The organism is Pseudomonas sp. ARP3 (genome assembly GCF_001029595.1).
GTDB lineage: Bacteria > Pseudomonadota > Gammaproteobacteria > Pseudomonadales > Pseudomonadaceae > Aquipseudomonas > Aquipseudomonas rhodesiae.
In genome coordinates this window covers 56,544-114,214 of sequence record NZ_LEKF01000009.1, presented here as the reverse complement: position 1 = coordinate 114,214, position 57,671 = coordinate 56,544, and the positions used below count along the sequence as shown (strand labels likewise).

Sequence of the window (57,671 nt, the reverse complement as noted above, 5' to 3'; positions counted from 1 at the left end):
CTAAGATCCTTGAGCGCTTTGATCGGATGATCAAAAGGCACGGCCTGCTGCATCTGCTGAAAAAGGGTCTATCGGTCGATGACGCGTTCTTCTCACTGATGTACCCCGCTCCGCTGGCCAGCTCTGCCCCCCGCATCCACGAAAACTTCGCTGCCAATATTTGGAGCATCACTCGACAGGTCCGCTATTCGCAGAGTAACCCTCTGGAAGAAATCGACATGGTGCTGTTCCTGAACGGCATACCCTTGGTAACGGTCGAGTTAAAGAACGCCTGGACTGGGCAAACTGCCCGCTTTCATGGCCAGAAGCAGTACCACGAAAAACGCGACGCCACCCAGCCTCTGCTGCAATTTGGCCGCGCACTTGTGCATATGGCGGTGGACACCGACGAGGTGTTCATGACCACCAAGCTTACCGGGGCCTCGACTTTCTTTCTGCCGTTCAACAAGGGCCACAACAATGGCGAGGGCAACCCGCCGAACCCCAGCGGCCACAAGACCGCCTATCTGTGGGAAGAGGTGTTCCTGCCCGCCAGCCTTGCGGGCATCATCCAGCATTTCGTTCTGCTGGAGGGCAAAGCCACCGATCCGCTGGCGAAGAAATCGCTGATCTTCCCGCGCTATCAGCAGTTGGACGTGGTGCGCCGCTTGCTGGACCACGCGTCCACCAACGGTGTCGGCCACAGCTATCTGATCCAGCATTCGGCGGGATCAGGCAAATCGAACTCGATCACCTGGGCGGCCTATCAGCTGATCGACGCGTACCCCAATAGCGTCGGCCTCCCTGGCGCCAAGGGCCTAGACCAGCCCTTGTTTGACTCGGTTATTGTGGTGACGGACCGGCGCTTGCTCGATAAGCAGCTGCGCGACAACATCAAGGACTTCTCTGAGGTCAAGAACATCGTCGCCCCAGCGCTGCGTTCAGCCGACCTAAAATCCGCGCTGGAGAACGGCAAGAAGATCATCATCACGACAATTCAGAAGTTCCCCTTCATCATTGATGGCATTGCGGACCTAAGCGAAAAACGATTCGCCGTGATCATCGACGAGGCGCACAGCGGTCAAAGCGGCCAGGCCCATGACACCATGAACCGCGCGATGGGTGCCGGGGACACCGACTTGGACGAGGATGATCCGCAAGACCGAATCCTGGCGGCGATGCAGTCCCGCAAAATGCGCGGTAACGCGTCCTATCTGGCCTTTACCGCAACGCCTAAGGCGACCACGCTTGAGAAGTTTGGCGAACAGCAATCCGACAGGAGCTTCAAGCCATTCCATCTTTACAGCATGAAGCAGGCCATTGAAGAGGGTTTCATCCTCAATGTGCTGGCTAACTACACGACCTATAAAAGCTATTACGAAATCCAGAAGTCCGTGGAGGGAAACCCGCTTTTTGACACCCAGAAGGCTCAGAAGAAGCTGCGGGCCTATGTCGAACGCAGCCAGCACACGATCAACACCAAGGCCGAGATTATGCTGGACCATTTCATCCCACAGGTCGTGAATGCCAAGAAGCTTCGCGGCAAGGCCAAGGGGATGATCATTACCCAGAATATCGAATCCGCAATCCGTTATTACAAGGCTGTAAACAAGCTGCTCGACGCACAAGGAACCCCGTTTAAGGCGTTGATCGCTTTTTCGGGAGAGAAGACCGTCGATGGGTTGAAGCACACCGAAGCCGAAATGAACGGCTTTCCTGAAAGTGAGACGCGGGAAAAGTTCGACACTGACGACTATCGGCTGCTGATCGTGGCCAACAAGTATCTGACCGGGTTTGACCAGCCCAAGCTGGCTGCGATGTATGTGGACAAGAAGCTGCAGTTCGTCCTAGCCGTCCAAGCCCTGTCTCGCCTGAACCGTTCGGCCCCAAAGTTGGGCAAGCGAACGGAAGATCTGTTCATCCTCGACTTCTTCAACAGCGTCGATGACATCAAGACGGCCTTCGATCCCTTCTACACCGTGACAACGCTGTCCGAGGCGACCGACGTCAACGTGTTGCACGAGCTGAAGGACGCACTGGACCAAGTTGGAGTATACGAGTGGCAGGAGGTCGAAGACTTCGTCACACGTTATTTTGCCGGTGAAGATGCCCAGGCCCTCAGCCCGATCATCGATGTTGCAGCCAATCGCTTCAACACTGAGTTGGAGTTGCTGGACCCCGAGAAGATCGACTTCAAGATCAAGGCCAAGCAGTTCGTGAAGATCTACGGTCAGATGGCGTCGATCATCCCGTTTGAAGTGCTGGTGTGGGAAAAGCTGTTCTGGCTGCTGAAGTTTCTGATCCCCAAGCTCATGATCGAAGATCCCAATCAGGATATGCTCGACGAACTGCTTGAGGCCGTTGACCTGTCATCGTATGGCTTGGAGCGCACGAAGCTGAACCAGGAAATCGGCCTCGACGATTCCGACACGGAACTGACGCCGCAAAACCCGAACCCACGCGGCAACCGCGACGGCGATCCGGAAACTGATCCGCTGGATGAAATCATTCGCAGCTTCAACGAGCGGTGGTTTCATGGCTGGAGCGCGACGCCTGAGGAGCAACGTGTCAAGTTCGTCAACATCGTCAACAGCATCCGCGCACACCCGGACTACACAGCCAAGTACGAGGACAATGCTGACCCTTACAATCGCGGCCTCGCATTGGAAAAGATGCTCCAGGACGTGATGCTGAAAAGGCGAAAGGACGAGCTGGAGCTCTATAAGCTGTTTGCCTCTGATCCGGCGTTCAAAGCGGCATGGAGCCAGAACATCGAGCAGGTGCTCAAAAAGAACTTGGACAATCAGGCCAGCGCATAAAGCGAAAAAACTGGGGGAGTCTACCGGCTGCACAAGCACGCAGACGGCGACTATAGCCTCGACCCAGCCACCGCTGTAGTCAGAGGTAAGACCCATGATTCGGAGAAGACGCGGGTGTCGGAGATCATCAAGGCGCTGAGAGACAGCTTCGTTGCTGAGGTAAGGGGTTCTTTACCGACATCGCTAATCACATCAGCCGGCAAAAGGATTTGATGGCTCATGGTCACGAAGCGTGCTGGTCAGATCGAATGCAAACGTGTGGGCAAGTGGAGTGCAGTATTCCAATTGGTATTCCAATTAAAAATTTGGAACTATATTGATCTTATAAATCAATATTTTACGCGACGGATTCAAATTACCCCGGCCCACCATTTGATCAACTAAAGACGTCCACGGACGTCTTTTTTTGTGCCTGAAAACCAGTGAAATCAAGGGTTTCAGGGCCATTGGCTTCCGTAGAGGCTTTTTGAGTTCCAGGCGTTTTGGTATCCCAAGCTTTGGGAATACCAAAACGATGTCAGAGGTGGCCCGCATGCCCACCAATGCATCCCACCACTCCCTTCTGCCAAACCAAGGCAACGAAGACAGCAGAAAACGACGTCATCCTCACTGACGATGACTAGCCTTGGCGTAGGATCAAGACCCATAAAGCCGCACTCAACGCGACTTCATCATTCTAAAAAACTCCCCGTCTACACCCTCAAACTTACCAATCACATTTATTCTCACCACACACTTAATAAGCTAGCCACCTATCTAATTTAAAACAACCGTCTGAACTCAACCCCATCTGATAACACCTCTCTTTAACCAACCACACCGCCCTGTTTTTTATTTCACAGGTATTTCACATACCCTTACTTATGCTAATGTCATTACGACATCACCGCTATCAAACCCGGATCGGGAGTGTGTATGACAGGTCTTCTGGCTTCCGTTAACAGCCGTACGCAACTGGTCGGGCAAAACCGTCTGGAATTGCTTTTATTCCGGTTCAACGACCATCAGTTGTACGGCATCAATGTGTTCAAAGTGCGCGAGGTTATTCGCTGCCCCAAGTTGTCTGTACTACCAAAGTCTAATAACAACATTTGTGGCGTGGCAAACATCAGAGGCTCTTCCATCCCCGTTCTAGACCTTGCGATGGCCACTGGGCTGCCGGGTATTACCGATAAGGAGAGCGCTTTTATCATACTTACGGAGTACAACAATCGCGTTCAGGGTTTTCTGGTTTATGCGGTTGAGCACATTGTTAATTTGAATTGGGAGGATATCCATCCTCCGCCCAAGGGCAGTGGCGATAACAATTATCTGACCGCTGTGACCCGCGCGGATGATCGGTTGGTAGAGATCATCGATGTGGAAAAGGTGCTGACGGAAATTTCTCCTACGTCGGAGGAGATTTCCAATGGTGTGGTGGATCACCAGGTGACTCAGTGGGCACGGCATCTGCGTGTGCTCACGGTCGATGACTCGATGGTCGCCCGCAAGCAGGTGACGCGTTGCCTGGAAACCGTCGGGGTGGAGGTGGTTGCGCTGAACGATGGGCGTCAGGCTCTGGATTATCTTCGCGCCATGCTCGATGAAGGGCGCGATCCGCAGGAAGAGTTTTTGATGATGATCTCGGACATTGAGATGCCCGAGATGGATGGCTACACCCTGACCGCTGAAGTACGCAGCGATCCGCGCCTGGCGAAGTTGCATATTGTGTTGCACACCTCGCTGTCGGGCGGGTTTAACCAGGCCATGGTGAAGAAAGTCGGGGCCGATGACTTCCTGGCGAAGTTCCGCCCGGATGACTTGGCCGGTCGGGTCGTCACTCGCATCAAGGCGGCCAACGCCAACTGATCCATTCAACCACCACACCATTCACGCCAGGGAGGCTGAGCGGCAATACATAAAAAGAAGAAACAGTAGAGGCCATATCATGACCAAGTGTAATGAGCTCTATCATCAGGCTCCAGACGGCGAAGCAAGGCCTTTCTGGAAGGGTACGCTGGATACCTGCACATCGGGCTGCGCAACCACGTCGCCTAATTCCGCATGCGAACCCGGCACCACAACCACGCCCATCTCCCCTACCTCAATGAAAGACGAGCTGATCGCCGCCCAGGCGGTGTGCACCCGAGCCAAAGCCGCAGTCGTCGAAATGTTCAGCCATGCGCGCATGGGCCGTGCGCTGGAGCTTGAGCCCATCAGCTCGCTAGTGGATGACATTTCCAGCTCGATCGCCCGCCACCCAGACGCTTTTATCAGCCTGGCACGCCTTAAAAGCATCGACGATTACACCTATATGCACTCGGTGGCGGTGTGTGCACTGATGATCGCGCTGGGCGTACAACTCAAGCTGCCGCCCGCGCTCATTCGTCGCGCGGGGCTGGCCGGCCTGCTGCACGACATCGGCAAGATGGCTATTCCAAACGCCATCCTTAATAAACCCGGGCGTTTGAGCAGCGATGAATTGCAAGTGGTCCGCCGCCATCCCCTGGAAGGCGAAAAAACCCTGATGGGCACCGCCCAGATGTGCGACATGGTGGTGGACGTATGCCTGCATCACCACGAAAGAGTTGACGGCACTGGCTACCCTCACGGGCTGGCGGGTGAGCAAATCAGTGTTTTTTCACGCATGGCCGCAGTGTGCGACGTCTATGACGCGGTGACTTCCGACCGCTCCTACAACCAAGGCTGGGACCCCGCCGTGGCCATTCAGCAAATGTCCACATGGCAGGGGCATTTTGACGATGAAGTATTTCGGGCTTTCCTAAAATCGGTAGGCATTTACCCAGTGGGCTCTATTGTTCAAATGAAAAGTGGCACGATCGGCGTGGTCATTGAACAACATACCGATTCGCTGTTGACGCCCAAGGTCAAGTTATTCTTCTTACCGGTTCTTAATATTTATATCACCCCGAAAGTTGTCGATTTGAGTGACCCCGCTCAAACCGATCGCATCATCGCGCGGGTGCCGCCGCAACGTTATGGCTTTAAAAACACCGAGCACTTGTGGCTCGATGATAATGAGTCCAACTGAGTAGCGATAACTGTCATGCAGTATTGACCGATGAAACGATAAGCATCGGCGCTACTGCCTAAGCAGCCCATAGTTAAGCCTTAAGTCTTGTGTGCACAAAAAAATTGGAATGCCAGTATCCGGCGGTATTGGCAACTATCAGCGCGGGCAGGAATCATCATGAAATTCAACTCATTGCAGACTCGAATTTGCTTTACCGCAGGACTCTGCTTATTCATCTCTTGCGCCAGCCTGGTTTTATATGGGCTGTACTCTTCAAATGCGAATCAAACTTATGTGGGCCGCGAAGTTTCTACGCTGATCGAAAATTCGACCATCCGCGAAGTGCAGAACCTTGCCGAATCGCGCGCAAATGCCATCCAAGCAAAATTGCAGAACGCCCTGGACTCAGCTCGCACAATGGCCAACACCATGAGCGCCAGTAAAAGTACGCAGAGCCCGCTCGCTCTGGGCCGGGAGCAAATCAACACAATGTTGCTCAGCGTGCTCAAGGACAACCCGGATTTCAACGGCACCTACTCGTGCTGGGAGCCGGATGCTCTGGACGGTCAGGATCAAGCCTCTCGTAACAATGAAGGCGGTAACAACCCGCTGACGGGCCGTTTTACGCCATATTGGACCCGCAGTTCGGACGGCCATATTGCCGTGCAACCGCTGGTGGAATACGACTCCGACGCGCGTCACCCCAACGGTGTCCTTAAAGGCGGCTGGTACTCCGGCCCCCGCGACACCCAGAAAGAGAGCGTGTTGGACCCAATCCCCTACGTGGTTCAAGGCAAAAACGTATGGCTGACGACGCTCTCGGTGCCCATCACCGCCAATGGCAAGTTCTACGGTGTGGTCGGTGCTGACTTCGATATTTCGTTTATTCAGAAACTCAGTGAGCAAATGTCCGCCGCCCTGTATGACGGCAAAGGTTCGGTGACGATATTGAGCCATCAAGGCTTGGTGGTGGCCAACAGTAAACGCCCCGAACTAATCGGCCAGCCATTGAAGGCATTGCTGCCCGACACCTGGGAAAAAGTGTTGGCCAACGTGCAGAAAGGCCAGGGTGACAGTCGGATGAACCAGGAAGCCGAGGAGATCGAGGTGCAAATGCCGATCACCCTGGGCCGCACCGACAAACCCTGGGCGATCTTGATCCATTTGCCCAAGGCCGTGGTGATGAGCCAGGCGATTGCGCTGGAGCAGGAGCTGAAGTCCCGCGGGCTGAGCAGCAGCATCTGGCAGGTGGGCGTCGGGCTCAGTATTTCTGTGCTGGCCTTGATTGTGTTGTGGTTTGCCACCGCGAAAATCGTCGGCCCGATCCGTGAGGCCGCGACCCTGGCCGCGACCATCAGTCTTGGGGATTTTTCCCAGCGTCTGGTTCAGAAATCCGAAGATGAAGTCGGGCAGTTGTCTTTTGCCCTGAACGAAATGTCGGACAGCCTGCAACGTCAGGTCAAAGTCGCCGAACGCATCTCCGAAGGCGACCTGGACCTTGAGGTTCGTCTGTCGTCCCCCAACGACACCTTGGGCAAGGCGCTGGAAAAAATGGTCGGCAACTTGAACAACCTGATCTCCCAGGTTCAGGTCAGCGCCACCGAGATCACCGGCAGTTCGGGCCAGGTCACAGAGTTGAGTCAGTCGTTGTCCGAGGGTGCGGCCAACTCCGCGTCGTCCATTACCGAGATCAGTGCGGTCATGACGCAAATGGCCGCGCAAACCACCGACAACGCGGCCAACGCTAAGAAGGCCGATGAGCAGTCACAGGCATCACGCGCGGACGCGGGGGAAAGTGACCAGCTGATGAGCGAGCTGATCGCCGCCATGGCCGAGATCGACAACTCGGGCAAAGACATCACGGCCATCATCACCACCATCGACAATATTGCTGCCCAGACCAACCTGCTGGCCTTGAACGCCGCCATTGAAGCGGCGCGTGCCGGCGAACTCGGCCGTGGTTTTGCCGTGGTGGCCGACGAAGTGCGTAGCCTCGCCGCACGCAGTGCCGAAGCCGCCCAGCAAACCGCGGCGCTGATCGCCGACTCGTCAACCAAGACCCAGCGCGGCATGGTCATCGCCGGACGCACCGCCGATTCGCTGCGCAATATCGTTAATGGCACCACGGCGGTTTCGAGCTTGGTGTCCCTGATCTACCAGGCTTCGAGCGAACAAGCCTCCGGGTTGCAGCAGGCCAGTATCGGCTTGGAGCAGATCGATGAAGTGACTCAGCAAAATCAGCACAACTCCCAGCAATGCGCGGTGGCGGCCAAGAACTTGTCGGAACGGGCTAACGCCATGCAGCAAGGGCTGAGCCGTTTCAAGGTCAAAACCAGCTAGCGCGGCGGCCCGGCCGGGGGCGGTCAACCGCTGCCCTCGGTCCCTTTCATCAACCGCAGGTTCATTCACGAAATGTTAAGAATCGCCTCCCTATACTGACCGACTGCGAGCCGCTCCCCCGAGCGGCCCCCTGCCCCGGTATCCACAACCCATGACGCGCCCCGCCTCTCTGCTGCTCCTGCTTGCTGGCCTGTTGTTTTTCTTTGCTTTGGATAACCACGAACTGCAAGGCTCCACCGAAGCCCGCGTCGCCGGGATCGCCATGGCGATGCACCTGGACAACGACTGGGTGGTGCCGCAGTTGTTTCGCGAGCCGTTCCTGGAAAAACCACCCCTGAGCCTGTGGCTGGACGCCGGCGCGATTCGCGTGTTCGGCGGCACCACCTGGGCGGTGCGCCTGGCGTCGGCCTTTGCTGGGTTGTTCAGCGTGATGCTGCTGTACGGGATGCTGCGCAAGTTCGGACGCCCGCAAACCCTGGCGTTCAGCGCGGCATTGATCCTGGCGACCATGGCCAGTTACTGGAGCAATGTGCGGGGTGTCGGCGAAGATGCGTTGCTCAGCCTGGGCGTGACCACCGCCCTGTTGGCGTTCTACCAGGCGGTGCGGCCGGATCGTCAAGGTTCGGCAACCGGCGCCTGGGCGTTGTTTACCGCCGGGATGGTGATCGCCACGTTGAGCAAAGGCGTGCTAGGCCTGGCGATGCCCGGCGTGGTGATTTTTGTGTACTTGGTCAGCACCAGCTTGATGGATAAACGCCTGCGCCTCGGGGACTGGCTCAAGCCGGCGGCGTTTACCCTGCTGGCCCTGATTCCATTGCTGATCTGGCTGACATTCCTATTCCAACGCGGCGGCCTGCAGGCCGTGGGCGAAGTGCTGTGGACCAATAGCGTCGGACGCTTCAGCGGCGAATTCGTCGAGGCTGGGCATTACGAGCCGTTCTATTACTACCTGCTGAAGCTGCCGCAAGCGTTTTTACCGTGGAACATCCTCGTGTACCTGGGGCTGTGGCATTTCCGCAAAAGCCTGGTACGTAATCGTTACCGGTTATTTTTCAGCGTTTGGCTGGTGGCGCAGTTCACGTTGCTGACGTTGGCCTCAAGCAAACGCACGGTGTACCTGATGGCCCTGACACCCGCCGCCGCGGTGCTGGCCGCCGAGTATGGGCGGGTCATCCTGGAGTGGCTGAAGGCGCATAAGCCGTCACTCTACAAGTACCACAGGCGTCTGGTCGGCGGCGTGTTCACGCTAGCGGTGGCGTGTTACCTGACGGCCGCGTTCTGGTTTGCGCCCAAAGCCGATGTGCGTCAGTCGTTCGTGCCGGTGATCCGCCAGGTTCAGGCACTGCAAGCCGAAGGCAAGGAAGTGGTGTTGTTTCAACCCAACGAACGTATCGCCGGGGCCAGCGTGTTTTATTTGCAGAGCTACTTGAAGATCTTGCAGACAGACGCGCAACTGCACAGTTATCTCGCCGCCAGGCCTGGCAACGTTGCGTTGCTGGACCGTACCGACGGCCTGAGCACGCCGGTCAAGGTGATCAAGGAAATGGCGATCAATCGCCAGCCCTACTACTTCGTCGAGCAGTAGGGCCGGCGCGGCAGGTTAGTGTTTGGTGAGTTTGTCCAGGTAACCCATGGCGAATGCCGAGACCACGAAGGTCATGTGGATGATCACGTACCACATCAGGTGCTGAGGATCGACGTTCTTGGCGTCCATAAAAATGCGCAGCAAGTGGATGGAGGAAATCGCTACGATGGAGGCCGCCACTTTCATCTTCAGCGACGAAGAGTCCATGGTGCCCAGCCAGTTGAGCTTTTCCTTGTTGTCGTCGATATCCAACTGCGAGACGAAGTTCTCGTAGCCGGAAATCATCACCATCACCAACAGGCCGCCGACCAGGGCCATGTCGATCAACGACAACAGCAGCAGGATCACTTCGGCTTCCAACATGGTGAAGATGTTGGGAATGACGTGAATGATTTCCTGGAAGAATTTCAACGCCAGGATCAGCAAGCCCAGGGACAGCCCCAGGTAGATCGGCGCCAGCAACCAGCGCGAGGCGTACATCGCATTTTCGATAAAGCGTTCCATTGGATCTCACACAGCGTGGTTAGAAATGGCGGCGAGTATACCAGCCGCCATCAGCGCGCTGTAACCGCGAGAAAACTGACCTGGGCGGCTTCTGTAAGAGAATTTTTCTGCTAGTGTCGAGCCCATCAACTCGGCTCGATGATGTCGGACAGGAAGAAACTCAGATGATGGATGTGCGATCCCCTTTGGCCGGTTTCGGCCTGTGCGCAGCATTGCTGCTGGCGGGCGGCTGCTCCCCCAGCGATGAAAAAAAACAGGCCACCCTCGAAGAGAAAACCGCGCAATTCGAACAATCCTTGGACAGCATCCAAGATCCCAAACTGCGCGACGCCATCGCTGACCTCGGCGGCTCGCTGCTGTTGCTGGAGCGCGCGCAACTCAAGCTCGCCAACAAGCCCATCGAGCCCGAGTACGGTGAAGACTCCCTGGCCCTGCTCAAGCACTACCCCACGCCCCAGGCGTTGGTGGACACCTACATCAATGGCCTGTTCGTGCTGCGCAAGACCTCCCACTCCGATTACCTGACCGATCTGCAGCCGGTCTTCCCGTTCAATTTCAACCTGCCTGACCAGTTCCCGTTTCCCCACGGCCTGGAATGGCAGTCGGTCACCCTGAGCAACCACAAAGTCATTCCGTTCCAGCCGGAATGGTCGGAAACCGATCCGGGCATCCAACTGAGCCCCAGCAGCTCCAACCTGACCAACCCCGATGATCTGACGGTGACCTACCCGTTCATCGACGGCATCGAGACCGAAAACAAAAGCCAGCCGCAACCGGTGAGCCTCAAGGGCACGGTGGAGGTGATCGCGCCGGGCAATGTGCTGACGTTTGACTTGTCGACCAAGGACGTAGGCCACCCGCGCACTGAAGGCGCGATCAGCGTCAATCTGCTGCGTCTGGAGAAGAACTACGCCGAAATCGAACTGACCAATAGTCAGCCCCTGGCGCCCCAAGTCGGCGATGAGTCCCCCAACCCGCTGCTGGTACAGGCGCGCGACAGCACCAGGCAATTCCTTACTCGCTCGGGATCCATCAATGAAAGCGCGGCTCAGGTGGCGTTCTACCAGAAACAATTGGCCGAGATGCAAAAGCAAAAAGTCTGGTCCGACGCCTTGGAAAAACAGCTCAGCGATGAGCAAAAAGCCTTCGAACACCAGCAGAACACCCATTACGCCAAGGTGTACTTCAATGGGCTGATCGACACCGTGCAAGTCAACGTGCTGGATTTTTCCAAGGCCACGGTGACCCGCAAGGACCTCGACCTGCCGGTGCTTCGCTTCGACAAAAACAGCCTGGAAAAAACCGTGCAAGCCTTGCCCATGCCGGTCACCGTGTATGACGACAGCGCCGCCGATTGGCTCAAGGACGCCACACTGACCGAAGACCAGCTGAAAAACAGCGTCACCATCAGCCAGTCCGTCGAAGACGCCAGCGCCGCGACTATCGTGTTCGACCACCCCTTCACGTTCAATGACGATCTGGTCGGCGCCGAGCGTAATAGCACTGAGTCGCCGGTGACCTTCTTTACTGCCGATGAAAAAGGCGAGCGCGGCGAACCGATTGAATTGCCCACCGAGGCTTTTGAGCTGAACCCGGCACGCGGCACCCTCACCTACGACCTCACGCTGTTTCCGGAAAACCCCGCTTATGTGGTGGGCTCGATCCCGTTGTTCCTGGCGACCATCGAGAAAAACCAGATCGACGTGGGCACGTTGCCTAAGGGCCTGTCGCTCAAGGACAACGCGCTGGTTGTCGACCAGAAAGCCTTCCCCTCCGACAGCTGGCGTTTCTATGCCAAGGACGCCAGCGGCCACTACCTCAAGGAAATCCTCGCCGTCAGCCATCGCGCCGCGGAATACGGCACGGCGTTATTCGACGTGCATTACTTCTACGGCCAGCCGAGCGCGCTGGAAAGCTACCAGCGTACCGAGCTGAATACCGTGCAATACGGCTTTGAGGTCAAACTGGATAAGCCCGAGAGCAAATAAGCGGATTACAGAGCGAGCTGCTCGTGGTTGCGGTTGAGCAGTCGAAGATGAGCCTGCAAGTGCAGGCACCAGATCGGCGGGTCCTCGACCATTTCGTAGCCCTGCCGAGTCAGGTTTTCGACGATCGACTCCAGCAGATGGGCTGCCTCGAAGGGGCCGCGAAATGGGCCCTGGGACTTCACCGCGGACGGCTGCTCGCCGGTCATCCCGGCGGCAAGCAGCACCGTCCACAGCCCGTTATCCCCAGCGAGAGGGCGAATGGCGCATTCGATACGGGTAGCCAGTCCGAAGTACTGGCGGGTAAGACAGAGGTTGCGCGACATGGCGGCGACCCTCGGTAGTTCGGTGTTCAGCCCCTGCGCGTGGGCGAGGCTGTTGCTGTCCAGCGACTCCTGTGGATATCCCTAATCCTCAGGATAGAAGAAAAACACGACAAACCAAGGCCGTAGAGACCAACGGTGTAGGCCCCTGTAGTCACCAGTCAAATTATTGTCATTTCTGCCAGCCTTGCGGCGAGCGAACTGGCGCCGCGCGAGACAAGCTCGCTCACCACAGGGATCGGGGCACAGGCTTGGATTTCCAGCGCCATTTCGCTTGAGAAAAGCGGCAGTCAACTCAGGTTCTGTGGCAACACCCCAACCCCTGTGGTGAGCGGGCTTGCCCCGCGCGAGGCCAGCTCGCACACCACAGGGATAGGGGCAGAGGCTTGGATTTTTTAGCGCCATTTCGTTTGAGAGAAGCGGCAGGTCAACTCACGTTCTGCGGCCCCCCCCCAACCCCTGTGGTGAGCGGGCTTGCCCCGCGCGAGGCCAGCTCGCTCACCACAGGGATCGGGGCACAGGCTTGGATTTCCAGCGCCATTTCGCTTGAGAAAAGCGGCAGTCAACTCACGTTCTGTGGCAACACCCCAACCCCTGTGGTGAGCGGGCTTGCCCCGCGCGAGGCCAGCTCGCTCACCACAGGGATCGGGGCACAGGCTTGGATTTCCAGCGCCATTTCGCTTGAGAAAAGCGGCAGTCAACTCACGTTCTGTGGCAACACCCCAACCCCTGTGGTGAGCGGGCTTGCCCCGCGCGAGGCCAGCTCGCTCACCACAGGGATCGGGGCACAGGCTTGGATTTCCAGCGCCATTTCGCTTGAGAAAAGCGGCAGTCAACTCACGTTCTGTGGCAACACCCCAACCCCTGTGGTGAGCGGGCTTGCCCCGCGCGAGGCCAGCTCGCACACCACAGGGATAGGGGCAGAGGCTTGGATTTCCAGCGCCATTTCGTTTGAGAGAAGCGGCAGTCAACTCAGGTTCTGTGGCAACACACCAACTCCTGTGGTGAGCGGGCTTGCCCCGCGCGAGGCCGGCTCGCTCACCACAGGGATAGGGGCAGAGGCTTGGATTTCCAGCGCCATTTCGTTTGAGAGAAGCGGCAGTCAACTCAGGTTCTGTGGCAACACACCAACTCCTGTGGTGAGCGGGCTTGCCCCGCGCGAGACAAGCTCGCTCACCACAAGGATCGGGGTAGAGGCTTGGATTTTCAGCGCCATTTCGTTTGCGAGAAGCGGCAGACAACTAAGGTTTTGTGGCAACACACCAACCCCTGTGGTGAGCGGGCTTGCCCCGCGCGAGGCCGGCTCGCTCACCAAAAAAATCGGTGCATTCAGTGACATCGGCTGTTATGAAGCGGGTTTGGCCTCGGTCAGCGCCTGTTGCGCCAGTTCCTTCTCTGCTTCTTTGAGGTCGTCTTCACTGATCATTTCTGCAATCGCACGCAAACGCTCGACCACCCGCGCGTTGACGCTACCCTCCGGGAATTGCCCCTCGGCATCCGGCTCGCCGGCATCCTCGCCCACCAGCAGGCTCAAGGCTTCATCGGCCTGGCGTACCGCGTAGATGTGGAACTGCCCAGCCCGCACGGCCTGCAGCACCTTTTCATCGAGCATCAGTGTGGCAACGTTGGCCTGGGGAATGATCGCCCCCTGCTCACCGGTCAGCCCACGGGCTTCGCAGAGACGGAAGAAACCTTCGATCTTCTCGTTAACCCCACCCACCGCCTGCACTTCACCAAACTGGTTGATGGAGCCGGTGATGGCAAAGCACTGCTTGAGCGGGGTTTTCGACAGCGCCGAGATCAACGTGCACGCTTCGCCGAGTGACGCACTGTCACCGTCCACGTAGCCGTAGGACTGTTCCAAAGCGATGCTGGCGGAAATCGCCAGTGGGAATTCCTGGGCATAGCGGCTGCCCAGGTAACCGGTGAGGATCATCACGCCCTTGGAGTGGATCGGCTGGCCGAGGTTGACCTCACGTTCGATGTCGACAATCCCGCTGCCGCCGGGGTACACCGTGGCGGAAATCCGCGCCGGCACGCCGAACGCCGAGTCGCCCACTTCCAGCACCGTCAGGCCGTTGCACTTGCCGACCGCCGCACCGGCGGTGTCGATCAGGATCACCCCGGCGAGCATATCGTCGAGAATCCGCGCCGACACCCGCCCGGTGCGCGTGGCCTTAGCCTTGAGTGCGCGTTCGATATGGCCGGCGTCGGTCATCTCGTCGCCCGCCAGGTGACGAATGAAATCCGCCTCGCTGACCAATTGGAACAGATCACCAATACGCGCCGACAAACGCCCTTGATGCTCCGCCAGCCGCGCGCTGTAAGTGGCCAGGCGCGCCACGGCGTCGGATGTCAGCGGCGCCATGCCCTCTTCCGAGGTGCGGGTTTTGAGCAACTGCGCGAACTGCTCCAGGCTTTCGTCGACCATCGGGATGTCTTCGTCGAAGTCCACCAGCACCCGGAACATTTCCTGGAAGTCCGGATCGGCGTCCTGCAACGCGTAGTACAACTGACGCGAACCGATAATGATGACTTTGACCTGCAGCGGGATCATCTGCGGGTTGAGGGTCACGGTGGCCAGACGCCCCAGTTCGCCCAGCGGCGACTCCATTTTCAGCTTGCGCGACTGCAGGGACCGTTTGAGGGCGTCCCACACGAACGGCTCGCTGAGCATTTTTTCCGCTTCAAGGATCAGAAACCCGCCATTGGCGCGGTGCAACGCGCCTGCGCGCAGTTGGCGATAGGTGGTGTAGAGCGCGCCCTGATCGGTGCTGTATTCGATACGCCCGAACAGGTTGTCGTAAGTTGGGTGCGGCTCGAACACCACTGGTGCGCCGCCGTTGACCGGATGGCCCACCACCAGGCTCGGGCAGTATTGCTCTTCCAGCAGCTTGCGCGCCTGGGCGTCGGTCTTGGCATCATCCACCAATTGCTCGACCACGGTCTTGAGCAGGTACACCTGCATGGCTTGCAGGTAACCGCAGACGGCCGCGTTTTCCGCGTATTTTTCCGACAGCGGCGCCAGCAATGGCTGAAGGGCCAGGGTGATGGTTTCTTCGTTGAACTGGCGCAGTTGGTTATTCGACTCGCGCTTCCACTGCGGCAAGCTGGCCAGCTCTTCGTTGAGGCGTTCTTCCAGTTCGGAAATATCGGTGTGAAAGCGCTCGCGGTCGGCTTCCGGCAACTGCGAGAACTCGGCCTCGTCCAGGGCCTTGCCGTCGAGCATCGGCGTGAACGCGATATTGGAGCTGTCGCGGTACAGCGCCACGTCTTTTTCCAGGGCCAGGCGTTCGATCACGTCCAGCGCTTTGTCGTAACGCTGGTTGAAGGCGCGGTCGATAGCGCTCTTGCGCTGCTGGTAGGCAGGGTGTTCGAACACGGCCGGGAACGTGGCCACCAGGTTGTCGATCAGCGCGTTGATATCGGTAATGAACGCTGCGCCTCCCCCGGCGGGCAACTCAAGGGCGCGCGGCTCGCGAGGTTCATCGAAGTTATTGACGTAAACCCAGTCCGACGGGGTTTGCAGGCGCTTGCCTTCGGCCTTCAGGTAGCGTTTGACGAACGAAAAGCGACCGGTGCCCGGCTCCCCCATGACAAAAACGTTGTAACCGGGGCGTGGCATGGCCACACCGAACTGCAAGGCTTCAACCGCGCGTTCCTGGCCAAGCACACCGCGAAAGGGCTCCAAATCATTGGTGGTCGAGAAGCTGAACTGTTCAGCGGAGAAAGGGCGAGTCAGCGCATCGGGCGCTAGACGCAGGCTGGCAGCAACAGGATCAGGCATCGGGCTTCCTTACATCAGGCGGGGCAGATAGCGGCATTCTGGCTCCCCCTTGCGCGCTCTGGCAAGGCGGGCCTCAGGGAAAGCACAGACGTGGGACGCCGCCGGCAGATATTTCATCAAATCGCCATCGGTTTTATAAAAACCCACGGAACCCTTCGAACGTGCCTAAACTCCAAACTGCGCGGGTTGGACTAATAACCGATCCCTAGGGCGCTATGAAGTGCCTGAACCCTTGTCCATTGGTTTGCACACAAAGAGAACAAAGCTATGAAACGGATCCTTCTCGGTACTCTCTTCACCGTCGTCTCCCTCAATGCAATGGCAGAAGCACCAGGTGGCCCGAACTGCGGTTGGGGCAACATGTTGTTCGAAGGCCAGCGCGGCACTCCGGCTCACTTCCTGGCTTCCACCACTAACGGCACCTCGGGTAACGCCACCTTCGGCATGACCTCGGGCACCAATGGTTGCAGCACCAACAGCGCGCTGACCTACGGCGGCAAGTCTTGGATTGCCATGAATGGCATGATGAACGAGCTGTCCGAAGACATGGCCAAGGGTAATGGCGAAGCACTGACCACCTACGCCGTGGTACTGGGTGTTGCGCCCGAAGATCGCGAGCACTTCGCTGCCGTGACTCACGAGCACTTCCAGCAAATCTTCAGCAAAGCTGACGTCACTGCTGACGACGTGCACAACAACACCCTCGCTGTACTGAAAAGCGATGCCCGTCTGGCGAAATACGCGACCCAGGCTTAAGCTCGACCGACCCGCGCCTCTCCAGGCGCGGGTTTTATTTTTGGGCCCGCCTCCCCTTTGGGTCTTTCTATTTCCGACTTAAGTTGCCTTTATGCTCAAACGAATTGCCTGCCTGGCACTCTTCGCCTGCGCCCCGCTGTATGCGGCCCCGCACCTTGATGATCAACGTTTGCAGCAATTGGCCAACGATCCGTTCTGGCTTTCCCTGGGCCATTACGAAGCCGGCAAGCTCAAAGGCTGGCGCAGTTATGTCAGCGATAAGAAATTTTTCCTGGCGGCCGATGGTGCTCACCATCCGGACGCGGAACTCAAGGCCACCGTCGACGCACTCTATGCGCCCGCCGGCCTGGGTGAAAAACACGCCCAATGCGTCTACCCCGCACGTACCCGCTGGCTCAAGGATCAGTTGCACCTGACCGACCTGCCCGCCGTGGACTGCGCCGAATTCAAGCAATGGTTCAAGGACGTCGCCCCCCACAGTGCGGTGATGATCTTCCCGGCGGCCTACCTCAACAGTCCGTCGTCGATGTTCGGCCACACGTTGTTGCGTATCGACCAGGCCGACGTGCAAAGCAACAACACCGCACTGCTTAGCTACGCGATTAATTTCGGCGCGTATATCGAAGGCTCGGACAACAGCATTCTCTACGCCTGGAAGGGCCTGATGGGCGGCTACCCCGGCCTGTTCGCGCTGGTGCCCTACCAGGAAAAACTCTCCGAGTACCGTAGCCTGGAGAACCGCGACCTGTGGGAATACCGCCTCAACCTCACCCAGGTCGAGACCGAGCGCATGGTCGAGCATGTGTGGGAACTCAAGCAGATCCAGTTCGATTACTTTTTCTTCGACGAAAACTGCTCTTATCGCCTGTTGGAACTGCTGCAAGTCGCCCGCCCCGGCCTGCGTTTGACCGAGCAATTCCCGCTGACCGCCATCCCCACCGATACAGTCAAAGCCGTGAAAGAGGCGGGTCTTGTAGAGAAAATCGACTATCGCCCGTCCCGCGAGCGCGAATTGCTTGAACGCGCCAAACCCTTGGATGGCGACGAGCAGCAATGGGTGCTCAAGATCAGCGACGACCAGAAGCAATTGCAGGAGCCGGCCTTCAAGGCCCTGCCCCGCGAGCGTCAGGCCCTGATTATCGACGCGGCTTATCGCCTGGGCCGCTACCGCGCCAATGGCCTGGAACGCGACACCGCCCGCTCCCAACGCAGCTTCGAGCTGCTGCGCGCGATCAACCAGAACCCTGCGCCCGACCTCAAGATCCAGCCGCCCGGCCTGCCGGAAGACGGCCATGAATCCCGCACCTGGCAAGCCGGTATCGGCACCCGTGGCGACAAGGCTTTCGGCGAATACGGCCTGCGCATGGCTTACCACGACCTCAACGACAACGCTGAAGGCTTCCCCCTCGGCGCGCAGATCGAAATCCTGCAAATGAAACTGCGCCAGTACGAAGGCAACCACTGGCAGTTGCAACAACTGGACCTGGCCACCATCCGCTCCCTGACCCCGCGCAACGCGTTGCTGCAGCCCTGGTCCTGGCAAGTCACCGGCGGCCTGGAACGCGTACCGGGCAAACACGACGACGAAACCCTGGTCGCCCATGTCAACGGCGGCGCTGGCAGCACCTGGCAACTGCGCGACGACATGCTCGGCTTCGCCCTCGGCACCGTGCGTGTGGAACACAACAACGACTTCAACGAAGCCATCTCCCCGGCCGCTGGCTTTAACACCGGCGTACTGTGGAAAAACCCGCTGGGCAACCTGAGCCTGGAAGCCAAAGGCGATTTCTTCACCAATGGCGAAGTGCGGCGCAGCCTCAGCCTCAACCAACAGTGGGAACTGTCCCGCAACCTGGGCCTGCGCCTGAGCGCCCAGCGCGAATACAGCCATCTATCCTCGCCGGTCAATGAAGTGATGCTTGAAGTGAAGTGGTACCACTACTGACCAACGCCTGACGAAAATCAAAAATGCGGGAAGGGGCAAGCACCCTCCCCCATTTGTTAGCATTGCCCGCACCATCAGGAGTTCACTCGACATGGCCGTTACCTGCACCACCCTTGAAGAAGTTCGAAACAACATCGACCGCCTCGACCAACAAATCGTCACTCTTCTGGCCGAACGCGGCCACTACGTCTCCCAGGCCGCCCACTTCAAAAAAGATGCCGATGGCGTCAAGGCCCCGCAGCGGGTCGAACAAGTGATTGCCAAAGTGCGCAACCTGGCGGAGGTGGCGGGCGCCAATCCGCAAGTCACCGAACAGGTTTATCGCGCCATGATTGCGGCGTTTATCCAGCAGGAATTGGCTGAGCACGCGGCGCTGACCACGCAGCAGGCGACCTAACCCCTAAAGCGGGCTGAGCAAAGATTTGGCCTCTACCGTTAAGGCCAACACATTTCTCACACCCCCTTCACATCCGTCCGACGAATCCCCTTCTAGACTTTCCCTATCAGCCGTAAAACGGCCAGGGAGTACGCCATGTGGCGGTATGCGGTCATGTTGTGGGCGGTAATGGGGTTGGCGGGTTGCCAGACGACCCATCAGGAATTGTTGGCCAAGGGTTATCCACCGGCCTTCGCCGATGGCTTTGACGATGGCTGCAGCAGCGGTCGCCAGGCGGCTGGTGTGATCAGTGGGGAGTTTCGCAAGAATGTGCCGCGCTATCTGCAAGAGCGGGAGTACGCCGAGGGCTGGGAGGACGGTTTTCGTCAGTGCAAGGCAATGCGGGAGAACGAAGAACTGCGCGATTACAAAGAGCGCCATTGGGATGAGCGCGAACGCGAGTGGCAGCAGGAGAAGGATCGCGATGCGGCCCGGGCCTATCGCTCGCAATAGGTCGCTTTCAGACATCCATCGAAACTAAAGCACAGCGAACATGGCCCAAGCTCCATAGAGGGAGATCATCATGAGCCGTGCTTTTGTAAACGAAGACAACGCCGCCGCCCAGGCCGATCAGCCGGTGGAGCGTCAAGTCAGTGAGCAACCCAACCGCCTGACCGCGCAAGGTCTGGCGCAGTTGCACGCCAAAGTCGCGCAGTTGCAGCAGGAACATGGCGCCGAATCCGCCAAGGGCGAGCACGCCGATAAACAGCGCCAGGCCGACCTTGAGCGGGATTTGCGCTATTTCAACCAGCGGGTGCAAAGCGCCCAGGTGGTGGCGCCTGCCACGTCCACCGATCAGGTGCAGATCGGCAGCTGGGTCACCTTCGCCAACGAGCAGGATGAGCAGCAACGCATCCAATTGGTGGGTGAAGACCAGGCCGACGCCAGCGCAGGGTTGATCAACTGGGGCTCGCCCCTTGGCCGCGCGTTGCTCGGTGCGCGGGTCGGTGACGAGGTGCTCTGGAAGCGCCCCGTCGGCGATCAGTTGATCGAAGTGCTGCGCATCGACACCGAGGCCTAGACGATGCCTTGGGCCAGCATTGCGTCGGCCACTTTGACGAAACCGGCGATATTCGCGCCTTTGACGTAGTTAACCCGGCCGTTTTCTTCGCCGTAGTGCACGCAGGCATGGTGGATCGACTGCATGATGGCGTGCAGCTTGCTGTCCACTTCCCCGGCGGTCCACAGCAAGCGCATGGCGTTCTGCGACATCTCCAGGCCGCTCACCGCCACGCCACCGGCGTTGGATGCTTTGCCCGGTGCGAACAGAATGCCCGCCTCGATAAAGATATCCACAGCCTCCAGCGTGGTCGGCATATTGGCGCCTTCGGCCACGCAGAGGCAGCCGTTACGCAGCAAGGTGCGGGCGGCGTCGGCGTCCAGTTCGTTCTGGGTCGCACAGGGCAACGCGATGTCACAGGCCAGCGCCCATGGCGTTTGGCCTTTGCGGAACTCCAGGCCAAAGCGCTCGGCCAGTTCGCTGATACGGCCGCGCTGTACGTTTTTCAGTTCCAGCAGCGCCGACCATTGCTCCTCGGTCAAACCGCTTTCGGCGTACAGGGTGCCTTCGGAGTCAGACAGGGAAATCACCTTGCCGCCCAAGTCCATGACCTTGCGCGCCGCGTATTGCGCCACGTTGCCGGACCCGGATACCGCGACGCGCTTGCCCTCCACGCGCTGGCCGTCGCGCTTGAGCATTTCTTCGGCAAAGTACACACAGCCAAAACCGGTGGCTTCGGGACGGATCAGGCTACCGCCGTAGGTCATGCCCTTACCGGTCAGCACCGAGGTGAATTGGTTGCTCAGGCGCTTGTATTGACCAAACAGGAAGCCGATCTCCCGGGCACCCACGCCGATATCACCGGCCGGCACATCGACGTCCGCACCGATATGCCGATACAGCTCGCTCATAAACGCCTGGCAGAAACGCATCACCTCGGCGTCGCTTTTGCCCTTGGGATCGAAGTCCGAACCCCCTTTGCCGCCGCCCATGGGCAACGAGGTCAGGGAATTCTTGAAGGTCTGCTCGAAAGCGAGAAACTTCAAAACCCCCAGGTTCACCGACGGGTGGAAACGCAGCCCGCCCTTGTACGGGCCGATAGCGCTGTTCATCTGAATGCGGAACCCGCGATTGACCTGGACCTTGCCGTGGTCATCCACCCACGACACCCGGAACGTAATCGCACGCTCGGGCTCGCACATCCGCTCCAGAATGCCCGAAGTCAGATAGTGCGGATTGGCTTCGAGAAACGGCCACAGGCTGCGCAAGACTTCTTCTACGGCCTGGTGGAATTCCGGCTGATCAGGGTCACGTTTCTTTAGGCGAGCGAGGAAGGATTCGACGGATTCGATCATGAAAAGTCTCGGCAAATTGATTGTTTTTAAATGAGATTGGGCCGGACTTTAACAATTCATGTCGCACCGCGACAGGGCAAAATGTCGCTTTTGTGAATTTAAATGGTGCATTGGATGTAAATAAACTCGGAAAACGGGAGTTTTCTGCACTTTAAAGGGGATTGCCAGGCTGGGGGTGTGCACCGTCGAGGGAACTGCTATCGGGGGCAAGCCACCTCCCACATTTGATCGGTGTGGGTCAGTTAGGGGAATGCGCAAAAAAAACGGTGCCTGAAGGCACCGTTTTTTTAACCGGCCCGGGATCAGGCCAGTTTTTTGTGACGTACACGGTGTGGCTGGGCAGCGGCATCGCCCAGGCGCTTCTTGCGATCGGCTTCGTACTCGGTGTAGTTGCCTTCGAAGAACACCGCTTGGGAGTCATCTTCGTACGCCAGGATGTGGGTCGCGACGCGGTCAAGGAACCACCGATCGTGAGAGATCACAATGGCGGCGCCTGGGAAGTCCAGCAGGGCTTCTTCCAGGGAACGCAGGGTTTCGACGTCGAGGTCGTTGGACGGTTCGTCGAGCAGCAGGACGTTGCCGCCCTCTTTCAGGGTCAGGGCCAAGTGCAAGCGGCCGCGCTCACCACCGGACAGGTCCTTGACGAACTTCTGCTGGTCGCCGCCCTTGAAGTTGAAACGGCCGACGTAGGTGCGCGACGGGATTTCATAGTTGCCGATGCGGATCTGGTCGGAACCGTCGGAAATCTGCTGGAACACCGTCTTGCTGCCGTCCAGGTCGTCACGGCTCTGGTCGACACAGGCCAGTTGCACGGTTTCGCCGATTTCGATGCTGCCCGAATCCGGGGTTTCCTTGCCCATCAGCATGCGGAACAGTGTGGATTTACCCGCACCGTTACCGCCGATAACGCCGACGATCGCGCCTTTTGGCATGGAGAACGACAGGTTGTCGATCAGCACGCGGTCGCCATAGCCTTTAGTGACGTTCTTGAATTCGATGACCTTGTCACCCAGGCGCGGGCCGGCCGGGATGTAGATCTCGTTGGTTTCGCTGCGCTTCTGGAATTCCTGCGACTGCATCTCTTCAAAGCGTTGCAGACGCGCCTTGGATTTGGACTGGCGGGCCTTGGCGCCTTTGCGCACCCATTCCAGTTCTTCCTTCATGGCCTTTTCGTGAGCCGATTGCTGCTTGGATTCGGCGGCCAGACGCTCGGACTTGGCTTCCAGCCAACCGGAGTAGTTGCCCTCGTAAGGGATGCCGGCGCCACGGTCGAGTTCGAGGATCCAACCCGCCACGTTGTCCAGAAAGTACCGGTCGTGCGTAATCGCAACAACGGTGCCCGGGAAATCGTGGAGGAAATGCTCCAACCAGGCGACGGAATCGGCGTCCAAGTGGTTGGTCGGTTCGTCGAGCAGCAGCATGTCGGGGGCCGACAGCAGCAGACGGCACAAGGCCACGCGACGCTTTTCACCACCGGACAGGTGTTCGACTTTGGCATCCCACGCCGGCAGGCGCAGCGCGTCGGCGGCGACTTCCAGCTGACGCTCCAGGTTGTGACCGTCGCCGGCCTGCAGGATGGCTTCGAGCTTGGCCTGTTCGGCGGCCAGTTTGTCGAAGTCGGCGTCCGGCTCGGCATAGGCGGCATAGACTTCATCCAGGCGCGCCTGGGCGTCCTTGATTACGCTGACGGCCTCTTCGACCACTTCACGCACGGTCTTGGCCGGGTCCAGCTGCGGCTCCTGCGGCAGATAGCCGATGTTCAGTTCGGGCATCGGGCGTGCTTCGCCTTCGAACTCGGTGTCGACGCCAGCCATGATTTTCAACAGGGTGGATTTACCCGAGCCGTTGAGGCCGAGCACGCCGATCTTGGCGCCGGGGAAGAAGGACAACGAAATGTTTTTCAGGATTTCCCGCTTCGGAGGGACAACTTTGCCCAGCCGATGCATGGTGAAGACGTATTGAGCCATGGTGAACCTAGCGTCAGTGACTGATGAATTGAGCGGGCGAAGCCCGTGCCAGGCCATGCGCCGCGCGGGCCTTTGACTATCATCAATGCCAGCGAGCGGAAAAAGCCTGAATATCTGGGGCTGGAACGCCCCCGCGTAACCGGCAAAGCTACCTGAATGCGCTTGGTCAGTCCAGCCAGGCGGGACTGGCACTTTGCCACAACACAAGGCATGCTAGCCGCCCTCCGGGCGTCCGGCTTATAGTGCACGTCGCGCGCCAGTCCAGCCAAACCGCAGGATTACAGCTTGTCCAAAGTCACGCCGCCAACTCCTTTGCGCGCCGCTCATTTAGCGCCGGGAGCGCCCCTGCACGGTCCTCTTAAAGGCGCACTGGCGACGCTCGTCTTGCTGCTGCTCGCTTTATTGTTCTGGCAGTTGCTGGATCAACTGCAGCAAAACCAGAAAAACCAGCAGCAATACACCATCGACTACAGCGCCGACCTGGCCGAACAGATCAGCCTGAACATGGCCCTGAGCGCCAAGATCGCCCTGAACCTGCTGCCGATGGTCGAAGCACCGCGCGACCGCGAACAGCAACAGGCACTGATGCTGACCTTGCAACGCTCCTTGCCGGAATTACGCAGCGTGGCCCTGCTCGCCCCCAGCGGCGCGATGATCAGCGACAGCGCGCCCGATAGCCAGGACGCCGCCTGGCTCGAAGATCTGGTACAGCGCAGCCACGGCCAAGCCTATTACCTGAGCAACAACGACGACGGTTCGCTCATCTATCTGTTGCTGCACCAGCCAAGCGGCGGTTCCAGGGTGTACTGGGCGTTGCGGCTGGCACCGGAGTACCTGACCAACCTCACCCGCCAGGACAACCCGGGCCAGCGCCCGGCGTGGGCCATCGAGAACCGCCTCAACCACCGCGTGATCAGCCGTGACAGCGGCATGCCGGCCCAATGGACCAGCGCCCTGACCCCGGACGAATTGAACAAAAGTGTACTGGTCACGCCTCTGAGCAAAAGCGATTGGCAACTGCGCGGCCTGTTCGACCGCAGCGCCGTGCTTGAGGAACTGCTACCGGCGTTCATCGGCAAATGCCTCCTGGGCCTGGCCTTCTCGCTGGTCCCCGTGATCGTTCTGTTTAACATGCGCCGTCGTCAGCGCCAGGTGCATGAGGGACGCCGCCGTTACCAGGACATTTTCGAAGGCACCGGCGTGGCCCTGTGCGTGCTTGACCTATCCGGCCTCACCACGTTCTTTGAACGCGCGCACCTGCGCAGCCGCGAACAATTGAACGCCTGGCGGCATGCCAACCCGGACGACTATCGCCAACTGCTCGATGAGCTGCGCATCACCGAAGTCAACCAGGTCGCGGTACGCCTGCTCAACGTGGGTTCGTGCGAAGACGCCTGGGAACGCTTGATCAGCGATTGCCCGAACAACGTTACCTCCATCGGTTACCAGATCCTCGAAGCGGTCCTGACCCAACAGGACCAGTTAGAGCTGGAAATCCAGCTCAACGATGTGGCCGGCAACGATCAATACCTGTGGCTGGTGATGCGCTTGCCAGAGCAGCAGGACGATTTCAAGGCGGTGATTCTCAGTATCAGCGATATCACCAGTCGCAAGCTGATCGAACTGTCCCTGGTGGAGCGCGAAAGTTTCTGGTCGGACGTGGTCCGCACAGTGCCGGACCACCTGTATGTACAGGACGTGATCAGCCAGCGCATGATTTTCAGCAACCACCACTTGGGCCAGACCCTAGGCTATAACCGCGTCGAACTGCAGCAAATGGGTGAGTACTTCTGGGAAATCCTGCTGCATCCCGAAGACGCCGAGCATTATCACGACTTGCGCCAGCAGCAACGCCAGACCGGTTATGCCACGCAACTGCACTGCCAACTGCGCTTTCGCCATCGCAACAACCAGTGGCGACGTTTCGATATCCGTGAACAGGCCCTGGCCCGGGACAAAACCTCTCAAGTCACCCGCATTATCGGGGTGGCCAAGGACATTACCGACCAGATCGAAGCCAGCGAATCTCTGCGCGACAGCGAGCAGCGCTACCGCATGTTGGCCGAGAGCATCAGCGACGTGATCTGCTCCACCGACAGCAATTTGGCCCTCAATTACATCAGCCCCTCGGTCAACGCCGTGTTGGGCTATGACGTGGACTGGGTGTTCAAGAACGGCTGGCAATCGATCATCGCCAACCCGCAGCAACTGGCCGGCATTTACAGCCTGGTGGAACAGGTCAGCCGCGCCCTGGGCGACCAGGAGGCCCTGAGCAAGCTGCGCGATCAGGTGCAGACCCAACTGTTTCTGTTCGACTGCCTGCGCGCCGACGGTCGTAAAGTGCCGATCGAATTGCGGGTGGTGCTGGTGTGGGACGAGCACGGCACGTTCGAGGGCATCCTCGGTGTCGGTCGGGACATCAGCCAGCAACGCCGCGCGGAAAAAGACCTGCGCATGGCGGCCACGGTATTCGAGCACTCCACGTCGGCGATCCTGATCACCGACCCGGCAGGCTATATCGTGCAGGCCAACGAAGCGTTCAGCCGGGTCAGCGGTTATGAAGTGGCGGATGTGCTGGATCAGTTACCCAACATGCTCACCGTCGACGAGCAGCAGGAAGCCCACCTGCGCTATGTGCTCAAGCAATTGCATCAGCACAGCACCTGGGAGGGCGAAGTGTGGCTCAAGCGCCGCAACGGCGAGCATTACCCGGCCTGGGTGGGTATTACCGCCGTGTTCGACGATGAAGGCGATTTGGCCAGCTACGTGTGTTTTTTCAGCGATATCAGCGAGCGCAAGGCCAGCGAGCAGCGCATCCACCGCCTGGCCTATTACGACGCTCTGACCCACCTGCCCAACCGCACATTGTTCCAGGACCGCCTGCACACCGCGTTGCAGTCGGCCGAACGGCAGAAGTCGTGGGTGGTGCTGATGTTCCTTGACCTGGACCGTTTCAAACCGATCAACGACTCCCTGGGCCATGCCGCCGGCGACCGCATGCTCAAGGAAATGGCGACCCGTCTGCTAGGTTGCGTCGCCGAAGACGACACCGTGGCGCGCATGGGCGGCGACGAGTTCACCCTGTTGCTGCAACCGCGGGTCAACCGTGAAATGGCGCTCAACCGCGCCATTCATGTGGCCGAGCAAATCCTGGCGAGCCTGGTGAGGCCGTTCGTGCTGGAGGGCCGCGAGTTCTTTGTGACCGCCAGTATCGGTATCGCCTTGAGCCCGCAGGATGGCAACGAGCTGAGCCAGCTCATGAAAAACGCCGACACCGCGATGTACCACGCCAAGGAACGCGGCAAGAACAACTTCCAGTTCTACCAGGCCGACATGAACGCCAGCGCTCTGGAGCGCCTGGAACTGGAAAGCGACCTGCGCCACGCCCTCGACCAGAACGAATTCGTGCTCTATTACCAGCCGCAATTCAGCGGCGACGGCAAACGCCTGACCGGCGCCGAGGCGCTGCTGCGCTGGCGCCATCCGCGTCGCGGGCTGGTGCCGCCGGGGGACTTTATCCCAGTGCTGGAAGAGTTGGGCCTGGTAGTAGACGTGGGCGATTGGGTTATCGCCGAGGCATGTCGCCAGCTCAAGACCTGGCACCAGAACAAAGTCCGCGTGCCGAAAGTCTCGGTGAACATCTCCGCGCGGCAATTTTCCGATGGCCAACTGGGCACGCGCATCGCCACCATTCTGAAGGACACTGGCCTGCCGCCGGCATGCCTGGAGCTTGAGCTGACGGAAAGTATCCTGATGCGCGAAGTCAACGAAGCCATGCACATCCTCGACAGCCTGAAAAACCTGGGCCTGAGCATTGCGGTGGACGACTTCGGCACTGGTTACTCGTCGCTCAACTACCTCAAGCAGTTCCCCATCGATGTCCTGAAGATCGACCGCACCTTCGTCGACGGCCTGCCGTCCGGCGAGCAGGATGCCCAGATCGCCCGCGCCATTATCGCCATGGCTCACAGCCTGAACCTGGCGGTGATCGCCGAGGGCGTGGAAACCCACGAGCAGTTGGACTTCCTGCGCGAGCATGGTTGCGACGAGGTACAGGGCTACCTGTTCGGGCGGCCAATGCCAGCGCATCGGTTCGAAGCGCAGTTCAGCAATGATGCGCTGTTCATGTTCGATTGAAGGGTGTGGCGCGGCCACTGGCCTCATCGGGGGCAAGCCCCCTCCCACATTTGAATGTATTCACAAGTCGAAGGTGGGAGGGGGCTTGCCCCCGATGAGGCCGGCACAGCCACCACCCATCCCGAAGTGAATCCCGCTTGTCCGCGACATGACGTCCTTTCATATGCCATCTAAAACCCATTGGGTTAGAATGCCCTCCTTTTCTGCCCCCGATCCTTGAGGACCGCCATGTTCAGCCGTGATTTGACTATTGCCAAGTTCGACGCCGATCTCTTCGCCGCCATGGAGCAAGAAGCCGTGCGCCAGGAAGAGCACATTGAGCTGATCGCTTCGGAAAACTACACCAGCCCCGCGGTCATGGAGGCTCAAGGTTCGGTTCTGACCAACAAGTACGCCGAAGGCTACCCAGGCAAGCGCTACTACGGTGGTTGCGAGTACGTCGACGTGGTTGAGCAACTGGCCATCGACCGCGCCAAGGAGCTGTTCGGCGCCGATTACGCCAACGTCCAGCCACATGCCGGCTCCCAAGCCAACAGCGCCGTGTACCTGGCCCTGCTGCAAGGCGGCGACACCATCCTGGGCATGAGCCTGGCCCACGGCGGTCACCTGACCCACGGTGCAAGCGTGTCCTCCTCCGGCAAGCTGTACAACGCCGTTCAATACGGTATCGATGCCAATGGCCTGATCGACTACGACGAAGTCGAGCGCCTGGCAGTCGAGCACAAACCAAAAATGATCGTGGCTGGTTTCTCTGCCTACTCGCAGATCCTGGATTTCCCACGCTTCCGCGCCATCGCCGACAAAGTGGGCGCGTACCTGTTCGTGGACATGGCCCACGTGGCCGGTCTGGTCGCCGCTGGCGTCTACCCGAACCCGGTGCCTTACGCTGACGTGGTCACCACCACCACCCACAAAACCCTGCGCGGTCCGCGTGGTGGCCTGATCCTGGCGCGCGCCAATGCCGAGATCGAGAAAAAGCTGAACTCCGCCGTGTTCCCAGGCGCCCAGGGTGGCCCGCTGGAGCATGTCATCGCCGCTAAAGCGATCTGCTTCAAGGAAGCACTGCAGCCTGAGTTCAAGACCTACCAGCAACAAGTGGTGAAGAACGCCAAGGCCATGGCCGGCGTGTTCATCGAGCGCGGCTTCGACGTGGTCTCCGGCGGTACTGAGAACCACCTGTTCCTGCTGTCGCTGATCAAGCAGGACATCTCCGGTAAAGATGCCGACGCTGCCCTGGGCAAAGCCTTCATCACCGTGAACAAAAACTCGGTACCGAACGACCCACGTTCGCCGTTCGTCACTTCCGGCCTGCGCTTCGGCACCCCGGCGGTGACCACTCGTGGCTTCAAGGAAGCCGAGTGCAAGGAACTGGCCGGCTGGATCTGCGACATCCTGGCTGACCTGAACAACGAAGCCGTGATCGACGCAGTGCGCGAAAAAGTCAAGGCGATCTGCAAGAAGCTGCCGGTATACGGCGCTTGATCGCAGTAGCTTGAACAAGAAGCCCGGCTCTAGAGCCGGGCTTTTTTATGCCTGGTCTGCAACTTGAAATGAGATCAACTGTGGGTGGGGCAAGCCCCCCTCCCACATTGTTTTCAGGGTTGGTAGACCTTGGCAAAGCCTTCGCGGATTTTGTCTTCCGGCAACTCGTCGGCAATAAACACAATCACACTTTCCCGCGCCTCACCCTCGGCCCACTCGGTGTCCCAGTCGAAGCCGTAGAGTTTCAGCACGCCCTGAAACACCATGCGCCGATCTTCCCCGGCAATGTTCAGCACGCCTTTGTAGCGCAGCAATTGTTTGCCGTGGTCTTCCAACAGTTCGTTCATAAACTCGCTGAGGCGGTCGATATCCAGCGGTTGGTCGGTGCGCAGCACCAGGCTGGAGATACGGTCCACGGAAGGCGCGGCGCTCACCGGGCGCAGGCTCATGCCGGCGTTGAGATTGAAACCGCGCACGTCGAGCAATTCGCCCAGATCGATCTGCCCATGGTCGACCACACGAATCGGCGCGCGACGGTTGATGCGGGTCAGGCGTTCGCTGAGGGCGTCGAATGTGGCGTCATCCACCAAATCACGCTTGCTCACCAGCAGGCGGTCGGCAAAGCCAATCTGCGCCTGGGCGATGGTCTGGGTCAGGTGGTGCTCGGCGTGGGCTGCGTCCACCAGAGTGATGATGCCGTCGAGGATGTAGCGCTCGCGCAATTCCTCGTCGATGAAAAAAGTCTGGGCCACGGGAGCGGGGTCGGCCAGGCCGGTGCATTCGATCACCAGGCGGTCGAACGCGATTTCGCCACTGTCCAGGCGTTCAAGCAGCAGGTACAGGGCTTTGGTCAGGTCCGTGTGGATGGTGCAGCACACGCAGCCGTTGGACAGCGTCATGACTTGCACCGGCTCCTCACCCAACAGCTGGGTGTCGATACCGGCGTCGCTGAATTCGTTTTCGATCACGGCGATTTTCAGGCCGTGTTCGGCTTTGAGCAGGTGGCGCAGCAAGGTGGTTTTACCGGCGCCAAGGAAGCCGCTGAGAACGGTAACGGGAATGGGAGAGGACACAACAATTCTCCTTATAGCTGAAGAAACACAAAACAATGTGGGAGGGGGCTTGCCCCCGATAGCGGCGTGTCAGTGGCAGATAAGTGCCTGGCACACTGCTGTCGGGAGCAAGCCCCCTCCCACAAGGAACACTGTCAGCCGGATTACCCGGTCAACAGCACTTGGGCCCACCCTTGCCACCGTAACGGGCTTCCTGGCGTTCGCGGAAGAACGCCTTGTAGTCCATCACTGGTTTATCCGGGTGCTTGGTTTGCATATGCTCGACGTAGGTGTCGTAGTCGGGCATGCCGACCATCAGGCGTGCGGCCTGACCGAGGTATTTACCCAGGCGACTGATGTCATTGAACATGGCTGCAATCCTCGATCATGCGTCCGGTATGGCCTGGAACGGGGCTTCTTTATCCGTGCGTTCTTTGTTGCCCCAGGCGGCGACGCCGACCTTGAGCGCATAGAACAGGATGCTGAACACCACGAACAGAAACAGCGCCGTCAGCGTCGCGTTGGTGTAGGCATTCCAGATCACATGCTGCATCTGGTCGATGCTCTTGGCCGGCGCGAGGATCTGGCCACCGGCCAGGGCATCGCTGTACTTCTTGGCCAGGGACAGGAAGCCGATTGCCGGGTTGGCGTCGAACAGCTTGATGAAGCCTGCGGTGGTGGTGCAGATCAGCAGCCAGACCGCCGGCAGCATGGTCACCCAGATGTAGCGCTGGCGTTTCATTTTGATCAGCACCACGGTGGCCAGCATCAGCGCGATACCCGCCAGCATCTGGTTGGAGATACCGAACAGGGGCCACAAGGTGTTGATGCCGCCCAGTGGGTCGATCACCCCTTGATACAGCAGGTAACCCCACATCGCTACGCAACCGGCGGTCGCGATCAGGTTGGCAGTCCACGACTCGGTACGCTTGAGCGCCGGCACGAACGAACCCAGCAGATCCTGCAGCATGAAGCGACCGGCACGGGTACCGGCGTCGACAGCGGTGAGGATGAACAAGGCTTCGAACAGAATCGCAAAGTGGTACCAGAACGCCATGGTGTTTTCACCCGGCAGCACACTGTGCAGGATCTGCGCGATCCCCACCGCCAGGGTCGGCGCACCGCCGGCACGGGCCAGGATGGTGGTTTCGCCGATGTCATGGGCCACCGCTTGCAGCGCTTCCGGGGTGATAGCAAAACCCCAACTGCTGACGGTCTGCGCCACGGCCATTACATCCCCGCCAACTACGGCGGCCGGGCTGTTCATGGCGAAGTACACACCCGGCTCGATCACCGAGGCCGCCACCATCGCCATAATGGCCACGAACGACTCCATCAACATGCCGCCGTAACCGATGTAGCGGGCGTTGGTCTCATTATCCAGCAGCTTGGGCGTGGTGCCCGAGGAGATCAGCGCGTGGAAACCCGAGACCGCACCGCAAGCGATGGTGATGAACAGGAACGGGAACAGCCCGCCTTTCCACACCGGGCCGGTGCCATCGATAAACTGGGTCAGCGCCGGCATTTTCAGCTCGGGCATGGTGACCAGGATGCCGATTGCCAGGGCAATGATGGTGCCGATCTTGAGGAAGGTGGACAGGTAGTCCCGTGGGGCCAGGATCAGCCACACCGGCAGTACCGCCGCTACGAAGCCGTAGCCGATCAGCATCCAGGTGATCTGCACGCCGGTAAAGCTGAACGCCTTGGCCCACACCGGATCGGCGGCAATCTGCCCGCCCAGCCAGATCGAACCGAGCAGCAACAGCACGCCGATGATGGAGATTTCACCGATACGGCCTGGGCGGATATAGCGCATGTAGATGCCCATGAACATCGCGATCGGGATGGTCGCCATCACGGTGAAGATGCCCCATGGGCTCTCGGCCAGGGCCTTGACCACGATCAGTGCCAGCACCGCGAGGATGATGATCATGATCAGGAAGCAGCCAAACAGCGCGATGGTCCCCGGAATGCGCCCCATCTCTTCGCGCACCATATCCCCCAGGGAACGGCCATTGCGACGGGTGGACAGGAACAGCACCATAAAGTCCTGTACCGCACCGGCCAGCACTACACCGGCAATCAGCCACAGCGTGCCGGGCAGGTAACCCATTTGCGCTGCCAGTACTGGGCCGACCAGCGGGCCTGCGCCGGCAATTGCCGCGAAGTGGTGACCGAACAGGATGTGTTTGTTGGTCGGCACATAGTCCAGACCGTCGTTATTGAGCACTGCGGGGGTGGCCCGCCGTGGGTCAAGCTGCATCACATTGTTAGCGATGAACAGGCTGTAGTACCGGTAAGCAACCAGGTAAATGGCCACTGCGGCCACCACAATCCACAAGGCGTTGATCGCCTCGCCGCGGCGCAAGGCCACTACGCCCAGGGCGCACGCTCCTACGATTGCCAGCACCAGCCAGGGTAAGTGGCGTAGCAGGCTATTATTATTTTTCATTTTTATATTCCAGCCAGGGTGGACAGAAAGGACAACCACCCGGAGTTTAGCGCTGTTGGCCTCAAAGGCCACCCCCCTCCATTGGTCTAGAGCCTTGCAACGCGGAAAAAAGCAGAAAAAACCGCCCAATGATGGCGCAGGGCTACACTCCATCCATCTCCAGAGGGTTTCACCATGACCAATCACCCGTCCGACCGCCGCTGTTTCCGCCGCATCGCCCTGGATGCGAAAACCGAACTTCGACAAAACGGCGAGGAATGGCCGGTAAAGTTGGTGGACTTGTCGTTAAAGGGCCTGGCGGTAAAACGGCCGGAGCCCTGGAAGGGCAATAAAGCCCTGCCGTTCGACGTCGATATCCGTCTGGACCCAAAGGCGCATATCAAAATGCAGGTCAAGCTGACCCACGACGATCACGGCCAACTGGGCTTTGTGTGCAAAGAGATCGACTTGGATTCGATCAGCCACTTGCGGCGGCTGATCGAGTTGAACCTCGGCGATCAAGCGGAACTTGAGCGAGAGTTGGGCGCGTTATTGGAGGTATAAGCTCAGGGAAACGCCTCGCGAGCGGGAAACTCGCTTTCCATGTCCCAGTAACCCTTTTTCTGACTCGACGCGACTTGCCATTGCCCGTCGACATAGCGATACGTCTGGTAGCGCGTGGTGAAATCGTCCTCACCGTCGCCGTCCATAAAAGACGATACCTGCAACAGTTCATCCGGCCCGCCACTGGCCGGCGTCGCCACCTGCCAGTCAGCCTTTCCCGTGTGCGCCAGGGTCAGCGGCTGGGATTTGCCGTCCGCGCCGGTGAAGCTCAGCGGTGTGAGTTGCTGCTTGGCCGGTAGCAGCATTTGGGTGGCTGGGCCGCTGTAAGTGCCCATTGGCGCAGTCATGTCGATGCTCAAAAAATACACAGGTTCGGGCAACCCCTTGAGCGGGGCCTCGCTGACCTCGGCCAGTGGGTAGCCGAGGTCCTGTTGCGCGATCACCTGATCGGCAGCCGACACCAGGCGCACTTGAGCCTCAAGCAACGGGTTGTCGACCAGATCGCCGGGCTCGTCGAACGAGTCCTCATCCAGCCCGCTGCCCCAGCTGTCCTTGTGCATCTGCGCGCTGATGCGCTGGTCTTCCAGGATCTGCAACTGGCTGCCCTGCTCGGTTGCCAGGGTTTGCGCCAGGCGATAGCCCGCCGGCGGCGCCGCCGCCCAGGTCATGGCGGAGGCGGCGGTCAGGGTGACAAATAGGGCGGCAATGCCCCAGTGCTTGGATCGTTGCATAGCGGCCCGTCCTGATTTATTCGAAAAGTGCATCCAGCGCCTGCTCCAGTCGCGTCACCGCAATGATCTGCAACCCCGCCGGCGCTTCCTTCGGCGCGTTGCCCTTGGGCACGATCGCGCGCTTGAAGCCGTGCTTGGCGGCTTCCTTGAGACGTTCCTGACCGCTCGGCACCGGGCGCACTTCGCCGGACAGGCCGACCTCACCAAATACCAACAGGTCGTGGGGCAATGGCCGATTGCGCAGGCTGGACATCACCGCCGCCATCAACGCCAGGTCCGACGCGGTTTCCAGCACCTTGACCCCGCCGACCACGTTAAGGAACACGTCTTGATCGTGGGTCGGAATGCCGCCATGGCGGTGCAGCACCGCGAGCAGCATCGCCAGACGGTTCTGATCCAAGCCAAGGGTGACGCGGCGCGGGTTGGCCAAGTGGCTGTCATCCACCAGCGCCTGCACTTCCACCAACATTGGCCGGGTGCCTTCCCACGTCGCCATTACCACGCTACCGGGGACTTCTTCTTGAGCGCGAGTCAGGAAAATCGCCGAAGGGTTGGAGACTTCTTTCAACCCGCGGTCGGTCATGGCGAATACGCCCAGCTCGTTGACCGCGCCGAAGCGGTTTTTCACTGCCCGCAACAAGCGCAGACGGCCGTCGGACTCGCCCTCGAAATACAAAACCGTATCGACCATATGTTCCAGCACCCGAGGCCCGGCCAAGGCGCCTTCTTTGGTCACATGGCCGACCAGGAAAATCGCCGTGCCGCTCTGCTTGGCATAACGCACCAGCAGCGCCGCGCTCTCACGCACCTGGGACACGCCGCCCGGCGCCGACTGCAATTGCTCGGTGAAAATCGTCTGGATCGAGTCGATCACCATGACTTTCGGCTTTTCGATCCGCGCCGTGGCGATGATGCTTTCGATGCAGGTCTCGGTCATCACCCGCAACTGGTCCTGGGGCAGGCCCAGACGACGGGCGCGCATGGCCACTTGTTGCTGGGATTCTTCACCGGTGACGTACAGCGCCGGCATGCGGCTGGCGATGCTGCACAAGGTCTGCAACAGGATGGTCGACTTACCGATGCCTGGGTCGCCGCCGATCAGCACCACTGAGCCATCCACCAAGCCGCCGCCCAGCACCCGGTCAAGTTCGCCGGATGCCGTGGAAAAACGCGGGATTTCTTCGACGCTGACTTCAGCCAGGGTTTTGATCTGCGCCTGTTGCCCGGTCCAGCCGGCGCGACCGGTAGGCGCCGCCGCCCCGCCGCTCTCGATCATGGTTTCCGTCAGGGTGTTCCACGCCCCGCATTCGCCGCACTGGCCGGCCCACTTGGGAAAGGTCGCGCCGCACTCCGTGCAGCCGTACATGCGCTTGGCCTTTGCCATTCGAGAACCTCCAACCGAAAAACCGCGATGATAGCTCAGCGCGACGCTGGGGTCCGGATTTCACCACTGGCCAATCGCGAGGCGCTATTGCCCACCGGGTCTTCGGCGTTGAGGTCGGCGCCCTTGGCCTTCAGTTCATCCAGCAGTTCGACGCGCTTGAACAGCCCGGCGTACATGGCGGCGGTCTGCCCGGCGCCGTTGCGCTGGTCGGGGTTGCAGTCGGTGGCCAGCAAGCGCTGGGCGATTTTCAGCTCACCCTTGAAGATTGCGCCCATCAGCGCGGTATTGCCGCGTTTGTCCTGCACACAGGCATCGGCACCGGCGGCGAGCAAACGATCCACGAACGGAGCCTGGCCGTGGTAGGCGGCCAGGATCAGGGCGGTGTAGCCCTTGTCGTCCTGGGTATTGAGGCTGTAGCCGGACTCGATGAAGGTATTGAGCATATCGAGGTCGCCACGGCGGGCGGCGTCGAAGTAATAGTCCTGCAACTGCGCTTTGAGCGCGGCGGGATCGGGGGATTCAGCCTGGGCGGTGAACGCCAGCAGGGCGATCAGCAAACCGATAGTTAAACGCATGGGTTTTCTCCTGCCAGGGATCGACGCCGTTGGCCGGCGCCGATCGGAACCAACGGATCAGTCGGTCAGTTTGTCGGCCAACGCCTTCACGCGGGCCAGGTCACCCTTGGCGACGTTGGCCACACCGGTGCCGTATTCCGGATCAGCCTTGTAAAGGAAGGACAGGATGATGTGCTTGCTCACGTCGTCCGTTGTAGCCAGGGAACCACCGAAGTTTTCGATCAGGTTCTGACGCTCTTTCTGACTGTACGAACGGTACAGATCACCGGCCTGCTTGAAGTTCTGCTCACGCTGGATCTTCGCTTGCTGGGTGCTGCCGGTCAGCGGCAACTGGCTGTAGCGCGCGGCTTGTGGCTCTTCCCGTGGTTCCAGGCGACTTGGCTGATAATTCACGCCGCTGCTGGTTTTACCGCTGTTCATCGCGCCATCCTGGTTGCCGTTGTTGACGGTCACGCGTGGGGCGTTGATCGGCAGTTGCAGGGCATTGGCGCCCAGGCGGTACATCTGGGTATCGGCGTAGGAGAACACCCGACCTTGCAGCAGACGGTCTTCAGACGGCTCGATGCCCGGCACCAGATTGGCCGGCGCCATGGCGACTTGTTCGGTCTCCTGGAATACGTTAGCCGGATTGCGGTTCAGTACCATCTGCCCCACTTTGCGCTCGGGCACATTCGGCCAGATCTTAGTAGCGTCCAGTGGATCGAAGTCGAACTTGGCCAAGTCTTCCGGTTTGAGCACCTGCACATACAAGTCCCACTTAGGGAAGTCGCCCTTGTTGATATGGGTGACCAAGTCGTTAGTCATGTGGCTGTAATCACGCCCTTGCACATCGACCACTTGTTTCGGATCCAAGTTCTTGATGCCTTGCAGGCTCTTCCAATGGAACTTGACGTAGTGCACTTCCCCTTTGGCGTTAATCAACTTGTAAGCATGTACGCCATTACCGTCCATCTCCCGGTAACTGTCAGGCGTGCCGTAGTCCGAGTACAACTCGGTGAGGGTGCGGGTTGCTTCGGGAACATGGGAGAAGAAGTCGAAACGGCGGGAGTCGTCGTCCAGGTTAGTGCGCGGGTCGGGTTTGAATGCGTGCACCATATCTGGGAACTTGATGGCGTCGCGGATAAAGAACGTCGGGAAGTTATTCCCGACCAGGTCCCAGTTGCCGTCGGCCGTGTAGAACTTGGTGGCGAAGCCGCGCGGATCACGCAGGGTTTCCGGGGAATGGTTGCCATGCACCACGGCGGAGAAGCGCACGAACACCGGGGTTGTTTCGCCGGGAGCAAATACTTTGGCCTTGGTCAGGTCGCTGAGGCCATCGGTGACGGTGAAGGTGCCGTGGGCACCGGTGCCGCGCGCGTGCACCACGCGCTCGGGGATGCGTTCGCGGTCGAAGCGTTGCAGTTTCTGAATCAGTTGCACGTCTTGTAACAGCGCCGGGCCGGTGGCGCCGGCGGTCTGGGAGTTCTGGTTGTCGCCAACGGCGGCACCGTTGTCACGCGTGAGGGTGGCGGCGTGTACAGACAGGGAAAGCAGGCTGGCGGTGGCCAGGATCAACGCGTGCCGCGTCAAAACCGGGCCGCGGCTGAGTGAGTTTTTCATCAAGGTTTCCTCTGGTTTTTTTGATGCACATTCAGTTGTGCTTGCCAGAGGCTAGTGACCCAAGAGTCAGAAGATAAATAGAAAAGCCGTACCAGCCCGATTAACAAAATAATCTGGTAAGCCACTGAATTTCTGGGTATTTCGCGCGCGATTGATGGCACTTTGCAAACTATTTGCGTTTTAATGTGTCGATAAAAACCAACAGTGTTAAGAGTTGTTTCGCGCAAGCCCGCAACGACTGACTTACACTGAGCCCCACCCTTCTCATCTGTAACAAGGAATAACCTATGGGCGTGATCAGTGAGTTCAAGGCCTTCGCGGTCAAAGGTAATGTGGTCGACATGGCCGTCGGTATCATCATCGGCGCCGCCTTCGGCAAAATTGTTTCCTCGTTTGTAGGCGACGTGGTGATGCCGCCTCTCGGTCTGTTGATCGGCGGGGTGGACTTCGGTGATCTGGCGATCACCCTCAAGGCAGCCCAAGGCGACGCACCGGCTGTGGTGCTGGCCTACGGCAAGTTCATCCAGAGCGTGGTCGACTTCCTGATTGTGGCGTTTGCGATCTTCATGGGCGTGAAGGTGATCAACCGTCTCAAGCGCGAAGAGGCCAAGGCGCCGACCCTGCCGCCGACGCCGACCAAGGAAGAAGTGTTGTTGGGCGAGATCCGCGATCTGCTCAAGGCACAGCACGACAAACCGCTTTAAACCGCAGCGGTTTGGAAAAAAGGCGCCTCCAGCAGGCGCCTTTTGTTTACCAGTAGTTTTCCACCGCCACCTGGCCAGGGCGCCGGGATAGCGACAGATTCATGTCGCGTTTTTTCAGCAACTGACGGGTGTCATCGACCATTTGCGGGTTACCGCAAATCAGCACGCGTGAGTGTTCGGGGCTCAACTCTACGCCGGCCGCGCGCTCCAGTTCGCCGTTTTCGATCAGCGTGGTGATACGCCCATTCAGCGCGCCAGGGTGCTGCTCGCGGGTGACGATGGGCAAGTAGGTAAGCTTATGCGCGTACTCGGCCAGGTACTCGCGCTCGCCCAGCTCCTTAATCAACGCCTGATAGGCCAGTTCCTTGGCTTCGCGGGCGCTGTACACCAGGATGATGCGCTCGAATTTCTCCCAGGCTTCGAAGTCCTGCAGGATCGACAGAAACGGCGCCACCCCGGTGCCCGTGCCCAGCAGCCATAGGTCACGACCATCGACGAAGCGGCTCAATGTCAGGTAACCCGTGGCCTGGCGCTCCACCATCAACGTATCGCCGACGCGCAGGCGGCTCAGTTCACTGGTGAACTCCCCGCCGGGGACGACAATCGAGAAAAAATCCAAATATTCATCGAAGGGCGCCGACACCACCGAATACGCACGCCAGACCGTGCTGCCATCGGCTTTGGTGACGCCCAGGCGCACAAACTGGCCGGCGGTAAAACGAAAGCCGGGGTCACGGGTGGTACGCAGGGTGAACAGGCTGGGGGTCAGCGATTGCACATCGAGCAAGGTCTGACAGGTGTATTTTTCAGCACTGGCCGTCATGGGGAACTCCGTTCTGCAGAAGGCGCTAGTGTCCCTCAAAGCGGCGCCGGCTAACACCGATGATTGAAATCTCCTGACCCAATATGCGAGCAAGTGATGTTCTAACGCTGTAAAGACCACTAACTAATTAAGGTTATTAGCGCCGCAAGCCTGTATGAACGCGCACTAATTATTTGGCTATTAATCCACTACCAAACTAAAACCATTCCCTATCATCCAATCAAAAGATATCAAATTGATATTATGCGCAGCCCCCTTGAATCCAATGGGAAGGCCATAAGCAAGGCGAAATTAATTACACAGAATTCCGATTCTTGTATAAGGCCAACGCTTTAAATAGCCACCTAACATACTGATTTTTTCATACGAATAAATAGCCCATGTCCTACACTCTTTTCCGTGCAGCGTTGGGATTCAGGACGTACCCAAGTCACATATACACCCATGGAGAGTTATCGATGGTCAACTGGCGCAATACACGGGTCCCCAAACTGGAAGAAGAGGACGAGATCACCAGTGTCTTCGAGATGGTTATCAATGAAACATATTCACTCGGCTTCCAATTCTGCTCATTCAAGATGAGTGCACAACATCAAAACAGTCAAAATGTCATCTTCGAGAAGAACAGCTATCCAAACGAATGGAACACGTTATACCGAGAAGCGCATTTCTCCAGCACTGATCCTGTCATGTCTCATTGCCAACGCTCTGTCCTGCCCTTTGTCTGGAAAGAAAGTGCATTTAACAGCGCACCTCACTTGTGGGAACTGGCCACCTCCTATGGCGTTCATCTGGGCTGGACTCAACCACTGCATGGGCCTCAGGGCGTCTTCAGCATGCTAACTCTAAGTCGTGGCAGAGGTGAGATCACACCGGAGGAGCTGTATGAAAAAGCCGGCAATGCGCTCTGGCTGTGTCATGCAATGCATACCGTGGTGGCGAATAAGTACGCCGATGGGCCAGCCGCGAAACCATGCAGCAAGCTGACGCCCCGCGAGATCGAAGTATTGCGCTGGTCTGCACTGGGCAAGACCGCTGCCGAGATTGCACAGATCCTGTGTTTGTCCGAACGTACAGTCGGCTTTCACAATTGCAGCTCGATGCGAAAACTGGGGGTCAACAATAAAATCGCGGCCGTGATGGTGGCCGCAAAGGCTGGGTTTCTTTAAACATCGCATGTAATCCGCATGAAAAAACCGTAACATTTACGACCAGTTCCGGGTGATGACGCGGCGCGCGCCGGCGCGTCGTCGTTCATCCCAATGGTTCGATTACCCAGAGTTTTCTCCCCCCATGCCCCTGCTCGACAGCCCCTTCGCTCAGCTCGATCTGATCCGCCAACCCGAGCAGCACAACGACCCGCTGCAAGCCTTCGACGCCGCCGACGAATACCTGCTCAACCACTTGGCCGCCCAGCGGCCGAGCGTCGACACCCGCGTGTTGGTGCTCAATGACAGCTTTGGCGCTTTGGCGGCCAGTCTGCAAGGCCAGGTGCAGGTGATTTCCAGCGGCGACTCGTTTCTGGCGGCCCAGGGCCTGGAAAAAAACCTGGTGCGCAACGCCAAGGCGTTCGATGCAGTGCCGTTCATTCCCGCCAGCGAAACCCCAACCGGGCCGTTCGACCGCGTGCTGATCCGCGTGCCGAAAACCCTGGCGCTGCTTGAGGAACAGTTGATCCGCTTACAAGGCCAACTGGCCCCGGGCGCCGAAGTGATTGCCGGGGCGATGGTCAAACACCTGCCACGCGCAGCCGGTGACCTGCTGGAGCGTTACATCGGGCCGATGCACGCCTCACTGGCGGCGAAGAAAGCTCGCCTGTTGATCGCCACCGTTGCCGAGCGCCCCGCCGCCGCCTCGCCCTACCCGACCCGCTACCGCCTGGATACACCCGCCATCGAGCTGCTGAACCACGCCAACGTGTTCTGCCGTGAAGGCCTGGACATCGGCACCCGCGCCTTCCTGCCGCACTTGCCCACCGGTCTGGGTAACGCCCGCGTTGCCGACCTCGGCTGCGGCAACGGCGTATTGGCGATTGCCAGCGCACTGCACAACCCCGACGCCCACTACACCCTGGTGGACGAGTCCTACATGGCCGTGCAATCGGCCCGTGAGAACTGGCAGGCCGCGCTGGGTGAACGTGACGTGAGCGTGCGCGCCGCCGATGGCCTGGCCGGCCAAGAGCCGCAGTCCCTGGACGTGGTGCTGTGCAATCCACCGTTCCACCAGCAGCAGGTGGTGGGCGACTTCCTCGCCTGGCGCATGTTCCAGCAGGCCCGCGAGGCCTTGGTGGTGGGCGGTGCGCTGTATATCGTCGGCAACCGTCACTTGGGTTATCACAGCAAACTGGCGCGGTTGTTCCGCGGCGTCGAGCAAGTGGCGGCCACGCCCAAGTTCGTGATTCTCAAAGCGCGCAAATAAAAAAAGACCCCGCCCCTACAAGATGTAGGAGCAGGGTCAAAAAACCGTGCCGCAAGGCAACGGGATGGGATGTCAGTGAGTGGTCAGGCCGGCCGCATTCATAAACATGCGCATCAGGCTGGCGACAACAAACAGCACCAGCACACTGCCGGTCCAGATCATTGCCAACCACCCCAGGCGCCGCCACAGCGGCTGCTTTTCAGCCTGTTCGATCTCGTGCAACGAAGGTTTGCCGGACATGTCACGCCCCTCCTAGTGATAACCGTCTTCGTGGGTGACCTTGCCGCGGAACACGTAGTAGCTCCAGAAGGTGTAGCCCAGGATGAACGGGATGATGAACAAGGTGCCCACCAGCATGAAGCCTTGGCTCTGCGGCGGCGCGGCGGCATCCCAGATCGATACGGACGGCGGCACGATGTTCGGCCACAGGCTGATCCCCAAACCGCTATAGCCGAGGAAAATCAGCACCAACGTCAGCAAGAACGGCGTGTAGTGCGCATTGCGAGCCACCGCGCGGATCAGCCCGTACATGGTCACCAGCACCAGCAGCGGCACCGGCAGGAACCAGAACAGATTTGGCAGGGTGAACCAGCGCGAGGCGATTTCCGGGTGCGATAGCGGGGTCCACAGGCTGACGATGCCGATCACCGCCAGCACCACGAACGCCAGCGGCCGCGCCAGGTTGTGCATCTGTTCCTGCAACTTGCCTTCGGTCTTCATGATCAGCCAAGTGCAGCCGAGCAACGCATAAGCGACGATCAGCGCCACGCCGCAGAACAAGGTGAACGGCGTTAGCCAGTCCAGCGAACCGCCGGCGAACTGGCGATTGACCACCGGAATGCCGTCGATAAATGCCCCCAGCGCCACGCCCTGAAAGAACGTCGCCGCCAGCGAACCGCCGATGAAGGCCTTGTCCCACAGGTGGCGCTTGGCGTCTTTGGCCTTGAAGCGGAACTCAAAGGCCACGCCGCGGAAGATCAGCCCCACCAGCATCAGGATCAGCGGCAGGTACAGCGCCGACAGCACCACCGAATACGCCAGCGGAAACGCGCCGAACAACGCCGCGCCGCCCAGCACCAGCCAGGTTTCGTTGCCGTCCCAGACCGGCGCGACGGTGTTCATCATCACGTCGCGGTCGACCTTGCCCGGAATAAACGGAAAGAGGATGCCGATACCCAGGTCGAAGCCGTCCATCACCACGTACATCATGATGCCGAAGATGATGATCACGGCCCAGATCAGCGGAAGATCAATACCCATCTCAATTCCCCTTATGCTGGATGTGGTCGTGGTGGTCGTCGGTGCCATCGTCGGCCGCCGACAACGGACGCGCCGGTGTGCGTTTCTGGCCAGGGCCGCCGTGGGTCGGTTCAGTACCTTCGTGGGTCACAGGGCCTTTGCGCACCAGGCGCATCATATAGCCCAAGCCCGCACCGAACAGCGCGAAGTACACCACCACGAACAACACCAGGGTGATGGTCATCTGCGCCAGGCTATGCCCAGACGACGCATCCGCCGTGCGCATCAGCCCGTAGACCACCCAAGGCTGACGCCCGATTTCGGTGGTGAACCAGCCGGCTAGGATAGCGATCAACCCCGAGGGGCCCATCCACAGCGCCAGATACAGGAACGGTCTGGAGGTGTACATCTTGTCGCCCCGGCGCAGCCACAGGCTGAACAGACCGGTAAAAATCATCAGGAAACCCAGCCCGACCATGACCCGGAACGACCAGAACACAATGGTCGAATTCGGCCGGTCCTCAGGTGGGAACTCCTTGAGCGCCGGCACCTGTTTATCCAGCGAGTGAGTCAGGATCAGGCTGCCCAGGTACGGAATCTCTACGGCGTACTTGGTTTTTTCTGCCTGCATATCGGGCCAGCCGAACAGGATCAGCGGCGTAGGCTCATTGCCTTTGTTTTCCCAGTGGCCTTCGATCGCGGCGATTTTCGCCGGCTGGTGCTCCAGCGTGTTGAGACCATGGAAGTCACCGATTACCGCTTGGATAGGCGCCACGATCAATGCCATCCACATGGCCATGGAGAGCATCTTGCGGATCGCCGGGTTGTCCTTGCCGCGCAGCAAGTGCCAGGCCGCCGAGGAGCCGACGAAAAACGCCGTCGCCACGAAGGCCGCCGTGGCCATGTGCATCAGGCGATACGGGAACGATGGGTTGAAAATTACCGCCAGCCAGTCGGTGGGAATCACACGGCCGTCGATGATTTCAAAGCCCTGAGGCGTCTGCATCCAGCTGTTGGAAGCCAGGATCCAGAACGTGGAGATCAGTGTACCCACCGCCACCATGACCGTTGAGAAGAAGTGCAGCTTGCGCCCCACCTTGTTCCAGCCGAACAGCATCACGCCGAGGAAACCGGCTTCCAGGAAGAAGGCCGTAAGCACTTCGTACGTCAGCAGCGGCCCGGTAACGGCGCCGGCGAAGTCCGAGAAGCGGCTCCAGTTGGTGCCGAACTGGTAAGCCATAACCAAGCCCGAGACCACCCCCATGCCGAAGTTGACGGCAAAGATCTTCGACCAGAAATGGTAGAGGTCACGGTAGGTGTCGTTATGGGTCTTGAGCCACAACCCTTCCAGCACTGCAAGGTAACTGGCCAGGCCGATGGTGATCGCCGGGAACAGGATGTGGAATGAGATGGTGAACGCGAACTGAATTCGGGCGAGATCTAGCGCCTCCAAACCGAACATAAGTCTTCCTCTGTCAGGTAATACCGGCTGCTGGCGGGAGCCTGCACCCACTGCCCCCACGGATATGGAGTGTGGCGAATTTCAATTCGTTTCTTTTTTTAACCAACCACGTAGGGAGTCTGGCCTTACGGCCCGCCAGAGCAAATCCTGGAAGAAATTTGATCTGGATCAATTACAGCTCAAAGAGTAGTCCCATTTTCTGCGTCCAGTTGTGTGGTCGATTGACGCGTGACAGGCTGCCTCACCCCGGTTCTCGCAACTATTTGTTACAGCTTGATGCTAATCTCGCGGTTCCCTCCGGCCTTGATCTGAATGCCCGATGCCTACTGAACCCGCGTTGCTGTTGCGTCACCACCGCCCTTTTATCGCGTTCTGGCTGGCGCGGATTTTTACCGCCAGCGGCTTCCAGATGCTCACCGTGGCCATTGGCTGGAACCTCTATCAACTGACCGGCAACGTGCTGGACCTGGGCTTGGTCGGCTTGGTGGAGTTCGTGCCGCGCGTGCTGTTTATGCTGCACACCGGCCATGTGGCCGACCGCTATGAGCGACGTAAAGTCGCGGCCATCTGCCAGACCGTACAGGCGTTGATCGCGCTGTCCCTGGCCATTGGTGGCCTGACCGGCACCGTGACCCGCGAGATGATCTTTATCCTCGCCTTCCTGCTCGGTGCCGCGCGCTCCTTTGAATTGCCCACCACGCAAGCGCTGCTGCCGAGCATCGTGCCCAGCACGCTGTTCCCGCGCGCCGTGGCGTCGTCGCAGTCGGCTCAGCAACTGGCCACCATCGTCGCCCCGGCGCTGGGCGGTCTGCTCTATGCGTTTGGCAGCGTGTGGGTGTATGGCCCCACCGTGGTGCTGTACCTGATCGCCTGCGCGCTGACCCTCAACCTGCCTGCCCGCCAGACCCCGCTGAACAAAGGCAAGGCCACTCTGGATTCACTGCTGGCCGGCATCCGTTTTATCCGCAGCCGCCCGGACATCCTCGGCGCCATCTCCCTGGACCTGTTCGCCGTGCTGCTGGGCGGCGCCACCGCGTTGCTGCCGGTGTTCGCCAAAGACATCCTGCTGACCGGCGCCTGGGGCCTGGGCCTGTTGCGCTCGGCGCCGGCGGTGGGGGCATTGCTGATGTCGTTGTGGCTGGCGCGTTTCTCGGTGGACCGACATGTCGGCCGCGTGATGTTCACCGCCGTCGGGGTATTCGGTGTGGCGACCATCGCTTTCGGCCTATCGACGTCATTCTGGTTTTCCCTGGCGGTGCTGGTGGTGTTGGGCGCGGCGGACATGATCAGCATGGTGATCCGCGCCTCGTTCGTGCAGTTGGAGACGCCGGACGAAATGCGCGGGCGCGTCAGCGCCGTCAACGGCCTGTTTATCGGCGCGTCGAATCAACTGGGCGAATTCGAATCCGGCATCACCGCCCACTGGTTCGGCACCGTCCCCGCCGTGGTCATGGGCGGGATCGGCACCCTCGTGGTGACCGGGGTGTGGATCAAACTATTCCCCACCCTGGCCAAGCGGGATCGCATGCATGTGCCAGAACCGGTTTCCCCGCCCACCGCCTAACCTTTATGGCAGCAAGGTCAATGTGGGAGAGCACTTGCCCTCGATAGCGGTGTAACTGTCGAGGCATCTATTGACTGAAACACCGCCATCGGGGGCAAGCCCCCTCCAAAACCGGCCTAACAGCCACCGCATAGCCACTATGGCAATAAGGTCCAATGTGGGAGAGGGCTTGCCCTCGATGGCGGTGTAACAGTCGAAGCATAAATTGACTGAAATACTGCTATCGGGGGCAAGCCCCCTCCCACACCGGTCTCACGCCCACCGCATAACCACTATGGCAATAAGCCCCCTCCCACACCGGCCTCACAGCCACCGCATAGCCACTATGGCAATAAGGTCCAATGTGGGAGAGGGCTTGCCCTCGATAGCGGTGTAACAGTCGAAGCATAAATCGACTGAAACACCGCCATCGGGGGCAAGCCCCCACATTTCAAAGCACCTTATCCAGGGTGATCGGGAAGTCCCGCACCCGCTTGCCGGTGGCGTGGTACACCGCATTGGCCACTGCCGCCGCGACGCCGACGATGCCGATTTCCCCGACGCCTTTGGACCCCAGCGCATTGACGATCTCGTCGTGTTCTTCGACGAATACCACATCAATGTCGCCGATATCGGCATTCACCGGGATGTGGTACTCGGCCAGGCTGTGGTTCATGTAGCGGCCCAGTTGATGGTCGATCTGGGTCTCTTCGTGCAGGGCCATGCCGATACCCCACACCACGCCGCCGAGGATCTGGCTGCGGGCCATCTTCGGGTTGACCACGCGCCCGGCCGCAATTGCGCTGACCACGCGGCTGACCTTGATAGTGCCGAGGTCTTCATCCACGCGCACTTCGACGAATACCGCCGAATGGGTGGCGGTAGCATAGCCTTCGCGTTTTTTGTCCGGCTCGCTGTCTACCTGCACCTCCAGGGCATCCTCACCGCTGTCCTTGACCAGCTGCGCCAACGACACGCTCACGTCACGCGCGTGCAGTTGCCCATCCTCAAAGCGCACCGTCTCAGCGTCCTTGAACACCGGATAGGTCTGCCGCGCCACGCTCAACAGTTTGGCGGCCAAGGCTTCGCAGGCTTGTTGCACAGCGGTGCCCACCGAGGAAACAGTGAACGAGCCGCCCTGCAACGGCGCGGTGGGCAGCGACGAGTCGCCGAGCACGAAACGCACGTCGTCCACGGCTACCCCGCTGGCCTGGGCGGCGATCTGGGTCATCACCGTGTAGGTGCCGGTGCCGATATCGGTGGTGGCGCTGCTCACCACGAGCTTGCCCTCGGCATCGATTCGCGCCTTGGCGCTGGCCTTCATTTGCATGGCCTCCCACACCCCGCCGGCCATGCCCCAGCCCACTAATTGGCGGCCGTCGCGCATGCTGCGCGGTTCCGGGTTGCGCTGGCTCCAGCCGAAGCGCTCGGCGCCTTCGGTGTAACACTCGCGCAGGGCTTTGCTCGACCAGGGTTTGTCTTCGTTCTGGTTACGCTCGGCGTAGTTGATCAGGCGCAGTTGCACCGGGTCGATCGCCAAGGCGCAGGCCAGTTCGTCCATGGCGCACTCCAGGCCGATCACCCCGAGGGCGGCGCCGGGCGCGCGCATGTCCAACGGCGTGAACACATCCAGCGGCACCAACTTATAGGTCAACTGCACGTTGTCGCAGTGATAGAGCATGCCGCTCCACTCCACCACGTGTTCACTGAAGTCCTCGAAACGCGAGGTCTGGCCAATCGCCGTGTGCCCCAACGCCAGCAGGCGGCCGTTGGTGGCGGCGCCCATTTGCAAGCGCTGCAGGGTGCGTGGGCGGTAGCCGAAGGTGAACATCTGTTGACGGGTCAGGGTCACGCGAACCGAGCGTTTGAGCGCCAGCGACGCCATCACCGCCAGGGGTAACTGGTACTGCGGGCGCAGGCCGGAACCAAAAGCGCCGCCGACAAACGCGGCGAACACCCGCACCTGGCTTTTATCCAGGCCGAACACTTTCTGCACATAGGCCTGACAGTTCTGCGGGCCCTGGGTTTTGTCATGGATATGCAGCGTGCCGTCCGCCTGGTACAGCACGGTGCTGGCGTGGGGTTCCATGGGGTTGTGATGTTCGATGGGGGTGCTGTAGTGCACGTCCAGGCTGACGGCGGCAGCAGTCCACTCGGCCTGGAAATTCCCGCGCGGCGCGGGCGGTGTCTGTGGCGAGGGATGGGCCTCGGCCTGCTGGGCGACGAGATCGGTCTCGAATTCATCGCGCTCGTACTCGATGCGCACCAGGGAACCGGCATGTCGCGCCAGCTCCAGGTTGTCGGCAATCACCAAGGCCAGGGGCTGGCCGCTGTACAGCACGCGGTCGTTGTACAGCGGGCGAAACGGCGAACCATCGGCGGCATCGGCATCGGCAAACGCGTCGTCATAGCTGGCCAGCCGCGGCCGGTTGCTGTGATCGAGCACCATGACCACACCCGGCAGAGCCAGAGCCTTGGACGCATCAATACGAACCACGCGGCCCTTGGCGATCGTGCTGGACACCACGCTGCCATGCAGCAGGCCCTGCTGCGCAAATTCGCCGGCATAGCGCGCCTGGCCGGTGACTTTAAGCAGACCGTCGACACGGTCCAGGGGTTTTCCGACGGCACTCATGGGCGTTCTCCTGCGACAGCGGCATCGCTCAAGGCGCGGATAATTGCGCGCCGTGCCAGCTTGACCTTGAAAGCGTTGTGTTCCAGCGGCTCGGCGTCCTGCAACATCGCATCGGCGGCGAGGCTAAAGGTTTCGCGGCTGACGGCCTGCCCGATCAATCCCGCTTCCACCGCGCGGTCGCGCCAGGGTTTATGGGCCACGCCGCCCAGGGCCAGGCGCGCGTCGACGATCACATCGCCGTCCAACTCCAGAGCGGCAGCCACCGACACCAACGCGAACGCGTAGGACGCCCGGTCACGGATCTTCAGATAATGGCTGTGCCGCGCCAGATGGTCGGCAGGCAATTCAATAGCAGTGATCAGTTCATCGTCGGCCAGCTGGTTGTCCCGTTGCGGCGCATCGCCGGGCAAACGGTGGAAGTCGGCGAACTCGATGACCCGCGCACCGCCGCGCCCTTGCACATGCACCCGCGCCTCCAGCGCCGCCAGGGCCACGCACATGTCGGACGGATGAGTCGCCACGCACTGCGCGCTGGCGCCGAGAATCGCATGGATGCGATTCAACCCGGTGCGCGCCGGGCAACCGCTGCCGGGTTCGCGTTTATTGCAAGGCACGCTGGCGTCGTAGAAGTAATAGCAACGGGTGCGCTGCAACAGGTTGCCGCCGGTGCTGGCCATATTGCGCAGTTGCGGCGAGGCACCGGCGAGGATGGCTTGGGACAGCAACGGATAACGCTGTTCGATCAAGGGGTGCCAAGCCAGATCAGCGTTGCTGACCAGCGCGCCAATGCGCACGCCACCCTCGGCGGTGGGCTCGACGCCATGCAGCGGCAGGCCGGTGATGTCGATCAGGTGCTCGGGGCGGCTGATGTTTTCTTTCATCAGGTCCAGCAGGTTGGTACCGCCGGCAATAAAACGCGACGCGGCACTGCTCAAGTGCACGGCTTCGTGCACGTCGGACGGTTTGCTGTACTGGAACGGGTTCATTGCTCGCCTCCCGCCGTACGGCAGGCCGGCAGGGCCTCTTCAATCGCATCGCGAATATTGCTGTAGGCGCCGCAGCGGCACAGGTTACCGCTCATCAGTTCCTGGATTTGCGCGCTGTCGTGGGCGCGGCCTTCGTTGGCCAGGCCGACGGCGGAGCAGATCTGGCCAGGGGTGCAATAACCGCACTGGAAAGCATCGTGCTTGATGAAGGCTTGTTGCATGGGGTGTAACTGGTCGCCACTGGCCAGCCCTTCGACGGTGGTCAACTCGGCACCGTCGCACATCACCGCCAGGGTCAGGCACGCGTTCACGCGCTTGCCGTCGCGCAATACGGTGCAGGCACCGCATTGGCCGTGGTCGCAGCCTTTCTTGCTGCCGACCAGATCCAGTTGTTCGCGCAGCAGGTCCAGCAGCGTGGTCCAGGGCAACACGTCCAGTTGGCGGGCCTGCCCATTGAGGGTCAGGCGTATCGAGTGGCGGGCAAACGGCTGGGCCGCCGCGCCTTGGGGGGTTGCGCTCATAAACACCTCACGGGTTGGTCTGCATCCGCGGCGTTCAGGAAAATCGCCGTCTCAGGGGTACGACTTCCCGGGGTTTTGAGCGTTCAAGATGATTGATCAGCGGATATTGAGCTGGGTCTTCAAGGTGTTTCGCGGGGGGTTGATCGAGGAATTGCTGTATTCGAACCAGCCTGGGGCCTGCACATCCATTTCGAATACATAGATGTAGCCCATCAGTGTCCCCGCGCCGTTGCACGCCTGGCTGATGCTGCCAACCTGGCACACCGGGGTGCGCTGGCCGTTCAGTACGGCGCCATTGAACAGCCCCACCGGGTTGTTGCCCAGCCCCACTTCCATCACCGACACCTGGGTGGGCCCACGGTGCGTGCACATCTGCGTGGAGGTGATGCGTTCGGGGATGCTTTCCTTGCAGCGCGCCGACTCGACCTGAAACACGCGCACCTCGCTCAAGGCCGGTGCAGTCGCGCCCCACACCGGTGCCGCGCCGAGCCACAGGCTGATAGCGGTGATCGGAGCTAGACTCCACGCGTTGGCTTTTTTCATGCTGTCGATGACCGTGAATTGAACGTCGGCGCAGTATGCCTCAAGCCCATGCGCCACACAGCCTCGGCTGCTGGTATGATGCGCCGCTTTTTCCGATCCTCTCTGAAACCACAGGCGCTTGGCGCAGTTTGTGCTTTGACTTAGAGGTCAACAAATCACGACGCAAAATAGCGTCACAGGGAGCCGGCATGCTGGAAAAGCTGTTTCAACTCAAAGCACACAACACCAACGTGCGCACCGAGATTCTCGCGGGCATCACGACATTCCTGGCCATGGCCTACATCCTGTTCGTGAACCCGAGCATCCTCGGTGAAACCGGCATGGACAAAGGCGCGGTGTTCGTCGCGACCTGCCTGGCGGCCGCCATCGGTTCGACCGTGATGGGCCTGATCGCCAACTACCCGATCGCGCTGGCACCAGGCATGGGCCTCAATGCCTTCTTTACCTACACCGTGGTGCTGCACATGGGCCATACCTGGCAAGTGGCACTGGGGGCGGTGTTCATTTCGGCGGTGCTGTTCTTTCTGCTGTCGATCTTTCGCATCCGTGAGTGGATCATCAACAGCATCCCTTTGCCGTTGCGTTCGGCGATTGCTGCCGGCATCGGCCTGTTCCTGGCGCTGATCGCCCTGCACAACGCCGGTATCGTAGTCAGCAACCCGGCCACCATGGTTGGCCTGGGCGACTTGAAACAACCGGCGCCGATCCTCGCCACCCTGGGCTTTGCGCTGATCGTCGCGCTGGAAGCCCTGGCCGTGCGCGGTGCGGTGCTGATCGGCATCCTGGCGGTGACCATCGTGTCGATTGTGATGGGCTTCACCCCATTCGGCGGCGTGACCTCGATGCCACCGTCCCTGGCCCCGACCTTCCTGCAGTTGGACATCAAGGGCGCACTGGATATCGGCCTGGTCAGCGTGATCTTCGCCTTCCTGTTCGTCGACCTGTTCGACAACTCCGGCACCCTGATCGGCGTGGCCAAGCGCGCCGGCCTGATGGGCAAGGACGGCCACATGCCAAAAATGGGCCGTGCACTGATCGCCGACAGCACCGCAGCCATGGCCGGTTCGCTGCTGGGCACCTCGACCACCACCAGCTACATCGAATCCGCCGCAGGCGTCAGCGCCGGTGGCCGTACCGGTTTGACTGCCATCGTAGTGGCGATCCTGTTCCTGCTCGCACTGTTCTTCTCGCCGTTGGCCGCCAGCGTTCCGGCTTTCGCCACCGCGCCGGCGCTGCTGTTCGTCGCCGTACTGATGACCTCCGGCCTGGCTGAAATCGACTGGGACGACATCACTGTGGCAGCGCCGGTGGTGATCACCGCCCTGGCGATGCCCTTTACTTACTCCATCGCCAACGGCATCGCCTTCGGTTTCATCGCTTGGACCGCCATCAAGCTGCTTTCGGGCCGCTACCGTGAGCTGAACCCGGCGCTGGTGATTCTGTCGATTCTGTTCGTGATCAAGCTGGGCTGGTTCAACGCATGACTTTTGACGCCGCACGCTACACCGCTCAACTGCAAGACAAGGTCACGCGCCTGCGTGACCTGCTCGCTCCGTTCGATGCGCCCGAGCCGCAGGTGTTCGACTCGCCGCTGCAGCACTTCCGCCTGCGCGCGGAATTCCGCCTGTGGCGCGAGGGCGGTGAGCGCCACTACGCGATGTTTTCCCAGGACGATAAGCGCACGCCGATCCTGATCGAAGACTTCCCTATCGCCAGCGCTCGCATCAACCAACTGATGCCGCAGCTCAAGGCCGCCTGGCAAACCAGCGCCGCCCTGAGCCACAAACTGTTTCAGGTGGAGTTCCTCACCACCCTGGCCGGCGATGCGATGATCACCCTGTGCTATCACCGCCCGCTGGACGAGCACTGGCACGCGGCGGCCAACCAGCTCGCCGCTGACCTGAACGTGAGCATCATCGGCCGCTCCAAGGGCAAACGCGATGTGATCGGCCACGATTACGTGGTAGAGAAACTCGAAGTCGGCGGCCGCACCTTCAGCTATCGTCAACCCGAAGGCGCGTTCACCCAGCCCAACGGCACGGTGAACCAGAAGATGCTCAACTGGGCCTACGAGGCTTTGGGCGATCGCCCGGACGATCTGCTGGAGCTGTATTGCGGCAACGGCAATTTCACCCTGCCCCTGGCCACCCGCGTGCGCAAAGTGCTGGCCACCGAGATCAGCAAGACCTCGGTAAACGCGGCACTGAGCAATCTCGATGAAAACGCGGTGGATAACGTCACCTTGGTGCGCCTGTCCGCCGAAGAACTCACCGAAGCCCTCAACGAAGTGCGCCCGTTCCGCCGTCTGCACGGTATCGATCTGAAAAGCTACGAGTTCGGCAGCGTGTTTGTGGACCCGCCGCGTGCCGGCATGGACCCGGACACCTGCGAATTGACCCGGCGTTTCGACAACATCCTGTACATCTCTTGCAACCCGGAGACCCTGGCGGCCAACATCGCCCAACTGCATGACACCCACCGCATTACCCGGTGTGCGATGTTTGATCAGTTTCCGTGGACGCACCATATGGAATCGGGTGTGTTGCTGACCCGACGCTAAACGTTCCATTGCTCCATGCGCGGCCGCCCGAGCCATTGGCTAAGCGGCCGCGCAGCGGGCTATAGCTGCCCTTCCTTGATTAACGGTTCGATAATCGAACACATGCCGCGCTGGCAATTGACCAAATTAACCATCCGGTACATTTTATCTCCACAACCAACAAGAACTGTGGAGATACCCCCTCATGCCGCCCATCGTGCTGGTGCTCAATGGCCCCAATCTCAACCTGCTCGGCACCCGCGAACCCGCCACCTACGGGCATGAAACCCTAGCCGACGTGGCGGCCCTCTGCGGCCGCAGCGCCGAGCAACTGGGGCTTAAAATCGAATTCCGCCAAACCAACCACGAAGGCGAGCTGCTCGACTGGATCCACGGCGCCCGCGCGCGCTGCGCCGGTATCGTGATCAACCCTGCCGCCTGGACCCACACGTCGGTGGCAATCCGCGATGCGCTGGTAGCCAGCGAAGTGCCGGTGATCGAAGTGCATTTATCCAATGTGCATACCCGTGAGGCGTTTCGGCATCATTCATTTGTGTCGCCCATCGCCAAAGCGGTATTGGCCGGTTTTGGCAGCCACGGCTACCACCTGGCCCTGGAACATTTCAGCCATCTGCTCAAAGGACGTGCCTGATGAAACCGCGCATTCTTGCCGGCCTGATTGGCGCTGGCATCCAGGCCTCCCGCACACCCGCTTTGCACGAACAGGAAGGCGATGCCCAGGGCCTACGCTACCTGTACCAACTGATCGACCTTGATCCCTTGGGCCTGGATATCAAGGCCCTGCCCGACCTCCTACGCGCCGCCGAGCTGATGCACTTTACCGGGCTGAACATTACCTACCCGTGCAAGCAGGCGATTCTGCCGCTGCTGGATGAATTGTCCGACGAAGCCCGAGGCATCGGCGCGGTGAATACCGTGGTGTTCAAGGACGGCAAACGCATTGGCCACAACACCGATTGCCTGGGGTTTGCCGAAGGTTTCCGGCGCAACCTCAATGACGTGCCGCGCCAGCGTGTGGTGCAGATGGGTGCCGGCGGTGCAGGCGCGGCAGTGGCGCATGCACTGCTGGCTGAAGGGGTGGAGCAGTTGAGTGTTTTCGATGTGGACGCCATCCGCGCCCGCGACCTTGTGGATAACCTCGCACAGCGTTTCGGCAGCGGCCGCGCTCAAGTCGGCGGCGGCCTGGAGAACGCCATGGCCGAAGCCGATGGCCTGGTCAACACCACGCCGATGGGCATGGCCAAGCTTCCCGGTACACCGGTGCCGGCGGCGCTGTTGCGCGCTCATCTGTGGGTAGCGGAAATCGTCTACTTCCCGCTGGAAACCCAACTGCTACGGGATGCTCGCGCCCTGGGTTGCCGCACGCTGGACGGCGGCAATATGGCAGTGTTCCAGGCGGTGAAAGCATTTGAATTGTTCAGCGGTAAAGTGCCGGATGCGCAACGCATGCTGACGCACTTCAAAAGCATGAATACCTGACTGACAAGACCAGATCACCATGTGGGAGGGGGCAAGCCCCCTCTCACTTGGTATGCATTCCAACCTGAGGCCTCAGGCTTGCAGGTAGCGCATCACTGAGTCGCAGAGCATATCGCGGTGGCGCTGTTTAACCGCCTCATCCGACAGTTCGATCTGAAAGATCTCACTGAACGTATGGCGGTTGGACACCCGGTAAAAACTGAACGAGTTGATCAGCAGGTGCACATCCAACGGCTCCAGGCCTTCGCGGAACAGGCCCATTTCGGCGCCTCGGCGCAAGGTGGCGCCCAGGGCTTCGAGGATGTTGCTGTTCATGGCCTTGATCGAGTCCGAACGCTTCACATATTCAGCGTTGTGGATATTTTCGATGCTGACGATGCGCACAAAATCCACGTTCTGATCGTGGTGATCAAAGGTGAATTCCACCAGCCGACGGATCGCTTCACGGGGCTCCAGCGCCGTGAGGTTCATGCGGGTTTCGGTATTGCGGATATCGCCGTAGAGCTTTTCCAGTACCTCGACGTACAGCTGCTCCTTGCTGCCGAAGTAGTAATAGATCATGCGCTTGGAGGTGTGGATGCGTTCGGCGATGGCGTCTACGCGCGCGCCGGCCAAGCCCTGCTGAACAAACTCGACAATGGCTTCTTGCAGTATGTTTTCGCGGGTCTTTTCTGGATTGTTCTTACGACTCTTGCGCGGTGCGTCTGACACTGCGGGGAGTTCGGGACTCGACGTCATGGTGCTCACGGCCATTGTTGTTAGGCAGGCCGCGATTATGGGCCGGGGCGCTCCCCGAAGGAAGCACCCGGCCAGGGTTCACAGCCGCGCCTGGCGCACCGCGCCACTGCGCGACTTGGCCATCGCCGCCAGGCGTACCGCCACATTGGCCGCGCCGTAACCGGCGTAGCCGTTTTTGCGCTGGATGATCTCGAAGAAAAACCGTCCTTCGAAGGGCTCGGTGTAGACGTGAAACAACTCACCGCCCTGAGCGTCGCGGTCGTACAACACGTTGTAGTACGCCAGCTCGCTGAGGAACTCGTCATCGAAATCAAAGCGCGCCGCCAGGTCGTCGTAATAATTGAGCGGGATATCCAGCAATGGCACGCCGGCCTCTTTGGCTCTGCGCACCTCGGCGAAAATATCCGCACAGTCGAAGGCAATGTGATGCACCCCCGAGCCCCGATAGCTCGATAGCGCGTGGGAGATGGCAGTGTTGCGGTTTTCGGAGATATTCAGCGGCAAGCGAATCGAACTGCAGCGGCTACGCAATGCGCGGCTTTTCACCAGGCCGTAGGGGTCGGGTAGCACCACTTCGTCGTCGGCTTCGAAATCCAGCAGGCTCTTGTAGAACAGCACCCAACTGTCGAGGCTGTCGGCAGGCAGGGCCATGGCCATATGGTCGATGCGCAGCAGGCCGCCGCCGCAAGCCGTGGTCGGTTGCAGGTTGAAGTCGGTGTCGTAGAGCCCGCCTTCGCTGGGGTCCACCAGGTAAATCAGACTGCCGTCCGGCGCACGCACCGCCGCCAGCTCCAGCTCGTTCGGCCCGACCAGGCCGCGATAAGGCTGGCCTTTATAAGCCACCGCGCGTTCCAGTGCCTTGGCGCTGTCCTTTACCCGCAGCGCCGTGGCGCACAGCGACGGCCCATGGGCTTCGAAAAAATTGTGGGCGAAGGAATACGGCTCGCAATTGAGGATCAGGTTGATATCGCCCTGGCGCAGCAGGCTGACGGCCTTGGAGCGATGCTGCCCAGCCTTGACGAAGCCCAGACGCTCCAACCAGTGGGAGAGCTTGGCGCCGAGGCTTTCATCCACGGCAAATTCGAGGAACTCGATGCCGTCGTACTCGCTGGCGGGCGGCGTTTCGAACAGGATATCCAGCGGTGCGGCCGGCTGTTCCTCGGCCAGGCGCTGACGGGTTTTCTCCTCCAGGTACAACAACGAGCGCAGCCCGTCGGCGGCATTGGCGCGGGTCGGCGCGGCACGGAAACCATCGTTGAAGATTTCCAGGGACAGCGGCCCGGTGTACCCACTTTTGATAATCGGCGCCAGAAACCCGGCCAGGTCGAACTCGCCCTGCCCCGGGAAGCAACGGAAATGGCGGCTCCACTCCAACACATCCATGGCCAGGATCGGCGCATCGGCCATTTGCACGAAGAAGATCTTGTCGCCAGGGATCTGCGCGATGGCGCTCGGGTCGCCCTTGAGTGACAACGTGTGGAAACTGTCGAGCAACACGCCCAGGCTCGGATGATCCACCTGACGCACCAGGTTCCATACCTGCTGCCAGGTGTTCACATGCTTGCCCCAGGCCAGGGCTTCATAGCCGATGCGCAAGCCTCGTCTGCCGGCGTGTTCGGCCAGCAGGCTCAAGTCATCCCGCAGAATGGATTCGTCGCCCACGCAATCGGCCGAGGCATTGCTGCACACCAGCACCAGGTCGGTGCCCAGCTCCTGCATCAGATCGAACTTGCGCTCGGCCCGCTCCAGATTGCGCGCCAGGCGGTCGCGGCGGCAGCCTTCAAAGTCGCGAAACGGCTGGAACAAGGTGATAGCGATGCCCAGGTCGGCGCACATCTGCCGCACTTCCCGCGGGCTGCCGTCGTAATACAACAGGTCGTTCTCGAAGATTTCCACCCCATCGAACCCGGCGGCGGCAATGGCTTCGAGCTTTTCCGGCAGGGTGCCGCTCAAGGAAACGGTGGCGATGGAACGTTGCATGGAAAACTCCCGGCAATGGTTGTTTATGGCAAATTATTCGCCCCCAGCCTAACGGCAGCAATTAAAATGTACGAACCGGTTAGTTTTTCGGGCGATTATCGAACACTATGCCCTTCTGGCGAATTGACGATTTTTTAACCGCTGCGCACCATCGATCAGGTAACAAACGTTCACAAAAGACCCAGATCACACCATAAAAATTTCAAAAAACGGGTACGACCTCATGCCTCTGCAAAACTCCGTCCTGGCCGAGCGCCCAGGCATGCCGCATGCCGGCATCGGCAGCAAGAT

45 protein-coding genes (2 of these 45 cut by a window edge) are annotated in these 57,671 nt (G+C 59.9%); 23 read left to right on the top strand and 22 right to left on the bottom strand.

The annotated features are described in order from the left end of the window. The 5 genes from ABX75_RS12865 to ABX75_RS12845 all read left to right on the top strand — a co-directional run. Positions 1 to 2,798 carry the 3' portion of a type I restriction endonuclease subunit R gene (locus ABX75_RS12865; RefSeq protein WP_047882040.1) on the top strand. It extends 244 nt beyond the left edge of the window, so 2,798 of the gene's 3,042 nt are visible here — the last part of the coding sequence; the start codon falls outside the window, past its left edge; the stop codon is at positions 2,796 to 2,798. 915 nt (positions 2,799 to 3,713) lie between these two features. Beyond that, positions 3,714 to 4,646 carry a chemotaxis protein CheV gene (locus tag ABX75_RS12860; protein WP_047882039.1) on the top strand — a complete coding sequence of 311 codons (933 nt, stop codon included), beginning with the start codon at positions 3,714 to 3,716 and terminating at the stop codon, positions 4,644 to 4,646. Positions 4,647 to 4,725: 79 nt separating this feature from the next. Then, positions 4,726 to 5,829, top strand: coding sequence for an HD-GYP domain-containing protein (locus tag ABX75_RS12855; RefSeq protein ID WP_082136151.1), 1,104 nt, complete (start codon positions 4,726 to 4,728; stop codon positions 5,827 to 5,829). 297 nt (positions 5,830 to 6,126) lie between these two features. Further along, the gene (locus ABX75_RS12850) at positions 6,127 to 8,151 is read left to right on the top strand and encodes a methyl-accepting chemotaxis protein (RefSeq protein WP_371263990.1); all 2,025 of its coding nucleotides are present in this window, start codon (positions 6,127 to 6,129) and stop codon (positions 8,149 to 8,151) included. A 151-nt stretch (positions 8,152 to 8,302) separates the two neighbouring features. Continuing rightward, positions 8,303 to 9,736 carry a glycosyltransferase family 39 protein gene (locus ABX75_RS12845; RefSeq protein WP_034100809.1) on the top strand — a complete coding sequence of 478 codons (1,434 nt, stop codon included), beginning with the start codon at positions 8,303 to 8,305 and terminating at the stop codon, positions 9,734 to 9,736. A gap of 15 nt (positions 9,737 to 9,751) precedes the next feature. On the opposite strand, the gene ABX75_RS12840 is transcribed toward ABX75_RS12845, so the two are convergent. After that, positions 9,752 to 10,240 carry a TIGR00645 family protein gene (locus tag ABX75_RS12840; protein ID WP_034100811.1) on the bottom strand — a complete coding sequence of 163 codons (489 nt, stop codon included), beginning with the start codon at positions 10,238 to 10,240 and terminating at the stop codon, positions 9,752 to 9,754. A gap of 164 nt (positions 10,241 to 10,404) precedes the next feature. Between ABX75_RS12840 and ABX75_RS12835 the strand changes: the two genes are divergently transcribed. Beyond that, positions 10,405 to 12,228, top strand: a complete 1,824-nt coding sequence (locus tag ABX75_RS12835) for a hypothetical protein (RefSeq protein ID WP_082136150.1) — start codon at positions 10,405 to 10,407, stop codon at positions 12,226 to 12,228. Positions 12,229 to 12,233: 5 nt separating this feature from the next. On the opposite strand, the gene ABX75_RS12830 is transcribed toward ABX75_RS12835, so the two are convergent. Beyond that, entirely contained in the window at positions 12,234 to 12,551 is a 318-nt protein-coding gene (locus tag ABX75_RS12830) for a hypothetical protein (protein WP_047882036.1), read from the bottom strand. Between the two features lie 1,342 nt (positions 12,552 to 13,893). Continuing rightward, entirely contained in the window at positions 13,894 to 16,335 is a 2,442-nt protein-coding gene (locus tag ABX75_RS12825; RefSeq protein WP_047882035.1) for a Lon protease family protein, read from the bottom strand. A 267-nt stretch (positions 16,336 to 16,602) separates the two neighbouring features. Here ABX75_RS12825 and ABX75_RS12820 point away from each other — a divergent pair, with 267 nt between their 5' ends. The 5 genes from ABX75_RS12820 (at position 16,603) to ABX75_RS12800 (ending at position 20,493) form a co-directional block, all read left to right on the top strand. Next, positions 16,603 to 17,091: a DUF3015 domain-containing protein gene (locus tag ABX75_RS12820; RefSeq protein ID WP_016973832.1), complete on the top strand. Its 489-nt coding sequence runs from the start codon at positions 16,603 to 16,605 to the stop codon at positions 17,089 to 17,091. Positions 17,092 to 17,182: 91 nt separating this feature from the next. Further along, positions 17,183 to 19,036 (top strand): DUF4105 domain-containing protein, encoded by a 1,854-nt coding sequence (locus ABX75_RS12815; protein ID WP_047882034.1) that lies wholly within the window; start codon positions 17,183 to 17,185, stop codon positions 19,034 to 19,036. Positions 19,037 to 19,127: 91 nt separating this feature from the next. Beyond that, a complete protein-coding gene (locus tag ABX75_RS12810) occupies positions 19,128 to 19,433 on the top strand; it encodes a chorismate mutase (RefSeq protein WP_047882033.1) in 306 nt (101 codons plus the stop codon). Positions 19,434 to 19,568: 135 nt separating this feature from the next. Next, positions 19,569 to 19,925, top strand: coding sequence for a hypothetical protein (locus ABX75_RS12805; RefSeq protein ID WP_034100821.1), 357 nt, complete (start codon positions 19,569 to 19,571; stop codon positions 19,923 to 19,925). A gap of 70 nt (positions 19,926 to 19,995) precedes the next feature. Then, positions 19,996 to 20,493 (top strand): GreA/GreB family elongation factor, encoded by a 498-nt coding sequence (locus ABX75_RS12800; RefSeq protein ID WP_047882032.1) that lies wholly within the window; start codon positions 19,996 to 19,998, stop codon positions 20,491 to 20,493. Here the strand turns inward: ABX75_RS12800 and gdhA are convergent. Both gdhA and ettA read right to left on the bottom strand, forming a co-directional pair. Then, on the bottom strand, positions 20,490 to 21,827 hold the full coding sequence (gene gdhA / locus ABX75_RS12795; RefSeq protein ID WP_034100825.1) for an NADP-specific glutamate dehydrogenase: 1,338 nt from the start codon (positions 21,825 to 21,827) through the stop codon (positions 20,490 to 20,492). The two genes, ABX75_RS12800 and gdhA, sit on opposite strands and share 4 nt — an antisense overlap. Positions 21,828 to 22,129: 302 nt before the next feature. Next, positions 22,130 to 23,794 carry an energy-dependent translational throttle protein EttA gene (ettA, locus tag ABX75_RS12790; protein ID WP_034100827.1) on the bottom strand — a complete coding sequence of 555 codons (1,665 nt, stop codon included), beginning with the start codon at positions 23,792 to 23,794 and terminating at the stop codon, positions 22,130 to 22,132. A 285-nt stretch (positions 23,795 to 24,079) separates the two neighbouring features. Here ettA and ABX75_RS12785 point away from each other — a divergent pair, with 285 nt between their 5' ends. After that, positions 24,080 to 27,931, top strand: coding sequence for a bifunctional diguanylate cyclase/phosphodiesterase (locus tag ABX75_RS12785; RefSeq protein WP_034100829.1), 3,852 nt, complete (start codon positions 24,080 to 24,082; stop codon positions 27,929 to 27,931). A gap of 228 nt (positions 27,932 to 28,159) precedes the next feature. Then, entirely contained in the window at positions 28,160 to 29,413 is a 1,254-nt protein-coding gene (gene glyA / locus ABX75_RS12780; RefSeq protein ID WP_034115170.1) for a serine hydroxymethyltransferase, read from the top strand. 113 nt (positions 29,414 to 29,526) lie between these two features. Here the strand turns inward: glyA and yjiA are convergent, their stop codons facing one another. The 3 genes from yjiA to ABX75_RS12765 all read right to left on the bottom strand — a co-directional run bounded on the left by yjiA (position 29,527) and on the right by ABX75_RS12765 (position 32,917). Next, complete coding sequence (gene yjiA / locus ABX75_RS12775; protein WP_034100832.1) at positions 29,527 to 30,486, bottom strand: GTPase; 960 nt, start codon at positions 30,484 to 30,486, stop codon at positions 29,527 to 29,529. A gap of 151 nt (positions 30,487 to 30,637) precedes the next feature. Further along, positions 30,638 to 30,835 carry a YbdD/YjiX family protein gene (locus tag ABX75_RS12770; RefSeq protein ID WP_003194308.1) on the bottom strand — a complete coding sequence of 66 codons (198 nt, stop codon included), beginning with the start codon at positions 30,833 to 30,835 and terminating at the stop codon, positions 30,638 to 30,640. Between the two features lie 15 nt (positions 30,836 to 30,850). Continuing rightward, entirely contained in the window at positions 30,851 to 32,917 is a 2,067-nt protein-coding gene (locus ABX75_RS12765; RefSeq protein ID WP_034100834.1) for a carbon starvation CstA family protein, read from the bottom strand. A 174-nt stretch (positions 32,918 to 33,091) separates the two neighbouring features. Between ABX75_RS12765 and ABX75_RS12760 the strand changes: the two genes are divergently transcribed. After that, positions 33,092 to 33,460 (top strand): PilZ domain-containing protein, encoded by a 369-nt coding sequence (locus ABX75_RS12760; protein WP_047882031.1) that lies wholly within the window; start codon positions 33,092 to 33,094, stop codon positions 33,458 to 33,460. Positions 33,461 to 33,462: 2 nt separating this feature from the next. On the opposite strand, the gene ABX75_RS12755 is transcribed toward ABX75_RS12760, so the two are convergent. The 4 genes from ABX75_RS12755 to katB are packed head-to-tail and all read right to left on the bottom strand — an operon-like array spanning position 33,463 to position 37,749. Continuing rightward, positions 33,463 to 34,191 carry a hypothetical protein gene (locus ABX75_RS12755; protein ID WP_034115172.1) on the bottom strand — a complete coding sequence of 243 codons (729 nt, stop codon included), beginning with the start codon at positions 34,189 to 34,191 and terminating at the stop codon, positions 33,463 to 33,465. Between the two features lie 16 nt (positions 34,192 to 34,207). Then, positions 34,208 to 35,575, bottom strand: a complete 1,368-nt coding sequence (gene radA, locus ABX75_RS12750) for a DNA repair protein RadA (RefSeq protein WP_017528869.1) — start codon at positions 35,573 to 35,575, stop codon at positions 34,208 to 34,210. A 35-nt stretch (positions 35,576 to 35,610) separates the two neighbouring features. Then, positions 35,611 to 36,150, bottom strand: a complete 540-nt coding sequence (locus ABX75_RS12745; protein WP_040265489.1) for an ankyrin repeat domain-containing protein — start codon at positions 36,148 to 36,150, stop codon at positions 35,611 to 35,613. 57 nt (positions 36,151 to 36,207) lie between these two features. After that, positions 36,208 to 37,749, bottom strand: a complete 1,542-nt coding sequence (gene katB, locus ABX75_RS12740) for a catalase KatB (protein ID WP_047882030.1) — start codon at positions 37,747 to 37,749, stop codon at positions 36,208 to 36,210. Positions 37,750 to 38,036: 287 nt separating this feature from the next. Here katB and mscL point away from each other — a divergent pair, with 287 nt between their 5' ends. Next, positions 38,037 to 38,453 (top strand): large-conductance mechanosensitive channel protein MscL, encoded by a 417-nt coding sequence (mscL, locus tag ABX75_RS12735; RefSeq protein ID WP_034100843.1) that lies wholly within the window; start codon positions 38,037 to 38,039, stop codon positions 38,451 to 38,453. Between the two features lie 46 nt (positions 38,454 to 38,499). Here mscL and ABX75_RS12730 read toward each other — a convergent pair whose 3' ends face one another. After that, positions 38,500 to 39,276 carry a ferredoxin--NADP reductase gene (locus tag ABX75_RS12730; RefSeq protein ID WP_047882029.1) on the bottom strand — a complete coding sequence of 259 codons (777 nt, stop codon included), beginning with the start codon at positions 39,274 to 39,276 and terminating at the stop codon, positions 38,500 to 38,502. Between the two features lie 458 nt (positions 39,277 to 39,734). Between ABX75_RS12730 and ABX75_RS12725 the strand changes: the two genes are divergently transcribed. Then, positions 39,735 to 40,445 carry a LuxR family transcriptional regulator gene (locus ABX75_RS12725; RefSeq protein ID WP_034100847.1) on the top strand — a complete coding sequence of 237 codons (711 nt, stop codon included), beginning with the start codon at positions 39,735 to 39,737 and terminating at the stop codon, positions 40,443 to 40,445. 124 nt (positions 40,446 to 40,569) lie between these two features. After that, positions 40,570 to 41,694: a methyltransferase gene (locus ABX75_RS12720; RefSeq protein WP_047882028.1), complete on the top strand. Its 1,125-nt coding sequence runs from the start codon at positions 40,570 to 40,572 to the stop codon at positions 41,692 to 41,694. Between the two features lie 72 nt (positions 41,695 to 41,766). Here the strand turns inward: ABX75_RS12720 and ABX75_RS28390 are convergent, their stop codons facing one another. Genes ABX75_RS28390 through ABX75_RS12710 form a run of 3 tightly spaced genes read right to left on the bottom strand, consistent with a single transcriptional unit; the run spans position 41,767 to position 44,395 of the window. Next, positions 41,767 to 41,934, bottom strand: coding sequence for a DUF2474 domain-containing protein (locus tag ABX75_RS28390; protein ID WP_080758794.1), 168 nt, complete (start codon positions 41,932 to 41,934; stop codon positions 41,767 to 41,769). A gap of 12 nt (positions 41,935 to 41,946) precedes the next feature. Then, a complete protein-coding gene (cydB, locus tag ABX75_RS12715; RefSeq protein ID WP_047882027.1) occupies positions 41,947 to 42,954 on the bottom strand; it encodes a cytochrome d ubiquinol oxidase subunit II in 1,008 nt (335 codons plus the stop codon). A 1-nt stretch (position 42,955) separates the two neighbouring features. Beyond that, positions 42,956 to 44,395: a cytochrome ubiquinol oxidase subunit I gene (locus tag ABX75_RS12710; protein ID WP_034115175.1), complete on the bottom strand. Its 1,440-nt coding sequence runs from the start codon at positions 44,393 to 44,395 to the stop codon at positions 42,956 to 42,958. Positions 44,396 to 44,714: 319 nt separating this feature from the next. Here ABX75_RS12710 and ABX75_RS12705 point away from each other — a divergent pair, with 319 nt between their 5' ends. Then, positions 44,715 to 45,959 carry an MFS transporter gene (locus tag ABX75_RS12705; RefSeq protein WP_034100853.1) on the top strand — a complete coding sequence of 415 codons (1,245 nt, stop codon included), beginning with the start codon at positions 44,715 to 44,717 and terminating at the stop codon, positions 45,957 to 45,959. A 430-nt stretch (positions 45,960 to 46,389) separates the two neighbouring features. Here ABX75_RS12705 and ABX75_RS12700 read toward each other — a convergent pair whose 3' ends face one another. The 4 genes from ABX75_RS12700 to ABX75_RS12685 all read right to left on the bottom strand — a co-directional run bounded on the left by ABX75_RS12700 (position 46,390) and on the right by ABX75_RS12685 (position 50,623). After that, positions 46,390 to 48,573, bottom strand: a complete 2,184-nt coding sequence (locus ABX75_RS12700; RefSeq protein ID WP_047882026.1) for a xanthine dehydrogenase family protein molybdopterin-binding subunit — start codon at positions 48,571 to 48,573, stop codon at positions 46,390 to 46,392. Then, a complete protein-coding gene (locus ABX75_RS12695) occupies positions 48,570 to 49,559 on the bottom strand; it encodes a xanthine dehydrogenase family protein subunit M (RefSeq protein WP_034115178.1) in 990 nt (329 codons plus the stop codon). The genes ABX75_RS12700 and ABX75_RS12695 overlap by 4 nt, the downstream gene beginning before the upstream one ends. Then, positions 49,556 to 50,080: a (2Fe-2S)-binding protein gene (locus ABX75_RS12690; protein WP_034115179.1), complete on the bottom strand. Its 525-nt coding sequence runs from the start codon at positions 50,078 to 50,080 to the stop codon at positions 49,556 to 49,558. The genes ABX75_RS12695 and ABX75_RS12690 overlap by 4 nt, the downstream gene beginning before the upstream one ends. Positions 50,081 to 50,176: 96 nt before the next feature. After that, on the bottom strand, positions 50,177 to 50,623 hold the full coding sequence (locus ABX75_RS12685; RefSeq protein ID WP_034100948.1) for a DUF4879 domain-containing protein: 447 nt from the start codon (positions 50,621 to 50,623) through the stop codon (positions 50,177 to 50,179). Between the two features lie 188 nt (positions 50,624 to 50,811). On the opposite strand from ABX75_RS12685, the gene ABX75_RS12680 reads away from it, so the two are divergent. The 4 genes from ABX75_RS12680 (at position 50,812) to ABX75_RS12665 (ending at position 54,662) form a co-directional block, all read left to right on the top strand. Further along, positions 50,812 to 52,107: an NCS2 family permease gene (locus tag ABX75_RS12680; RefSeq protein ID WP_034100857.1), complete on the top strand. Its 1,296-nt coding sequence runs from the start codon at positions 50,812 to 50,814 to the stop codon at positions 52,105 to 52,107. Continuing rightward, the gene (trmA, locus tag ABX75_RS12675) at positions 52,104 to 53,183 is read left to right on the top strand and encodes a tRNA (uridine(54)-C5)-methyltransferase TrmA (protein WP_047882025.1); all 1,080 of its coding nucleotides are present in this window, start codon (positions 52,104 to 52,106) and stop codon (positions 53,181 to 53,183) included. The genes ABX75_RS12680 and trmA overlap by 4 nt, the downstream gene beginning before the upstream one ends. 184 nt (positions 53,184 to 53,367) lie before the next feature. Then, entirely contained in the window at positions 53,368 to 53,814 is a 447-nt protein-coding gene (gene aroQ / locus ABX75_RS12670; RefSeq protein ID WP_034100859.1) for a type II 3-dehydroquinate dehydratase, read from the top strand. Continuing rightward, the gene (locus tag ABX75_RS12665; protein ID WP_034100860.1) at positions 53,814 to 54,662 is read left to right on the top strand and encodes a shikimate dehydrogenase; all 849 of its coding nucleotides are present in this window, start codon (positions 53,814 to 53,816) and stop codon (positions 54,660 to 54,662) included. Before aroQ ends, ABX75_RS12665 begins: the two co-directional genes overlap by 1 nt. A gap of 72 nt (positions 54,663 to 54,734) precedes the next feature. Here the strand turns inward: ABX75_RS12665 and ABX75_RS12660 are convergent, their stop codons facing one another. Together ABX75_RS12660 and quiC are read right to left on the bottom strand one after the other, a co-directional pair. Continuing rightward, entirely contained in the window at positions 54,735 to 55,400 is a 666-nt protein-coding gene (locus ABX75_RS12660; protein ID WP_034100949.1) for a TetR/AcrR family transcriptional regulator, read from the bottom strand. A 78-nt stretch (positions 55,401 to 55,478) separates the two neighbouring features. Then, the gene (quiC, locus tag ABX75_RS12655) at positions 55,479 to 57,380 is read right to left on the bottom strand and encodes a 3-dehydroshikimate dehydratase QuiC (RefSeq protein WP_047882024.1); all 1,902 of its coding nucleotides are present in this window, start codon (positions 57,378 to 57,380) and stop codon (positions 55,479 to 55,481) included. Positions 57,381 to 57,603: 223 nt separating this feature from the next. Between quiC and ABX75_RS12650 the strand changes: the two genes are divergently transcribed. Further along, on the top strand, positions 57,604 to 57,671 hold the 5' portion of the coding sequence (locus ABX75_RS12650; RefSeq protein ID WP_034100862.1) for an MFS transporter. 1,267 nt of this gene lie beyond the right edge of the window; only the first 68 of its 1,335 coding nucleotides appear in the window; its start codon is at positions 57,604 to 57,606; its stop codon lies off the right edge, out of view.

Bases quoted from the DNA above. Each gene is read 5' to 3' on its own strand.
- ABX75_RS28390 (WP_080758794.1), bottom strand. From the start codon at position 41,934: ATGTCCGGCAAACCTTCGTTGCACGAGATCGAACAGGCTGAAAAGCAG.
- ABX75_RS12745 (WP_040265489.1), bottom strand. From the start codon at position 36,150: ATGCGTTTAACTATCGGTTTGCTGATCGCCCTGCTGGCGTTCACCGCC.
- ABX75_RS12855 (WP_082136151.1), top strand. From the start codon at position 4,726: ATGACCAAGTGTAATGAGCTCTATCATCAGGCTCCAGACGGCGAAGCA.
- ABX75_RS12860 (WP_047882039.1), top strand. From the start codon at position 3,714: ATGACAGGTCTTCTGGCTTCCGTTAACAGCCGTACGCAACTGGTCGGG.
- ABX75_RS12705 (WP_034100853.1), top strand. From the start codon at position 44,715: ATGCCTACTGAACCCGCGTTGCTGTTGCGTCACCACCGCCCTTTTATC.
- ABX75_RS12800 (WP_047882032.1), top strand. From the start codon at position 19,996: ATGAGCCGTGCTTTTGTAAACGAAGACAACGCCGCCGCCCAGGCCGAT.
- ABX75_RS12805 (WP_034100821.1), top strand. From the start codon at position 19,569: ATGTGGCGGTATGCGGTCATGTTGTGGGCGGTAATGGGGTTGGCGGGT.
- ABX75_RS12755 (WP_034115172.1), bottom strand. From the start codon at position 34,191: ATGCAACGATCCAAGCACTGGGGCATTGCCGCCCTATTTGTCACCCTG.
- gdhA (WP_034100825.1), bottom strand. From the start codon at position 21,827: ATGATCGAATCCGTCGAATCCTTCCTCGCTCGCCTAAAGAAACGTGAC.
- ettA (WP_034100827.1), bottom strand. From the start codon at position 23,794: ATGGCTCAATACGTCTTCACCATGCATCGGCTGGGCAAAGTTGTCCCT.
- ABX75_RS12730 (WP_047882029.1), bottom strand. From the start codon at position 39,276: ATGACGGCCAGTGCTGAAAAATACACCTGTCAGACCTTGCTCGATGTG.
- ABX75_RS12685 (WP_034100948.1), bottom strand. From the start codon at position 50,623: ATGAAAAAAGCCAACGCGTGGAGTCTAGCTCCGATCACCGCTATCAGC.
- ABX75_RS12765 (WP_034100834.1), bottom strand. From the start codon at position 32,917: ATGAAAAATAATAATAGCCTGCTACGCCACTTACCCTGGCTGGTGCTG.
- quiC (WP_047882024.1), bottom strand. From the start codon at position 57,380: ATGCAACGTTCCATCGCCACCGTTTCCTTGAGCGGCACCCTGCCGGAA.
- katB (WP_047882030.1), bottom strand. From the start codon at position 37,749: ATGAAAAACTCACTCAGCCGCGGCCCGGTTTTGACGCGGCACGCGTTG.
- ABX75_RS12835 (WP_082136150.1), top strand. From the start codon at position 10,405: ATGATGGATGTGCGATCCCCTTTGGCCGGTTTCGGCCTGTGCGCAGCA.
- ABX75_RS12825 (WP_047882035.1), bottom strand. From the start codon at position 16,335: ATGCCTGATCCTGTTGCTGCCAGCCTGCGTCTAGCGCCCGATGCGCTG.
- ABX75_RS12700 (WP_047882026.1), bottom strand. From the start codon at position 48,573: ATGAGTGCCGTCGGAAAACCCCTGGACCGTGTCGACGGTCTGCTTAAA.
- ABX75_RS12770 (WP_003194308.1), bottom strand. From the start codon at position 30,835: ATGTTCAATGACATCAGTCGCCTGGGTAAATACCTCGGTCAGGCCGCA.
- ABX75_RS12695 (WP_034115178.1), bottom strand. From the start codon at position 49,559: ATGAACCCGTTCCAGTACAGCAAACCGTCCGACGTGCACGAAGCCGTG.
- glyA (WP_034115170.1), top strand. From the start codon at position 28,160: ATGTTCAGCCGTGATTTGACTATTGCCAAGTTCGACGCCGATCTCTTC.
- ABX75_RS12760 (WP_047882031.1), top strand. From the start codon at position 33,092: ATGACCAATCACCCGTCCGACCGCCGCTGTTTCCGCCGCATCGCCCTG.
- aroQ (WP_034100859.1), top strand. From the start codon at position 53,368: ATGCCGCCCATCGTGCTGGTGCTCAATGGCCCCAATCTCAACCTGCTC.
- ABX75_RS12660 (WP_034100949.1), bottom strand. From the start codon at position 55,400: ATGACGTCGAGTCCCGAACTCCCCGCAGTGTCAGACGCACCGCGCAAG.
- ABX75_RS12840 (WP_034100811.1), bottom strand. From the start codon at position 10,240: ATGGAACGCTTTATCGAAAATGCGATGTACGCCTCGCGCTGGTTGCTG.
- ABX75_RS12815 (WP_047882034.1), top strand. From the start codon at position 17,183: ATGCTCAAACGAATTGCCTGCCTGGCACTCTTCGCCTGCGCCCCGCTG.
- radA (WP_017528869.1), bottom strand. From the start codon at position 35,575: ATGGCAAAGGCCAAGCGCATGTACGGCTGCACGGAGTGCGGCGCGACC.
- ABX75_RS12665 (WP_034100860.1), top strand. From the start codon at position 53,814: ATGAAACCGCGCATTCTTGCCGGCCTGATTGGCGCTGGCATCCAGGCC.
- ABX75_RS12710 (WP_034115175.1), bottom strand. From the start codon at position 44,395: ATGTTCGGTTTGGAGGCGCTAGATCTCGCCCGAATTCAGTTCGCGTTC.
- ABX75_RS12680 (WP_034100857.1), top strand. From the start codon at position 50,812: ATGCTGGAAAAGCTGTTTCAACTCAAAGCACACAACACCAACGTGCGC.
- ABX75_RS12830 (WP_047882036.1), bottom strand. From the start codon at position 12,551: ATGTCGCGCAACCTCTGTCTTACCCGCCAGTACTTCGGACTGGCTACC.
- ABX75_RS12690 (WP_034115179.1), bottom strand. From the start codon at position 50,080: ATGAGCGCAACCCCCCAAGGCGCGGCGGCCCAGCCGTTTGCCCGCCAC.
- mscL (WP_034100843.1), top strand. From the start codon at position 38,037: ATGGGCGTGATCAGTGAGTTCAAGGCCTTCGCGGTCAAAGGTAATGTG.
- trmA (WP_047882025.1), top strand. From the start codon at position 52,104: ATGACTTTTGACGCCGCACGCTACACCGCTCAACTGCAAGACAAGGTC.
- ABX75_RS12845 (WP_034100809.1), top strand. From the start codon at position 8,303: ATGACGCGCCCCGCCTCTCTGCTGCTCCTGCTTGCTGGCCTGTTGTTT.
- ABX75_RS12820 (WP_016973832.1), top strand. From the start codon at position 16,603: ATGAAACGGATCCTTCTCGGTACTCTCTTCACCGTCGTCTCCCTCAAT.
- ABX75_RS12810 (WP_047882033.1), top strand. From the start codon at position 19,128: ATGGCCGTTACCTGCACCACCCTTGAAGAAGTTCGAAACAACATCGAC.
- ABX75_RS12725 (WP_034100847.1), top strand. From the start codon at position 39,735: ATGGTCAACTGGCGCAATACACGGGTCCCCAAACTGGAAGAAGAGGAC.
- ABX75_RS12720 (WP_047882028.1), top strand. From the start codon at position 40,570: ATGCCCCTGCTCGACAGCCCCTTCGCTCAGCTCGATCTGATCCGCCAA.
- cydB (WP_047882027.1), bottom strand. From the start codon at position 42,954: ATGGGTATTGATCTTCCGCTGATCTGGGCCGTGATCATCATCTTCGGC.